Source organism: Nitratireductor sp. ZSWI3 (genome assembly GCF_024655565.1).
Classification (GTDB): domain Bacteria; phylum Pseudomonadota; class Alphaproteobacteria; order Rhizobiales; family Rhizobiaceae; genus Nitratireductor.
Map to the genome: position 1 here is coordinate 1 of NZ_JANKOF010000020.1, position 57,671 is coordinate 57,671.

The window sequence follows — 57,671 nt, forward strand, 5'->3', positions numbered from 1 at the left end:
GGGGGCGGGCGAGCAGCGGCCGGTGGTCAAGGACGGCGCGGTGGGCATCGCCACCGTCATGTCGGTGACGCTGTCGACCGACCACCGGGCGGTGGACGGGGCGCTGGGCGCCGAGCTCCTGGCCGCCTTCAAGACCATCGTCGAAAACCCGCTGGCCATGCTGGTGTAGGTTCGGATGCGAACGGTCCGGGGGCGCGCATGAAGACCATCCTGTGCTACGGCGATTCGCTGACATGGGGGTATGATCCGCTCGGCCCCGGACGGCATCCGTTCGAGGACCGCTGGCCGAGCGTCCTGCAGCGCGCACTGGGCGAGGGCGCGCGGGTGATCGCCGAGGGGCTGAACGGCCGGACGACGGCCTTCGACGACTTTGCCGCGGGCGCCGACCGCAACGGTGCGCGCCTCCTGCCGACGCTGCTGACAAGCCATGCACCGCTCGACCTCGTCGTCATCATGCTCGGCACCAACGACATGAAGCCCTTCATCTGCGGCCGGGCGATCGGCGCCAAGCAGGGCATGCGGCGGCTGGTCGACATCGTGCGCCGGCACGACTATCCGACGGAGGGGCCGGCACCGGCGATCCTGCTGGTCGCCCCGCCGCCCTGCGGCGAGACCAACAATCCCGATTTTGCACTGACCTTCGAAGGCGCGCTGGACGAATCGTCGAAGCTGGCGCGTCTTTATGCGCTGCTGGCCGCCGATACGGGCACGGGTTTTTTCGATGCCGGTTCCGTGGCTCATACGAGCCCGCTCGACGGCGTTCATCTCGACGCGCACAACACGCGCGCCATCGGCGCGGGCCTTGCGCCCGTCGTGAGAGACATGCTTGGACTTTGACCAAAGGAGGAATGAGCATGGTGAACACTGGCGCACATCAATCGGTACACGCCTCCTGGGGCTGGCTTGCCCTGCTCGGCGCGATCTCGCTGATCGGCGGGATCCTGGCGCTCGCCAACCCCTTTGCGGCGACGCTGACGGCGGCGCTGCTCGCCGCCTGGACCTTCGTCCTGTTCGGCATCCTGCAGATCGTTCAGGCGTTCCGGGTGCGCGACTGGCCGGGGTTCCTGTGGTCGCTGCTCCTCGGCGTGCTGACGCTCGCCGTCGGGCTTTCCATTCTCGTGCGGCCGGGCGCCGGCATCGTCTCGCTGACGCTGCTCGTGGCGATCATGTTCCTCGTGCTCGGCGTGGTGAAGCTGATGTACGCCTTCGCGCTCCGGCCGATCTCCGGCTGGGTCTGGGTGCTCGTGTCGGGCCTCATCTCGCTGGTGCTCGGCGTCATGATCCTTGCCGACATGCCGTGGTCGGCGGCGGCCGTGCTGGGCATCCTGCTTGCCATCGAACTGTTGTCGAACGGTGTCTTCCTGCTGCTCGTGGCCTTCGGCCTGCGGGCGGCAAGACAGGCCTGAAGATTGTTTCCCCGGGGATGCTCATGCGTCTCCGGGACCTGAATTGACCAAAGGAGAGACCAGCCGTGGCTGAAAACTACGACGTCATCATCATCGGGTCGGGCCCGGGCGGCTATGTCACGGCCGTCCGCTCGGCGCAGCTCGGCTTCAAGACGGCGATCGTCGAACGCGAACATCTGGGTGGCATCTGCCTGAACTGGGGCTGCATCCCGACCAAGGCGCTGCTGCGCTCGGCAGAGATCAAGCACTATGCCGAGAACGGTAAGGATTACGGCCTGACAATCGAGGGCAAGGTGTCGGCCGACGTCGCCGCCGTGGTTGACCGCTCGCGAAAAGTCTCTCTCAGGCTGAACGGCGGCGTCGGTTTCCTGATGAAGAAGAACAAGGTCGACGTGATCTGGGGCGAGGCGAAGCTCTCCAAGCCGGGCGAGGTGGTGGTCTCGAAGCCGGCCAAGAAGGCGATGCAGCCGCAGCCGCCGGAGCCGAAGGGCACCAAGGGGCCGGGCACCTATACGGCCAAGCACGTCATCCTCGCCACCGGCGCGCGGCCGCGTGCCCTGCCGGGCATCGAGCCCGACGGCGACAAGATCTGGACCTATTTCGAGGCGATGGTGCCGAAGACGATGCCGAAATCGCTGGTCGTCATGGGCTCGGGTGCCATCGGCATGGAGTTCGCCTCCTTCTACCGCACCATGGGCGCCGACGTTACGGTGGTCGAACTGATGCCGCAGATCCTGCCGGTGGAGGACGCCGAGGTGTCGAAATTCGCCAAGCGGCAGTTCGAGAAGCAGGGCATCAAGTTCCATCTCGATGCCAAGGTGACGAAGGTCGAGAAGGGCAAGGACGCCATCACCGCGCATGTGGAGATGAAGGATGGCAAGGTCGAGAAGATCACGGCCGAGAAGCTGATCTCCGCCGTCGGCGTGCAGGGCAACATCGAAAATCTCGGCCTCGAGGGGCTCGGCGTGAAGACCGATCGGGGCTGCGTCGTGGTCGACGGCTACGGCCGCACCAACGTTGCCGGCCTCTACGCCATCGGCGACGTGGCGGGCCCGCCCATGCTGGCGCACAAGGCCGAGCATGAAGGCGTCATCTGCGTCGAGAAGATCGCCGGCGTGCCGGGCGTCCACGCGCTCGACAAGGGGCTGATCCCCGGCTGCACCTATTGCCAGCCGCAGGTGGCCTCGGTCGGCCTGACGGAAGAGAAGGCGAAGGCCGCCGGCCGCGACATCCGCGTCGGCCGCTTCCAGTTCGCCGCCAATGGCAAGGCCATCGCGCTCGGCGAGGACCAGGGCTTCGTCAAGACGATTTTTGACAAGAAGACGGGCGAGCTTCTGGGTGCCCACATGATCGGCGCGGAAGTGACGGAGCTGATCCAGGGCTTCGTCGTCGCCATGAACCTTGAGACGACCGAGGAAGAGCTGATGCACACCGTCTTCCCGCATCCGACCCTGTCGGAGATGATGAAGGAGAGCGTGCTCGATGCCTATGGGCGGACGCTGAACGCCTGAGGCGGGCGGCGCCCCCTGTTTCCCCGCACCGTTCTGGACTATATGCGGGGAGCGCGAAACGAGGTCGATGGCGATGGAACAGGGCTATGGGATCATGGGGATGCCGGGAGTGGGCTTTTTCGGCCTGCTGGTGATCGGCTTCCTCGCCGGATACGTGGCCGAGAAAACCATGAACCGCGAACATGGTTTCCTCACCAACATCCTCGTCGGCATTGCCGGCTCCTTCGTCGGCGGCACGCTGGCGGGGCTGGTCGGCATCTCCTTTTATGGTTTTCTGGGCAATCTGGTTGTCGCCATCCTCGGCGCCATCCTGATCCTGTGGATTTTTGGCCGTTCGGAATCCCGCCGGACGCGATAGGACAAACATGGTCACCGTTCTCGACACCGTCAGCAACAAGCCGCGCGTGCGGCACCCGGAAAAGGCGCACCGGCCCGACCAGGAGGTGTTGCGCAAGCCCGAATGGATCCGCGTCAAGGCGCCGACCTCCAAGGGGTATCTGGAAACGCGCGAGATCGTGAAGTCCAACAAGCTGGTGACGGTGTGCGAGGAGGCCGGCTGCCCGAACATCGGCGAGTGCTGGGACAAGAAGCACGCCACCTTCATGATCCTCGGTGAGATCTGCACGCGCGCCTGCGCCTTCTGCAACGTGGCGACGGGCATTCCAGGTCCCGTGGATGCGAACGAGCCCGAGAACGTCGCCAAGGCGGTGCGCGAGATGGGGCTCAATCACGTGGTCATCACCTCGGTCGACCGCGACGACCTCGCCGATGGCGGCGCGCAGCATTTCGCCGACGTGATCGGCGCCATCCGCGCCTCGTCCCCCGGCACGACGATCGAGATCCTGACGCCGGACTTCTTGCGCAAGGACGGGGCAGGGGCGCTGGAGACGGTGGTGGCGGCCAGGCCCGACGTCTTCAACCACAATCTGGAGACCGTGCCGTCGAACTATCTGAAGGTGCGGCCGGGCGCGCGCTACTTCCATTCGCTGCGCCTCCTGCAGCGGGTGAAGGAGCTCGACCCCGGCATGTTCACCAAGTCCGGCATCATGGTCGGGCTCGGCGAGGAGCGCAACGAGGTGCTGCAGCTGATGGATGATCTGCGCTCCGCCGATGTCGACTTCATGACCATCGGCCAGTATCTGCAGCCGACGCGCAAGCATCATCCGGTGAAGGCGTTCGTTACCCCGGAGGAATTCAAGTCCTACGAGACGGTCGCCTACACCAAGGGCTTCCTGATGGTCTCGTCGAGCCCGCTGACGCGTTCCTCGCACCATGCCGGTGACGATTTTGCGAAACTCAAGGCCGCGCGCGAGGCGCGTCTGCAGTCGGCCTAGAGCGGGATGAGGAAAAGTGTGAAACGGTTTTCCGCCCGCATCCCGCTCCAACTTATTGAAAGCGATCGCGTTCATGACTTTGGATTGAATCAATCCAAAGTCATCGCGATCTAAGCGTATCGATGCCGAAATTCGAGACCGTACGCCGTGTCGCCCACGGGCCGGAAGAGATGTTCGCGCTGGTGGCCGACGTGGAGAAATATCCCGAATTTGTGCCCATGTGCGAGGCGCTGAAGGTGCGCACGCGCAGGGAGCGCGACGGGGTGACGCTGCTCGTCGCCGACATGACGGTGGGCTACAAGGCGCTGCGCGAGACCTTCACCAGCCAGGTGACGCTGAAGCCGGCCGAACTGGAGATCGACGTGCGCTATGTCGACGGGCCGTTCCGCTTCCTGAAGAACGAATGGCGCTTCGACCCGGCCGGCGAGGGCGCCTGCGACATCCACTTCTTCATCGAATACGAGTTCAAGAGCCGCATGCTCGGCGCATTGATGGGCGCCATGTTCGACCGGGCGTTCCGGATGTTCTCCGAGGCGTTCGAGCGGCGGGCCGACATGGTTTACGGGGCAGGGGGATAAGGGGCGCCCCGAGCCTGGCATCCAGGCCGGGAGACCTGACGAAAGGTATCGGCGCTACGCCGCCTCCAGCGCCTTGAGCACCATGCGCAGCGCGTGCTCCACCGTGGCGCGGCGGACGCCGGCGCGGTCGAGGCCGGCGAAATGCTGCTTTTCGGCCATCGCAGGCCGGCCTTTGAACGCCAATCCGAACCAGACCAGGCCGACCGGCTTTTCGGGCGAGCCGCCGCCGGGACCGGCGACACCGGTGACGGCGACGGCGATGCCGGCACGCGAATGCGTGAGCGCCCCCGAGGCCATCTCCAGCGCCGTTTGGCGCGACACGGCGCCATGGGCGGCGAGCGTTTCGGCGGAAACGCCGAGCATCTCCATCTTGGCTTGGTTGGAATAGGTCACGAACCCGCGGTCGACCACCGTGGAGGAGCCGGCGATGTCGGTGAGGGCGGCGGCGATCATGCCGCCGGTGCAGGATTCGGCCGTCGCTAGGAGGATGCCGCGCTTTTCGCACGCTTCGAGCACGGCGCGCGACAGGGTCTCGCGGCCGCTCATGCGGGAACCTCGCCCGGATAGATCACGCTGGCCGTGGCGATCGCCGCGATGCCTTCCTCGCGGCCGACGAAGCCCAGCCTTTCGTTGGTCGTCGCCTTGATGGAAACGCGGGTCTCGGCGATGCCCAGCATGGCCGCGATGGCCGCCGTCATGGCGGCGCGGTGCGGGCCGATCTTTGGCGCCTCGCAGATCAGCGTGATGTCGGCGTTGGCGATGCGTCCGCCTGCCTCGCGCACGATCCTTGCCGCGTGCTCGACGAAGATGCGTGAGGCGGCTCCCTTCCACTGCGGGTCCGAGGGAGGGAAATGCGTGCCGATGTCGCCGGCGCCGCAGGTGGCGAGCAGCGCGTCGGTGAGCGCGTGCAGGCCGACATCGGCATCGGAATGACCGGCGAGGCGCTTCGAATGCGGGATCGCCACGCCGCACAGCGTGACGGCATCGCCATCGGTGAAGGAATGGACGTCATAGCCGTTGCCGGTGCGCACGTCCGGAAACGAAGAGGCGCGGGAGAGCCGCTGGTCGGCCAGCGCGATGTCGCGCGCCCAGGTGAGCTTGATGTTGTCGACCGAGCCGGCGACGATGCGCACCGGGATCCGCGCCCATTCGGCGATCGCCGCATCGTCGGTGAAATCGTCGCGCCCGAGGTGAAAGGCGCGGTCATGGGCGGCGGCGATCAGCGCGAAGGGGAAGCCTTGCGGCGTCTGGGCGGCGTGAAGGTCGTGGCGCGGCACCGTCTCCTCGATGTCGCCGGCCGGTCCGGCCCGCTTCAGCGTCTCGGCGACGGGCAGGGCGGGCAACGCCCCCTTGCCCTCCTCGACGGCGTTGATGATGCGGTCTATCAACTCGCGGTCGATGAACGGGCGCACCCCGTCATGAATCAGCACCGTCTGCGGCGCCGGATCATGCAGTGCGAGCAGCGCAAGCCGGGTGGAGGCCTGCCGCGAGGCGCCGCCGTGCAGCGCGATCACCCGGTCGGCAAGGCCGTGCGCCGCTTCGGCGAACAGCGCCTCGTCGTCTGGGTGAATGGCGACGACGACGCGGCCGATGCGGGGATCTGCAAGGAAGGTCTCCAGCGTGTGGCGCAGCACCGGCTTGCCGCCGATCAGGCGGTATTGCTTCGGACCCTCGGCGGACTGGCCGGCGCGCTCGCCGCGCCCGGCGGCGACGATGACGGCGGCGACTTCGCCCGCCTTGCCACCCGCAACGCTCTCCTGCCGTGTCATGTGCTTGTCCATGGGCCAGACGCATAATAAGAGGCGCGTCGAAAGGCCAGCCGAATTTGCAGATTATACCGGCGACCGTCAAAACGTGGTTGCGGGGCGCCGGCAAAATGGCTAAAGAATAAGCAATCAGAATGGGTGCTTGAATTTTGTGCACATCCCCGGTTGACATGCTGTCGCAACCGCTCCGGCTTGGGCCGGTGACCATCCGCAACAGGGTTTTCCTGGCGCCCATGTCCGGCGTCACGGACATCGCCTTCCGAACCCGCGCCCACGCGCATGGCGCCGGGCTCGTGGTCTCCGAAATGGTGGCCAGCGGGGAACTGGCGCGCGGCAGCGCCGAATCGGCCCGGCGGCTGAGGCGGCCCGATATCGACGTGCATATGGTACAGCTCGCCGGACGTGAGGCGCGCTGGATGGGCGAGGCGGCGCGGATCGCGGCCGATCAGGGCGCCGACATCATCGACATCAACATGGGCTGCCCGGCCAAGAAGGTGACGGGCGGTTATTCAGGCTCGGCGCTGATGCGCGAGCCCGACCACGCGCTGAGCCTCATCGAGGCGGTGGTGAGCGCCGTCGACGTGCCGGTGACGGTGAAGATGCGGCTCGGCTGGGACGAAAGCACGCTCAACGCTCCCGCGCTGGCGCGCCGGGCGGAAGAAGCGGGCGTCCGCATGGTGACGATCCACGGCCGCACACGGTGCCAGTTCTACAAGGGCAGGGCCGACTGGCGGGCGATCGCCCGCGTCAAGGAGGCGGTGAGCATCCCCGTCGTCGCCAATGGCGACGTCGCGACGCTGGGGGACGCGCGGCAGATTGTTCAGCAATCGGGCGCCGACGCCATCATGGTTGGCCGCGCCCATTACGGGGCGCCCTGGACGGCCGGTGCGATCGCAGCCGCGGCCGATGGTTCCGCGCGCACCGCGGTGCCGGCTTCGGCGCTCGGCGACTATGTCATCGAGCACTATGAAGCGATGCTCGGGCTCTACGGGATCGAGCATGGGGTGCGGCACGCGCGCAAACATCTCGGCTGGTATCTGGAGCGCCATGCGCCGGGAACATCGCAGGAAGACCGCAAGGCGATCATGACCGGAACGGACCATTGTGTCGTGATCGATCGCCTGCGCGACGTCTTCGAGCGCGGCGAAGGCATGCTGGCCGCATGAGTGGAGACGGGGCGATGATGTCGGAAGCGGCGACCGCGCAGATGCTGCTCAACACGCTCAGGCACCCGGTGGTGATGATCGACGACGATGGCTTCATCGTCCAGGCCAACGCCGAAGCCGAGGATTTCTTCCGCTCGGGCGCCGCCTTCCTGGCGCGCAGCCGCTTGTCGGACTTCGTCCCCTTCGGCAGCCCGTTGATCGCGCTCGTCGAGCAGGTCAGGGCGCAGCGCGTGGCGATCAACGAGTATCGGGTCGACATCTCCTCGCCGCGGCTCGGGCCTGAGCGCATGGTCGACATCCATGCCGCTCCGGTGTCGGAGGTTCCCGGTGCGGTGGCGCTGCTCCTGCAGGAGCGCTCGATGGCCGACAAGATCGACCGGCAGATGGTGCATCGCGGCGCGGCGCGCTCGGTGACCGGCCTCGCCGCCATGCTGGCGCACGAGATCAAGAATCCCCTGGCGGGCATCCGCGGCGCGGCGCAGCTTCTCGAACACGCCGTGACCGACGAGGACCGGGCGCTGACGCGGCTCATCACCGAGGAGACGGATCGCATCGTGGCGCTGGTCGACCGGATGGAGGTGTTTTCCGACGAGCGGCCCGTGGAGCGCGCGCCGATCAACATCCATCTGGTGCTCGATCACGTCAAGGCGGCCGCGAAGAACGGATTTGCGAGGAAAATCAGCATATTGGAGGAATATGATCCATCATTGCCTCCGGTCTGGGCGAACCGCGACCAGCTCGTCCAGGTGTTCCTGAACCTGGTGAAGAACGCCGCCGAGGCGATCGGGGACCGGGACGATGGCGAGATCCGGCTGACCACGGCCTTCCGGCCGGGCATCCGCCTGTCGGTGCCGGGCTCGGTGGACCGCGTGGCGCTGCCGCTCGAGTTCTGCGTCTACGACAACGGGCCGGGGATCCCCGAGGACATGCGGCCGATCATCTTCGATCCCTTCGTCACCTCCAAGCAGAACGGCTCCGGCTTGGGCTTGGCGCTGGTGGCGAAGATCGTCGGCGCGCATGGCGGGGTCATCGAATGCGAATCGTCGGGCCAGCGCGGCACCATGTTCCGCATCCTGATGCCGGCCTGGCGCGAAGCGCGCCGCGGCGTGATCCATTCCGACGAAGAGGACGCTTCATCATGAAGAGCGGCAGCATTCTCGTCGCCGACGACGACGCGGCGATCCGCACCGTCTTGAACCAGGCATTGTCGCGCGCCGGGCACGAGGTGCGCGTCACCTCCAACGTGGAGACGCTGTGGCGCTGGGTTTCGGCGGGCGAGGGGGATCTCGTCATTACAGATGTCGTGATGCCCGACGGCAATGCGTTCGACCTCCTGCCGCGCATCCGCAAGGCGCGGCCAGACCTGCCGGTCATCGCCATGAGCGCGCAGAACACGTTCATGACGGCGATCCGCGCTTCCGAGGTCGGCGCCTACGATTATCTGCCGAAGCCGTTCGACCTGACGGAGCTCGTCAACATCGTCGGGCGAGCCCTGTCGGAGCCGAAGTCGGGCCAGAAGGAGGCGCCGAGCCCCGAGGCGCCCGACACGCTGCCGCTGATCGGCCGCTCGGCCGCCATGCAGGAGATCTACCGGCTCCTGGCGCGCATGATGCAGACCGACCTGACCGTGATGATCAGCGGCGAATCGGGCACCGGCAAGGAGCTGGTGGCGCGCGCCCTGCACGAATATGGCCGCCGCCGGAAGGGGCCGTTCGTGGCCATCAACATGGCGGCCATCCCGCGCGACCTGATCGAATCGGAGCTGTTCGGCCACGAGAAGGGGGCTTTCACGGGCGCGCAGGCGCGCTCCTTCGGCCGCTTCGAGCAGGCCGAGGGCGGCACGCTGTTCCTCGACGAGATCGGCGACATGCCGATGGAGGCGCAGACGCGGCTGCTGCGCGTGCTCCAGCAGGGCGAGTACACGACGGTGGGCGGCCGCACGCCGATCCGCACCGACGTGCGCATCGTGGCGGCGACCAACAAGGATCCACGCATGCTGATCGACCAGGGCCTGTTCCGCGAGGACCTGTTCTACCGGCTGAACGTGGTGCCGCTGCGCCTGCCGCCGCTGCGCGAGCGGGCCGAGGACATTCCCGACCTGGTGCGCCATTTCTTTGCCCGCGCGCAGAAGGAGGGCCTGCAGGCCAAGCGCATCAGCCCCGACGGGCTGACCCGCATGAAGCACTATCGTTGGCCCGGCAACGTGCGCGAGCTGGAGAATCTGGTGCGCAGGCTTGCCGCGCTCTACCCGCAGGACGAGATCTCCGCCGAGGTCATTGAGCAGGAACTGCGCGCGGCGGGCTCGATGCGCGGAGCGGGCGAGCCGGAGCCGGCGCCGGAGAACGCGACGCTGGAACAGACGGTCGAGCAGCACCTGCAGCGCTATTTCGCGCAATTCGGCGATCAGCTTCCGCCGGCGGGGCTCTACCAGCGCATCCTCGCCGAGATCGAGCAGCCGCTGCTGATCGCCGCGCTGACGGCGACTGGCGGCAACCAGCTCAAGGCCGCCGACCTCCTGGGGCTCAACCGGAACACGCTGCGCAAGAAGATCCGCGAGTACAGGATCAACATCTATCGCGGCGCCGGTTGAGCGGCGGCCGCCGAATCATGCGGTCCCCGCTCGGGCGCAGCGGTCCAGGACGCCTTGCCCGCAGGGGTGGCAGGAGGACGCTGTAAGTCTTTCGAACCTGCGCGTCGTGCTTTCCGAAAATCGATTCCGATTTTCGAGCCGATGCGCTAGCTTGCAAAACCACCACATCCCCAGATTGCCCCAGCATTGCCGCATTGTTCGGTGATGGAACTGTTGCTCGGAGGCTACAGTCGTTGCATATATGCAACGATTCCTAGAGTAAAGCCGCAGCTGTGCGCCGGAATGGATGCACGGGGCTGTAGGCCGTTCGGGGACGTTTGTCGGGGTGATGGTGAGCTTGTCGGAAAGTTCCACAGTTGAGCCGCTTGCCGCTGCGCCTGCAAAGCGCGGCCGCTCGGCGGCGCTTTATCTCGGCATCGCGGCCGCCGTCGGCGCGCTGGTGACGGCGGCGGTCTCGTTCGCCGTGCTCCTGGGCCTCACGCCATTGACGCCCGACGCCAACACCACCCTGCTGCTGATCGCCATCAATCTCGGCTTCATCCTGCTTCTGCTCGGCCTGATCGCGGCGGAGGGCCTGCGCATCTATCGCAGCCGGCAGGGCGCGCGCGCCGCCTCGCGGCTCCATGTGCGCATCATCCTGATGTTCTCCCTGGTGGCGGCGATCCCGGCCATCCTCGTCGCCGTGATCGCCTCGGTGACGCTGGAGCTCGGCCTCGACCGCTGGTTCGAGATCCGCACCAAGGTGATCATCTATTCCTCGCTGTCGATCGCCGACGCCTATGTGCAGCAGAATGCGCGCAGCCTGCAGGGGACGACCGAGAGCATGGCGGTGCGCCTCGACCAGGCGCGCACGCTCTACAATCTCGATCGCTATGGGTTCCGCGATTTCATGACCCGGCAGGCGGTGCTGCGCGGACTGGCCGACGCCGAGCTGGTGCGCGAGGACGGCTCGGTGATCATGAGCGCGCAAATGACGGAGGATATTCCGCTGCCGCGGCCGGAGAAGGCGGCCATGGACATCGCCAACCGTTCGGAGATCGCCTTCAAGGAAATCGGCGGCACCAACCTCGTCACCGCCGTCTACAAGCTGCAGGAAATCCCCGACGCCTATCTCTATACCGGCGCGCTGCTCGATCCGGAGGTCTTGAAGGCGCGCCAGATCGTCCGCTCCAACACGGATGAATACCGTTCGCTGGAGGACAATCGCGGCAACACGCAGCTCGCCTTCGCGCTGCTTTACCTGGTGGTGACGCTGGCGATCGTGCTGGCGGCGATCTGGACCGGCATCGCGGTGGCCGACCGGCTGGTGCGCCCGATCCGGCAACTGATCGGCGCCGCCGGCGCCGTCTCGACCGGCAATCTCGACGTTTCCGTGCCGGTGCGCGCCTCGGACGGCGATGTCGGGCTGCTCGGCGACACGTTCAACCAGATGACGCAGCAGCTCAAATCGCAGCGCGACGAGCTGATCGCCGCCAAGGACATGATCGACGAGCGCCGCCGCTTCACCGAAGCGGTCCTGTCCGGGGTCAGTGCCGGCGTGATCGGCGTCGATGCGCAGGGCACGGTCGCCATGGTCAACCGGTCGGCGGAGGCAATGCTCGGCATTTCGGCGCGCAGCGCCGTCGCCAAGAACCTGTCGGTCGTGCTGCCGCATGTGGGGCGTGTGTTCGAGACCGGCCGCAAATCGGGCAGGCCGGTCTACCGCGAGCAGGCGACCTTTTATCGCGGCGGCGTCGAGCGCACCTTCAACATCCAGATCACCACGGAGGAGGGCGTCAACGAGGCGGACGAGCATTCCTACGTGGTCACCGTGGACGACATCACGGACCTGATGCAGGCGCAGCGCTCGATGGCCTGGGCGGACGTGGCGCGGCGCATCGCCCACGAGATCAAGAATCCGCTGACGCCGATCCAGCTTTCGGCGGAGCGCATCCGCCGCCGTTTCGGCAAGGTGATCGAGCAGGACCGCGATATCTTCGACCAGTGCACCGACACGATCATCCGCCAGGTCGGCGACATCGGCCGCATGGTGGACGAGTTCTCGGCCTTCGCGCGGATGCCGAAGCCCGACATCCAGCTTCTCGACCTGCGCGAGCCGCTGCGCGAGGCTTCGTTCCTGGTCGAGGTGGCGCGCAACGAGATCGCCTTCGAACGCGATTTCTCCAACGCGCCGTTGATGGGCCGCTTCGATGCGCGCCTGATGGGCCAGGCCTTCGGCAACGTGATCAAGAACGCCGCCGAGGCGATCGAGGCGGCCGAACGCACCCATGGCCAGCCGGGTGCGATCCGCGTGGTGGCGCGCCGGTCCGGCCGCTTCATCGAGGTGGAGGTGATGGACAACGGCAAGGGGCTGCCGCGCGACAACCGGCAAAGGCTGCTCGAGCCCTATATGACGACGCGCGAGAAAGGCACCGGGCTCGGCCTCGCCATCGTCAAGAAAATCATCGAGGACCATGGCGGAAGGCTGGAGCTGCATGACGCTCCGGCGGATTTCCACGGTGGTGTCGGTGCAATGATCCGAATGATCCTTCCCGCCGCCCAGCAGGCCGAAAAGGTCGCGGACGGCGCTGCAGAGACGACGAAAAGGTAGAACATGGCGTCCGATATCCTGATCGTAGACGACGAGGAAGACATCCGCGAACTCGTGGCCGGGATCCTGAGCGACGAGGGACACGAGGCGCGCACCGCTCATGACAGCGACAGCGCTCTTGCCGCCATCACCGAGCGCGTGCCGCGCCTGATCCTGCTCGACATCTGGCTGCAGGGCTCGAAGCTCGACGGGCTGGCCCTGCTGGACAAGATCAAGGAAATCTATCCGGATCTGCCGGTGGTGATGATTTCCGGCCACGGCAACATCGAAACGGCGGTGTCGGCGATCAAGCGCGGTGCCTATGACTTCATCGAGAAGCCGTTCAAGACCGATCGGCTGATCCTGATCTGCGAGCGCGCGCTGGAGATCTCCAAGTTGAAACGGGAGATGACGGATCTGAAGAAGCGCAGCGGCGCCTCCTTCGACCTGGTGGGACAGTCGGCGGCGCTGAACCAGTTGCGGCAGACGATCGAGCGCGTCGCACCGACCAACAGCCGCATCATGCTGATGGGCCCCTCGGGCTCCGGCAAGGAGCTGGTGGCGCGCGCCATCCACGCCGCATCGGCGCGCAAGACCGGGCCGTTCGTGACGCTCAACGCCGCCGCGATCACCCCGGAGCGCATGGAAATCGAGCTCTTCGGCACCGAATCGAACGGCAACGAGCGCAAGATCGGCGCATTGGAGGAGGCCCATGGCGGCGTTCTCTATCTGGACGAGGTGGCCGACATGCCGATCGGCACGCAGAGCAAGATCCTGCGCGTGCTGGTCGACCAGCAGTTCGAACGCGTCGGCGGCACGCGCCGCGTGAAGGTCGATGTGCGCATCATCTCCTCGACGGCGCAGAACGTGGAATCGCTGATCGCCGAAAATCGCTTCCGCGAGGATCTGTTCCACCGCCTCGCCGTGGTGCCGGTGGCCGTTCCGCCGCTGGCCGAACGGCGCGAGGACATCCCGCTGCTCGTCGACCATTTCATGCACCAGATCGGCGAGCAGGCGGGCATCAAGCCGCGGCCGCTCGGCAACGACGCGATGGCGGTGCTGCAGGCGCACAACTGGCCGGGCAATGTGCGCCAGCTGCGCAACAACGTCGAACGGCTGATGATCCTGACGCGCGGCGACGGCCCCGACACGCCGATCACCGCCGATCTGCTGCCGGCCGAGATCGGCGACGTGATGCCGCGTCTGCCGACGCAATCCGACCAGCACATCATGGCGCTGCCTTTGCGCGAGGCCCGCGAGATGTTCGAGAAGGAATATCTGCTGGCGCAGATCAACCGCTTCGGCGGCAACATCTCGCGGACGGCCGAGTTCGTCGGCATGGAGCGCTCGGCGCTGCACAGGAAGCTGAAGTCCCTCGGGGTGTAGGGCACGCGCCGGCATTTCCTCCCTGTTCCCTTGCCCCCGAAAAAGGGCTAGAGCAGTGCCATTGCCAGGACCCCGTGCGCGGGGCAGGGAGTGAACGATGAAGGTCATCATTTGTGGCGCCGGCCAGGTCGGCTACGGCATTGCCGAGCGTCTCGCCTCCGAACAGAACGACGTCTCGGTGATCGATACGGCGCCCGAGTTGATCCGTGCCGTGCGCGACACGCTCGACGTGCGCGGTTTCGTCGGCCACGGCGCCCATCCGGACGTGCTGGCCGCCGCCGGCGCCAGCGAGGCGGACATGATCATCGCCGTCACCCTGTTCGACGAGGTCAACATGGTGGCCTGCCAGGTGGCCCATTCGCTGTTCAACGTGCCGACCAAGATCGCCCGCATCCGCTCGCAGTCCTATCTGCAGGCGCACTACATGGACCTGTTTTCGCGCGATCACCTGCCGATCGACGTCATCATCTCGCCCGAGGTCGAGGTCGGCGAGATGGTCATGCGGCGCATAGCATTGCCCGGCGCGACCGATGTGGTGCGTTTTGCCGACGACCACGTGGCGATGGTGGCGATCGAATGCCTCGAGGAATGCCCGGTCATCAACACGCCGCTGTCGCAGCTTACCGAGCTTTTTCCGGACCTTCCGTCCACCGTGGTCGGCGTTTCGCGCGGCGAAAAGCTGTTCATTCCGCATTCCCGCGACCAGCTCGTGGCGGGCGATCTCGCGTATGTGGTGACGACGCGCGAGCAGGTGCGCCGCACGCTCGGGCTGTTCGGCCATGAGGAGCGCGAGGCGACACGCATCGTGATCGCCGGCGGCGGCAACATCGGCCTCTATGTGGCGCGCGCCATGGAGAAGAAGCAGAGCCGCACCAAGGTCAAGATCATCGAGAGCACGCGCGAGCGCGCCGTGGCGCTGGCCGACAAGCTGCGCCGCACCGTGGTGCTGCACGGCAGCGCGCTCGACCAGAAGCTGCTGCTCGAGGCCGATATCCAGCATGCCGATCTGATGGTGGCGCTGACCAATGACGATCAGGTGAACATCCTGTCGAGCGTGATCGCCAAGCGGCTCGGCTGCCGCTCCAACCTCGTCCTGATCAACAACCCGACCTATCACGATTTCGCAAAGACGCTCGGCATCGACGCGCATGTGAACCCGCGCTCGGTGACCATCTCCAAGGTTTTGCAGCATGTGCGCCGCGGACGCATCCGGGCCGTTCACAACATCCAGAAGGGTGCTGCCGAGGTCATCGAGGCGGAGGCGCTGGAAACGTCGCCGCTGGTCGGCCCGCCGCTGAGCGAGGTGGAGATTCCCGACGGGATGCGCATCGGCGCCGTCTATCGCGACGGCGCGGTGATCAAGCCGAGCGGCTCGCTGCGAATCAAGCCCAAGGACCGGGTCGTCATCTTCGCGCTGGAAAGCGCCGTGCGCCAGGTGGAGCAGATGTTCCGCGTGAGCCTTGAGTTCTTCTGAGACGCGCCGCGGGACCGGCGCTTGGCCCAGCCTCAAACACGCTGTGTGCGACTTGAAAATCCGGCCGCTGCGCTGCAATACAGGCTGGAGGCCTTTTCGCATGCCTTTTCCGGAGCCGGCCCGTCCGGGCCGTTGCGCCAGCATAATGGAGATTTGAAATGCCACGCATTGCCTATGTGAACGGGCGCTACGTCCGGCACGCCGCCGCCGCAGTCCATGTGGAGGATCGGGGCTATCAGCTCGCGGACGGCGTCTACGAGGTGTGCGAGATCGCCCGGGGCTTCATCATCGACGAGACGGGGCATCTCGACCGGCTCGACCGTTCGCTCAGGGAATTGCGCATGGACTGGCCGCTCGACCGCAGGGCCCTGCAACTCGTCATGCGCGAGGTGGTGCGCCGCAACCATGTGGTCAACGGCCTGGTCTATCTGCAAGTCACACGCGGCGTCGCGCCGCGCGATCACGCTTTTCCCACCAAGCCGGTGCGGCCGGCGCTGGTGGTGACGGCGAAGCGGATGGACCCGCGCGCCGCGCAGAAGAAGGCGGACAAGGGGATGAGCGTGATCACCGTTCCCGAGAACCGCTGGGAGCGCGTCGACATCAAGACCATCGGCCTGCTGCCGAATGTCCTGGCGCGGCAGGCGGCGATCGAGGCGGGTGCGCAGGAGGCCTGGTTCGTCGATCCCGACGGCACGGTGAAGGAGGGCGCCTCGACCAACGCATGGATCGTCACCGCCGACGGAACGCTGGTGACGCGCCCGGCGGATTTCGGAATCCTGCGGGGAATCACGCGCGGCACGGTGATGAAGGTGGCCGACAGCCTCGGTCTTGCGGTCGAGGAGCGGACCTTCACGGTCGAGGAGGCGCAGGAGGCCCGCGAGGCCTTCGTCACCAGCGCCACGTCGCTTGTGACGCCCGTGGTCAGCATCGACGGCAAGCCCGTCGCCAACGGCCATCCGGGCTCCGTCGCCCGCTCGCTGAGGGATGCATTTTTTGCGATTGCGGAAAAAAGTCCTAGCTGTTAACCAACGGGCATGGTGGTGGCGGCCAGCACGACCGAATTACCGGGGCCAACTGTGTGTGCGCCTTCTGTCAGGTGATTCTTGACAGAAGCGTGTGATATTTGCGCTACTGGCTGCCTTGAGGCAGCGAATGGGTGAAAGACCAAGAAATGGCGGAACGATCTCAAAACCTGCAGGACCTGTTCCTGAATACCGTTCGCAAGAGCAAGAACCCCCTGACGATCTTTCTCATCAACGGTGTCAAACTGACGGGCATTGTCACATCCTTCGATAATTTCTGCGTGCTTCTGCGCCGCGACGGCCATTCGCAGCTTGTCTACAAGCATGCGATCTCGACGATCATGCCGAGCCAGCCCGTACAGCTCTACGAAGCCGAGGACAACAATCGGGAATCCTGATTGGGCGAGCCACGCAAGCCGGAGGGCAAGGGGCAGACAGGTGAGGGGATGACGCGCGCGGCAGCACCCACGCGCGCCGTCGTGATCACGCCCGTCCTTGCCGCGGAACGACGCGCCGCCGAAAGGGGGGCGGTCGTGCGCGCGCCGGAAGCGCGCTCCGAGGAAGCCGTCGGTCTTGCCGAGGCGATCGATCTCGACGTGGTCTTGGCCGACATCGTGCCGGTGAGCGCACCACGTCCGGCGACGCTGATCGGCACCGGAAAGCTCGAGGAACTGGCGGGGCGCGTCGCCGAGGCGGAGGCCGAGGTGGTCATTATCGATCATCCGCTGACGCCCGTGCAGCAGCGCAACCTGGAAAAGGCGCTGGACGCCAAGGTGCTCGACCGCACCGGCCTCATTCTCGAAATCTTCGGCCGCCGCGCCCGCACCAAGGAAGGTAGGCTGCAGGTCGATCTCGCGCATCTCGAATATCAGCGCGGTCGGCTCGTGCGCAGCTGGACGCACCTCGAACGGCAGCGCGGCGGCGGCGGCTTCATGGGCGGCCCCGGCGAAACGCAGATCGAAGCCGACCGGCGCCTGCTGCAGGACCGGATCGTGCGCCTGAAGCGCGAGCTCGAGACCGTGCGGCGCACCCGCGATCTGCACCGTTCCAAGCGGCGCAAGGTGCCGTTCCCGATCGTCGCCATCGTCGGCTACACCAATGCCGGCAAGTCGACCCTGTTCAACCGGCTGACGGGTGCCGAGGTGATGGCCGAGGACATGCTCTTTGCCACGCTGGACCCGACGCTCAGGCGCGTGCAGTTGCCGCACGGGACGACGGTGATCCTGTCCGACACGGTCGGCTTCATCTCGGACCTGCCGACCCATCTGGTGGCGGCGTTCCGGGCGACGCTGGAAGAGGTGGTGGAGGCCGATCTCATTATCCACCTGCGCGACATTTCCGATCCCGATTCGAGCGCCCAGGCGAGCGACGTCGCTGCGATCCTTGGCGATCTCGGCGTCGACGCGGCCGACAAGAAGCGCGTCCTGGAGGTGCTGAACAAGGTCGACAATCTGGGCGAGGAGCAGCGCCAAGCGCTGCTGGAGGCTGCCCGTGGGCCGGAGGCACCGATCGCCATCTCGGCGGTGACGGGCGAGGGGATCGCCGGCCTTTTGTCGACGGTGGAGGAGCGCATCTCCGGCGATCTGGCACCGGTGACGCTCAGGCTGTCGCCGCAGCAGATGCCGCTTCTCGACTGGATCTACCGGCACGGCGACGTGACCGAACGGGCCGACAACGAGGACGGCAGCATCACCGTGACCGTGCGCGCGACGGATATGGCCCGGCGAGAGATCAGTGAGAAATTACTAAATAATAACAGATGGTAGAAGTCGTTACTTCAACGACTTTGCCTGCTGCCACAGCGCCTCCATGTCGGCCAGGCTCGCTTCTTCCAGCGAGCGTCCGGCCGCGTTCAGGGCGCGCTCGACATGGCCGAAGCGCTTGCGGAACTTGTCGTTGGCGGCGGCCAGGGACGCTTCGGGATCGTGCCCCAGATGGCGGCCGAGATTGGCGAGTGCGAAGAGCAGGTCGCCGTATTCCTCGGCCACATGGGCGTCGTCGCCGCTGGTGATGGCCTGGCGCAGCTCGCCGATCTCCTCCTCGATCTTGTCGAGAACGGGCCCGGCTTCGCCCCAGTCGAAGCCGACGCGCGCGGCGCGCTGCTGCAGCTTCAGGGCGCGCATCAAGGCGGGCAGGGCGCGGGGAACCTCGTCAAGATGGGCCGGCTTTTCCGCCGTCGGCTGATGGGCGGCGCGCCGGGCCTGGCGCTCGGCTTTCTCGTCGGCCTTGATCTTGTCCCACATGCCCTTCGCCATTCCCTTGCCGCGCGCTGCGGCGTCGCCGAAGACATGAGGATGGCGGCGGATCATCTTGGCGGTGATGGCCTGAACGACGTCGCCGAAGGCGAAGTGCTGCTTCTCCTCGGCCATGCGGGCATGGAAGACGACCTGCAGCAGGAGATCGCCCAGTTCCTCGCGCAGATCGTCCATGTCGCCGCGCTCGATGGCATCGGCCACCTCGTAGGCTTCCTCGATCGTGTAGGGCGCGATGGAGGCGAAATCCTGCTCGACATCCCAAGGGCAGCCGGTTCCGGGCGTGCGCAGGGCCGCCATGATCTCCAGCAGTCTGGCAATGTCGGTCGATGGCTGCATGGTGCTGTCCTTCCCGGATTGGCGGCGATCGGCGGCTTGAGCCGCCGATACTGTGCCTGTGATATCATGGATCGACAGCGGAGCCAGCCGGCACGAGAATCGTCCCCAGGCTTCCTCGATGGCCGAGCGCAACCGACATGCTGCGCTCGGCGAAGGTCGGCATTTTGCGGATCATTTCTTCATCGGCTTGTCGCCGGTGGCCGGCGCCATGTAGGTGAAGACATCGCTGCCGCTTTCGATGGCGGGACCCGATCCGCCTTCGTAGGAAAGGTTCCATTGGGTGACGATTTCCAGTGAGCCGTCACCGGTGCTGCCCGCATAACCTGACCAGCCGGTGGCCGAGTTGCAGTTTTCCGAGCCGTTGGACCAGGCCACCGAAAAGGCGATGAAATTGCCGTTCACCCGGCCGGAGACGGGATAGGGCGAATTCTGGCAGCCGGTGCCCTGGGCGTGGTTGACGTAATGGCCGGAGACTTCTCCGGTCGTGCTCACCGAGATTGTCATGGTGGAGCCGTACTCGTTGACCCAGCTGGTCGACGTGGCGACCAGGCTGGAAAAGCCGTCGAACGAGGCCGGATCGAACGGCTCCAGCGCCGAAGCCGGGACGGTGAGGACGAGAGCGAAGCCGATGACGACAGGAATGCGAACCATGGCGGAGTCCTCCATTAGCCTTGCCATGAGGTTTTGCGAAATCCGATGTCGATGTGGCTGGAGAGGCTGCAGGAACATGGGTTCCGACATGCAGTCTGACACCGGACGGCAACGCCGTAAAGCGGGAACCGGCCGGGCATCGAACGCCCAGCGCCGCAACAGCGCCACGCGTCCTGTCAGACGCCTCCGTGTGTGACTTCTAATGTAAATGCAACAAGGGCTTAAACGCCATCCTAGGGCAGGGAGGTCAGCCCCCGGTCAGGTGTGCTGGTCGGGGTTGCTAAGCCTGTCCGGGGGCGGATGGTGACACGGTTAAAGAAGGTCTGCTACGCGGACAAAGCTGACCACGCCATGCCGAGCTGTTGCAGATTGGAGGCAGTGGGCTACATTGCCGTTCAATCTGCCCCTCAGCCCCTATAAAGGAAGCCACATTGATCACGTGTTATGTTCGGTACGAACTAAATCCCGCAAAAATCGTCGAATTCGAAGAGTATGCGCGGATGTGGATTCCGTTGGTAGAAAAATTCGGCGGAATTCACCATGGGTATTATCTGCCTCATGAGAGCGCAAACGATCTCGCGGTTTGTCTGTTTTCCTTCCAATCGCTAGCGGACTACGAAGTCTATCGAACGAAGAGCTTAACGGATCCCGAGTGTCAAGCAGCCTTTGAATTTGCGGAGAACATGGATTGCATCAGAAGATATGACCGGCATTTTCTGCGCCCACTCGCTGGAACTGATAGAAACATCCTTTAGCCATCAGGTCGTCCAGTGGGAAGCGGGCATTTTTTCATTCCCGGATAGGGCTCGAAGCCGTCATTTGGTCACTTCGCGTCTGAACACTTCAGCAGGAGTGTAAAAACTAAGGCACTTCCTCGGCGTGTTATTCAACCGGTCGATCAGTGACCGTATCTCTCCTTCAGGGACTGACAAAACAGCGGTATCCCGCGGCAGATAACGCCGGATCCGTCGGTTCATGTTCTCAACGGAGCCTTTCTGCCAGGGTGCCGACGGATCGCAGAACCAGGCATCCGTTCCCATACCTTGCTTGAGCCGTCGCCAGGAGACGAATTCAAAGCCGCGATCGAATGTCAGACTTTGCCGGGCATGCCTGGGCAGGGGACCGAGTACATTGATAAGCCGGTCCATGATCGGTTTGGATTGCCGTTCATTGTTCTTGAACAGTACGGTGAACCGGCTGGTCCGCTCAACGACCGTCGCGACATTGGCGTCTCCGTGCACCCTCTGAAAGATCATTAAATCAGCCTCCCAGTGGCCAAATTCCTTGCGTTCGTTGATGATTTTCGGTCGATGCTTGATTGAGCGCGCTTCCGGAAAAACCGGATTCTGCGGCTTGCGTGCGTATCTTGGTCGGCGCTCTTCCAGCTTTCCAATCACTGCGGTCCGCAGATCCTCGCGCCGAAAGAGCCTGCCGACACGCCGCCGCCGGTCGCGCGCCATATCGTTGGCGGTCATCGCCCAGTAGCCATAGGCATCGGGGAACTCACGGTCGTGCCAATAGTTGCGCCTGATCTCCCGGGAGATCGTCGCACGGTCACGGCCGAGGCGTCTGGCGATCTCTGACTGGCTGCATTTCTGCTCCCGCATCCGGGAAATCGTTTTGCGTTCTTCAAAACTCAAAACATCGCTCCCGAAAAGCAGGCAGCTTAGCGCCTTTGTTGCAGTTCGGGATAGAATGTGCCGTGGCTGAACATCAAAGTCGCATAAGATAGATTATGGAACTTATTGGTGGTTCGCGTGTGTTGCTTTCCGGCTCCAAACCGCAGTTTTCCATGTCGCCGCTTTCGGCGAAAGTTTGCGGTTAGTGTTGTTGCCATTCATCGGCAATCAGAATGTCTGGAAAGTCCGCATGTGCGCCTCACCGATGGATTCAGCAAACGCAAAGTCATACGCCTAGTGGTTGCAAATATGACACAACTATAAGGTAACTACCCGATGGTGTGAACAATGGCTGGAACGTGCTTGCCCGCCATAAAGCCAGTGGTTAATCCGGAACCTGACGATGCGGAAACCTTCAGGAGGAGCGATGCGGCGGATTGCAGCCATCTTGGTCGTTGGTCTTTTGAGTGCATGCGGCAGCCCGTCGGCCGGACCGACCGTCGGCGACATCACCTCAGCCACACTTCCAAATTCCAGCGAGCGCATCCCCGTCATCAATCTGATGGATGCCCCGATCGATTTTCCGGCGACCGCCACCGCCTACCAGGCGACCGATCACGGGCTCAGCCGGTTTCGGTCCGGCGGCAGCATGGATTCGCGCTTGCGGCGCGGCGACGTGATCGAGGTCACGATCCTCGACACCGGCGAGGACGGCCTATTTTCCGCGACAGACAGCAAGACGCTCAATCTTGGCCGTTTCACCATCGACGAAGGCGGGTTCGTCAATCTGCCTTTCGTCGGCCGCCAGCGTGTCATCGATTCGACGCCTGAGGGATTGCAGAACCGAATCGTCAGCAAGCTGCGCAGCTCGTCGGTCAATCCGCAGGCGGTGGTCACCGTGGTCGAAAAGCCCACCAGCAGTGTGACCGTCAACGGCAAGGTGCGTTCCGCAGGGCGTTTCCCGCTCACCAGCAACCGCGAACGGGTGCTCGATGCGCTGGCGCTTGCCGGCGGTGCGGAAGGCGCGCCGGGGTCCACCACCGTCACGCTCGTGCGCGGCCAGCACCGCGCCAGCACGACGCTGGATCGCATCCTGAATGAGGAAAGCCAGAACATCCGGCTTATGCCTGAGGACCAGCTTTTCATCGACGGCGACGCGGCAAGCTTCACGGCCTTCGGTGCTTTCAAGAGCACCGGCGAATTCCAGTTCGAACCGGGCAAGATGACGCTGGCGCAGGCTGTGGGCCGAGCCGGTGGCCTGCTGGACGACCAGGCGAATGCACGCCACGTCTATCTGATGCGCAACCAGCCGGTTCACTCCAATGTCGCCGCCGCTTCAGCGGGCAAGAACCCGGGAGCTCCCTTTATTACCACGAAGCCGGTCGTCTATCGCGTGGACATGAAAGAAGTGGCAAACCTTCTGCTCATGCAGAAGTTCCAGATGCGCGACGGCGACCTGCTGGTCGCGACCAACGCGATGATGGTAGATGCGGCGAAGCTGATGACGGTGTTCCAGAAGAGCCAGGCCTTGCCCGCCGCTGCGCCTCCAGGCAACTGATCGCTCAGGCTGCGCCCAGCCTGGCGAGGGCATCACGTGCAGTGATGCCCTTCCCTTCTTGAAGCATTGCCGCGATTTCCCGCAGTGCCGATGATCCGCCTTCCGAAGCGAGACGCTCCAGCATCAGCGCAACGATCTTGCCGGCCGCGCGCAGATCACGTTCAGGGTTCGCGGTCCGGTTCTCGTCGTCGAAGCCTGGCGTACCGCCCCTTCGGATACCCAGAGAAGCAAGGCTTTCGTTTGCTTCGAGTGCGATGCCGAAATCCGCGATTTTGAGCGCGGGATCATCCCCTTTTGTAAGCAGCAGATTTTGCGGCGATATGTCGGCGTGGACGAGCCCCGCTTCGTGGATTGCGGCAAGGCCACCAAGAAGGCCGGAGACGATCCGGCGCAGGGCCGTCGCGCCGATTGGGCCGCCGCTTCTCAATAGATTGGCGATGCTTCCGCCGCCCATCCATTCCATCACGAGTGCGGGACGCCCGTCCGACAGGCGCAACAGCACGTCGGCGGCGACGATCGCGGGATGGCGCAGGCGCTGCATGATGCGCGCCTCGCGCAGGATGAAACCGGCTGAGACAACATCGGCAGCATTATCGGGCACAAGCGTCTTCATAGCGTGGTGTGTGCCGAGATCGCGATGGCGCAGGCGATGCATTTGGACGCGGTCGCCCGCATGGACGACGCCCTCGTCCCAGAAGCTGTTCGCGATGAGATCGCACCCGTCGTCACCGGCCAAGTCGGAGACGTGGCGGTCGAGTGCGGAACGCACCTGATCGAGAAGAAACTGGACGTCTGTTTGCGAGCGGGGAACGCCCTCATGCAAGCGCACGGCCCGCCAGAGCTCGGCATAGCGGGAGGCGACGACATCCATGCCGGGCGGGAGGCCCTCCCCCGCAACGTTCATTGTGCCAGCTCAACGCCGAGCACGATGGCGCTGACATTTTCCCGGGTTCCGGCAATCAGGCTCTCCTGAACGAGGGTCGACGCGGCCTCTGCCACCGGCGTCGCGGCGACGATGCCGGCGATCGTGCGCTCATCGAGGACACGCGTCAGGGGCGCGCTGCATAGAAGCAGCCGGTCGCCGCTTTGAAAGGTATCGACCACCACGTCCGGGACGAGTTGCCGCATTCCGCCGACGCTGCGCGAGAGCCGCCGATGCAAGCCGACCTCGACATGATCTCGCGTCAATGCCCGCATCGTGCCGTCGCGCATCAGATAGCAGCGCGCATCGCCGGCCCAGATGACGGCGAAATCTTCGCCGAGGCCAGCGAGCGCGACCACGCTTGCACGGGGCTCATCCACATCGGCCATCGAAACCTGAAGCAGGCCCTGCGCACGGCCAAGCTTCCCCTTCACCTCCTGGACGAGATTGGCGAGCGTCTCCTGCGCAACCGTTGCCGACAGCGCGTTTACCACCGTCTTGGCAGCCTCCTTGGCGCGAATGTCGTCGCCGATCCCATCGGCGACGACCAGAAGGCTCGGGCTCCGCGAGACAAGAAGCGCATCGCCGTTCACCGCGTGGCGCGTGCCAGGATGCGTGGCATAGCTGCGCTCGTGAACCGGCGTCTTGCGTGGCGCTTCAGGGACGACCGCCACCGCCGTCTCGACCGAGGCAGGCCCCTCCTCTCCCGTGGAATCGGCGGCGGTCGGACGCCCTATCTCCAGCAGCTTCATGAAATCGGCGGGCGTTGGCGCACCGTCGGTGCTGAAGCCCTGGACCTTGCGGGTCTCGGGTGAGATCGTCCACCACAGGGTCGAATGCGCGAAGCGCGACGAGCCCTGCTGCCCGCGATCCTCGGCATCCCGCGCGTGAGGCAGCCGCAGGCGCTTGATTGCGGCCGGAAAGCCGGTGAGATCGAACTCGTCGGTCAGAGAGGTCTCGGCCAGCGCCTCGGCGGCCGTGAACCAGGTGCTGTCGAAACAGAGCTGTCGTGGATCCTCGCGATAGTCGCCGAGTTGGGCGGCAACAACCAGGGGAAACTGACGACCGACACGATCCGCATTCGGCAACAGCACGCCGACATGCGTCGCAGGCCCCCAAAGGCCGCGCGGGACGACGAAGCGCCATATCGGCATCGTCTCGAACCGGTCTTTCCATCGCGGGCCGAGCACTTCACGGCTCATCTCCATCCCCGCCTGCAGCCAGAGGTCGAGGGCTTCCCGGAAGGCGGGACTGACACCTGAGGCGACAAAATCGCCGTGGCTCGGCACCTTGCCGAAGAAGCCGATCCTGTCGGATGCTGTCCCGATGCTCGCTTCGCGCTGGTTCATGACAATCTCAGAGTTGCGACGGACAGCGGAAGTCCGCCAAGGCCGTGAGCCGGAAGGGATTGAGCACGGAGCCGAACTGCACCTCGAACTCCGCCTCCAGCCCAGCGTTCCTGAAGCTGGCGCGGAAGAGGTCGTCCGCCTCGTCCGAGATCTGCGCCCGGTCAAAGAGCCGGAAGACCGACCAGTCGCCATTTTCCGTGATCGCATGGTCCCAGCCGCCGGGCATGAACAGGAGATGGGAGAGGTTCTTCGATTCCTCGGAGGGCCAGTGAACGGATTTCGACTGGACGCGGCCGTTGTTTGTATAGACGACCTTCTCCCCCTCGATCTCCATCATCACGGCTTCCGCCCCGCCGGACAGCGATACGGGCTTGATATTTATGGTCACCGCCGGGCTCCCCGAGCCTTCGCGGAAGAAAGCGCGCCGGATGCGGTCCGCGTTCTCGAATTGTGCAAGGGCCTCGCTCGGCTCTCCCGGCGCGCCGAACGTGCCACGCCATGTCCAGGGCGAGACGGTCGTATCGACGAAGGGCTCGAGGCGTTCCTTGAAGAAGCGATCGAAAACGCCGGAAGGCGCGAAGAGCCTGACGAAGTCGCTCATGGCGACGTCGCGTGATGACTCGCGGACGAATGGATAGCGGCCATCGACGATGTTGGTGCAGACTGCGTTTTGCGAACTCCAGAGGTCATTGAACTGGGCTCGCGCCGTCTTGACCGCCAGCGAAGCGATATCGGCGGAAATACCCGCCACCCACGTGTCGAGCGGCGCCGGCAATTGTCTGCCCTGCTGCAGCAGATCCTGATTGGCGGTAACAAGTTGGCTATCCGCATCGAACACCTGCGCCACTTCCGCGGTGGAGGTCGCCGCGCGGGAAAGCCTGTCGTGAAGCGCCGCGATCGACGTCTGCAACGCGGCCATGGGCGTCGCCTCGTCGGCGCCCTGTGCCTGGGCGTCGCCGTCGGCGGCCTCGACCACTTCGCGGAGCCCGGCGAACGGATCGGGCGGCGTGAGGCCGGCGGCCAGCGATGCCGCTTCGTTCGCCGCCGGAATGGCCGCGCCCAGTGGATCGAGGTTGGTCGCGGCGGCAATGGATTTCGCCGCCGCCTCCAGCGGAGCGGGATTGCCCCCTAGCATCCGCACAGTCTCGGCCGCATCCTTCAATGACTGCGAGGATCGGGGGCGCATATCGGTCGCCAGTGCCCGCCATCTTCTCTCGAAATTGTCGAAATAAAGCTGGACGGCTGCCCGCGAAACGCTGTCGACGGTCGTGCCGGCAGGGTTCTGCTCGCCGCGCACCCACTCCTCGCTGAGCGCCTCGCTGGCTGCGGAGGCCAGCGACGGCAGGACCACGGTTTGATAACCGCGCGCGGTGAAGAAGCCGGGCATCCCCTCGCGAAGCGAGGCCCGGGATGCACGCACGAAGGCCCTTTCGCCGAGCGGACCGAGCGCTTCCGCGGGGACCCAGGCAGGAAGCAGGCGCGCGGCGCGTTGGTCTTCGAGTATATCGTAGGCACGAGCGGCGACGCTGCGCTCGCGGATGACGGCGCGCGCATCGGCGATCAATCGTTCGTCAAGCGCAATGGGTTGAATGGGTCCGGAGGCCAGGCTTTCCGCATGGGCGGCGAGCGCCCTGCGGGTGACTGCGCGGCCTTCACCGGGATAGAGCTCGGCGAATATGTCTTGCGCCTGCACGGCGACGAAATCCGGATCCGCCGGCCCCATGCCACCGAGCATCGCATAGAGCTTGAGATCGTCGAAGCTGCGTGCGGGGTCTTCTGCCTCGGCCAATCGCGCCTGCAGGTGATAGAGCATGCGCGGCAGGAGCAGCCCGTTGAGCGCCCGCTGATAGGCCTCGCGCTGACGGCTCCTGATCTTGTTCTCCTGATCGAGGCCGAAACTCACCTGCCAGACAGGCTTGTCGGCAAAGCCGGCGGTAATGTTGCGCAGGTTGTCGAGCGCCGGCAGGATACGCAGGAAATCCGCGTCGGCGACATCGCGGATCGGGATGTTGCGGGCGTGGTCTTCGTAGGCGTCGATCCGCTGCTCGGCCTGCGCCAACGCGCCGAAATTGCGGAAATAGGTGGCCGTCCAGCTCGCCAGGACGACGATGGCCACAGCGGCGGCAAGACCGTAAGCGACCTGCCGCAAAACGAACTGGCGTCGCGACAGGCGCCGGTCGCGGGCGACGAGCGCCGCCTCGCCGAAGATGACATCGGAGAACAGACGCGACAGGAAATAGCTGCGGCGCGGGCGTGATGCAGCCTCACCGGTCATTGCCTCTTCGGCCTGAGTGCCCGAGGCCAGGTAGACGCCGCGCAGCAGCGGCGCTTCCACCAGCCTGGAGCCGGAGCAAAGCTCCGTCAGAATCTCGTGCAAACGTTCCTTGAGCGAAGCGAGCTCTGCGGGGAAACGGAAGATGCGTCCCCTCGCCTCGACATCCTGTTCCTGCTGCATCCGCTCGATCAGCATTGAGCCGACGCGCTCCTGGAGCAGCGCGAATTCTTCCACGAAACGATCCGGCAGATCTTGTGCCTTGTAGCTTTCGTCGAGCGCGAAGGTCGCGCCCCAGACCTGTTCGCGGTCGGATTTGTTGAACCCGTCGAAGAAGTCCACGAAGCCGGTCAGAAGGTCAGCTTTGGTCAGCACCACATAGACCGGCACCCGTGCCTGGAGGATTTCATCAAGCTCCGACAAGCGCTGGCGTATGGCGCGCATTTCCTCCAGCCGCGCTTCGGATTCGCGGGTCAACAAGTCGCCGATGGAGATCGTGACCAGTGCGCCGTTGATCGGCTGCGAGCGGCGGTATTTCTTGAGAAGACCGAGAAATCCCTCCCAACCTGCCTTGGATGCACCGTCTAGGTCGTCCTGGGTGGTGTAGCGGCCGGCGGTGTCGATCAGGATGGCGTCTTCGGCGAACCACCAATTGCAATTGCGCGTGCCGCCGATCCCCTGCACGGATTTCGTGCCCATCGCCTCGCCGAGCGGGAACTTCAGGCCGGAATTGGTGAGCGCCGTCGTCTTGCCCGAACCCGGTGCGCCGAAGATCACGTACCAGGGCAGTTCGTAGACATAGCCGAAACGCTTGCGCGTGACCCGGCGCATGAGCGCCAGCGCTTCCTTTAGCCGGTCGCGGATTTCGCCGACTTCGGCCTGCTGGCGCTGGGCAGCCTCTGCCGCCGTATCGTCCTCCAACCCTTCCGCCAGCGCCTTGTCGCGCCGGCGCCCGCGGATGATGGAGACAACCAGGTAGATCGCCCACACGGCCACGACGATGCCGATGACCGTCAGTCTCGCGGCGGTGCCGGCGAGCGGCTTGAAATCGCCATAGCCGAGGAGATGGCCGTAAAACCAGACGACCACGCAGATCGCGACGACCCATATCAGCGACAGGAACCGTGCGCCTAGGAACCCGGCATAGGAATCCACATAAGACCGGAGCGTGTAGAAGTAGCTCAGAGGGTTGATCATGGCCGGCCGCCCTCCTCCGCTCCGCCCTGTACAAGCGGTGTGCTGCGAAGCGGTGCAATGCCGGCCGCCTCAAGGCTTTCTCTGGGATCGGTGAGAACCAGTATCTCCGTCCGCCGATTGGCTTCGCGGCCCTCCCGCGTCGAGTTGTCGGCAATCGGATCGCTTTCGGCGCGACCGACCGTCAGGATCGCTTCCGGCCCCGTGAACTGGGCGAGGATGTCTCCCACCGCCTTGGCACGCGCCTCCGAAAGCTGCCAGTTCGATGGGAATTGCGCGGTGCGAATGGGTCTGTCGTCGGTATAGCCGACCACCAGGGCGCGGAAATCCTCCGAGGCAAGCGCGGCGCCGATGCGGCTGAAAAGCGCGACGAACTCTTCGCTGACGTCGGCGCTGCCGACATCGAACAGCCCGGTGTTGGCGATGCGGACAAGAAGCCGGCCATCCGCATCGGCAAGCTGGACGGTCCCGCGTTCGACGTCCGGCTGAAGGAAGGCGAGCAGGTTTTCCAGCGCGCTCGGCCGCTCGGGTTCCGGCGGCGTCACGATGACGGGTGGCTCCTCCACCGGTTCGGGCACAGGCCGCGGCAATGCGGCAACGCTTGGCGCGTCAGCCGGTCCAACGCTTGCCAGACGCGAGAAAGTGCCATCCGACGCACGGTTGAGCGACAGCGTGAAAAACAGATAACCAAACGCGAAGACGAGCGCGAGCACGGACAACAAAGTCCACAGGGCCACGGCGGTGCGCAGCGGCTTGTGGCGCGCGGCAACACCCTTCCAGTGCGGCGACAGCTCGCGTTCGAACACGCCATATTGGCCAAGCAGCGTCTTGTAGAGGTTCTCGCGGATACGGGAGAGCTCCAGCGTACCGCGCGGCGACACCCGCGTGCGCCCCTCGAAGGCGAGCGAGAGGCACAGATAGATGAGGAGAAGGAGGTCCTTGCTGGACGCCGGCGTCTTGTGGAAATGGTCGAGCAGGTCGAATACCTTGTCGCCGCCCGTCACGTCCATGTGGAAGGTCGAGACCAGACCGGAACGCGCCCAGCCTGCCCGCACGCCCCAGGACTTGCTGAGGATCACGTCGTCGACGGTCGCGCACATCACATAGTGCGCCGCTCTCGCTCGCTCGGGACTGATGCGAGCGCTGGCAAGGTCCCGCTCGTAGCGGCGGATGGCTTCCGTCGTCACCCGGCGAAGCTGTTCGGTGTCGGGCTGTGTGTCGCTCTGCCGGATTGCGTGGGCAAGATTGAGCAGCGGCGCGGCGGAGGCGACGATGGTCGGCACCTCGCTGCCGCCGAAACGGAAGTCGCGCACCATCGCCTCGACGGACCATGCTTGCGGCGGCCGACGGTTCGTCGCACCGTCGTTCGCGGTTTCGGATACCGGTTCGATCACGTCGTCGAGGATGTCGGCCATCTGCTGCGCGGTCTTCTGTTTACGCGCACTGTCGTCGGTCAACTCGATGACGGTCGGCAGGTCCTGCCAGGAAATGGAGTTCTGCTTGTTCATTCTCTCAGCGCCCAGAGTTCCATTTCGATTTCAGGGAAATTGCCTGCAAGGTGGATCGCAATCGCGCCCGACGTATCGAGTTGCTTCCAGAGCGAGCTCTTGGTGTCGAGTTCGAAATAGATCGTGCCGGACCGGTATGGGAGCTGGCGCGGCAGCACCGGCAGCGAGCGTACCGGAATGCCCGGCAGCGCAACGTTGACGAGTTCTGCGATGCGTTCGACCGGACCGACCTTGATCTGCGCGGGCAGATTGCGGCGGATATCCTCCGCCGACATCTCGGCGCGCACCGCAAGCACGAACCCGGCATCGCGCAGCAACGAACGATCGTTGATCGTGCCGACGCGGACACCATGCCGGCGCTCGACCAGATCGATCGCCACCGCTGCCTGTTCGAGCATTGCCGAAAGCGACGTGCGCAGATCGTCGAAGACGACGGCGAATGTCGATTTGAGGTCGTCGTGGCGATAGGGCGGGAAGTCCGTCGCACGCTTGGAATCGAAGGTGAAGGTCGCGAGCTCACCTGCGAGCTGAATGCACAGCTCGTAGAAGGTGATCGGGTGTATGCGGGTCGTGTTCGCCGAAACATGGCGCAGCATCGGATCGGCGCGGTTGAGTATCTGCAGCAGCAGGTAGTCGCCAACTTCAGCTGTGCCACGGATGGTCGGATCGCCGATGCGCTCGGCGATCGCACCGGCGCGATGGCGCACGATGCCGAGAAGCTCGGTGACGAGCTCGGCAAGACGCGGCTCGGCCGCGCAGTTGAGCGCCGGTGCGATATAGGCCGGATCGAGGATCACCGCCTTGTCGGAGCGAACCTCGATCACATGCGCAAGGCCGATAAGCTCGTAACCTGAAAGATCGTCACCCGTCTTGAGGTAACGAAGGTTGAGCCGGCCAACATCGATCTGCGCCATGAAATCGGTTTCGACGTTTGAATCGGGCGCCTCGTAGGGCGATGCAACCACACGCACGCCGTTGGCCGACGCACCGCCGTTCATCGCCACATCCGCTTTGCCGGAACGGCGCGCCGGCAGCGCCAGGTAGATGGTCGCGTCGCGAACGGTCTCGTCGAGATCGAGCGGCGGCGGCAAGTCGGCATCGATGGGCGCTTCGAAGAGTGTCCCATCGGGCAGGATGCCGCGCAGATGCGACAGCGCGAACTGGCCGATCGCCAGTGCGCTGCGGTCGATGCCGATCTCGGCGACACCCCAGGGATATGGAGACAGCTCACGCAGGCTCGTGCGCACCAACCTCTCGGTCCAGCGGTCCGACTGCTGGAAGTGCTGCACGCGCAGGAACATACCTTCGTTCCAGGCAACCCTGTTCTCGTACCTCATCGGTGGGCGTCAACCTCTCTGTCATCATCCTGCGGTATGGCCTCGGCCGAATCCTGCTCCTGCAGCGCCTGCCGTGCGGCCCGGCAAAGCAGATCGTGAACCGAGAGCCGACCGCCTTCGTCTTCGAACTGCGCGCAATAAGCCTGCCAGTAAGTGCGATCTCGGAGCCAGGGCAGTTCCCTTCCCCAGGTAAGGCGGCGCGGTTCCGCATCGATCAGCGCTTCAAGCATCGAGGGATCGAACTGCCGCGTGGCGCGGGCGAACATGCCATCGAGCGCCAAAGCCAGCCGCATCTGGTCTTGCAGCAGCGCATCGAGCCGCAACGCCAGCGCTTCCGCTCCGCTATCGGAAAATGAAAAGGAAGCGGCAGACGGGCCGTCGGCGTCCATGCCGAGCCTGGAGAAAAGCTCGCCACTCGCCTCCTCGCAGCGCGCCAGCAGTGTCCCCAGACGGTGCAGGTCCGCAGCCGGAACCGGTGGTGTGTCTGGATGGGTGGTCCCAGCCACGACCGCCGCTTCCACCTCATCGGTTCCCGGGGCGGTCTCTACGGGGCGCTCAGCCTCTGCCTCTTGCGAAACCGGCGCGCTGCGCACCACGGCGACCGGTGCGCGCGTCGCAGAAACATGTTCGAAACGTGTGCTCGTCTCGGTCTCCTGGTTCCAGTCGTCAGGCAGCACTGGCGAGAACCCGCCCGTATCGGGTGCGCCGTGCCAGCCAATCTCGACGTTTCGCGACGACGGCGTGCCGCTATTTGCCTGCTCGGCGGTCACGCCGGCGAGCCAATCTTCGCCTTCACCGACCGCGCCCCGCAACCCGCTGGCCGTGCGGGCAGACGGCGCCACGTCCGCGAGGATCGACGAGATCGTCAGATTGTCGTCGCCGAGCCGCAGGTCGGCATCCGGGTCGTCATGGGAAGCGTCCCGCTCGCCGCTGATCGCGACGACGAAGCCGAAATCGCCGATCTCGACCACAGATCCGGCATCAAGGGGAACGGTCTCGTCTTCGTGGACGATCACGCCGTCGACGCGTGATCCGTTCGCGCTCTTGTCGCGCAGAAGAAAGCCGTTGCGGTCGCTTTCGATGACGCAATGGAGCTTTGAAACGGTGCGCTTGGGATCCGGTATCTGCCAGTCGCAATCGCCCGCTCTGCCGATGGTGCGGTTTCCGGTCTCGAAGTACCAGCGTTGCCGCGGCGCACCGTCGCCAAAACCCTTGGCAGGTTTGAGCTCAAGGCGAAGCGTCATGTCACGCCTCCCCCGCCTTTGCCCAAGATGGCGTGTCGCGTGAGGATTGCATCGCCGCAGTCGTGGACAGCCGGCGTTCCGAGAGCCCAGCTGTTCCAGCCAAGGCGCGGCCGCTCGCCACCCTTGCCGCCGAGATTGCAGAACGGCACGTCTTCCTTGCGCAGGATCACCTGCATGTCGAAATCGAGGCCTGAGCCGACAAACAGGCGCGTCAGCGCAAAGAGCTCGCGCGCCGCGCGGCCACCCGGCGCAAGCGCCAGATAGTCGGCATAGGCCAGCGGGCCGATGACAACGCGGAAGCCACCGCTGAAATCGCGGATGGCAGCTCCTGCCATCGCATCGACGCCGAGCTGCACGGGCTCATCGCGCGTCATGCGGCTCTGCTCCGCCTCCGGCACCGACAGCCAGCGGCCGCGGAAGAGCTCGACACGCACCGGCAGGCCGGTGAACTCGCCGAGCATCGCTTCGAGGTTCGAGGCGTTGCGTGTGCGCGCTGCGAAAAAACCGCTGAACCGGAGGACGAGTTCGTCGTCGACCCCGGCCGTCTCCCGCAGGCGAGCCGTGCGAAAGCCGGTGAGCGCGAACACCGCGTTCCTGAACGTCTCCGCGGCACCGCCGCGCCAGCGCATCAGCCGCGGCAGGCGATACTTTTCGCTGGCGTCGACGAAGAGCTCGACCATTCGGGCGCTGAGCATGTCGAGGAAGGCTTTGAGGCCGCGCGCCCGATTGCGCTCCTCACGCATGACAACTTCATTGTAGGCCGGCGGCAACGCACCGACCGGCCCGAGCAGCCCCGGAAAAGCGGTGCGCAGGCTGGCTTCGCCGCTCCTTCTCCTGAAGCCGTCTACGGCGAGCGGCGCGGTGGACACACCGACGCCGGATGCGAGGGCGAGCACATCACTCGCCTCCTGGGCCACACGAAAGGCCGTCGTCGGCTCGAAGCGGCCCGGATCGGCTTCGAGCCGTTCGGCGAGGTCGATCTCTTCGGGTCTGACGGTTTCGTTCATCGCCCGATCCTCAGAGCAGCGGCCGTTCGGCCGCCCGCGCCGGCCATTTCGCCACCGGTGTCGACTGGCCGCGCAGCGAGACGGTCAGCCGCGTAAAGCTGTTGATCGATGTGTAGAGGCCGAAGAACCGCTCGAGCACCGCGCCAAACAAATAGGCCGATCCACGGTCGATCATTGCCGGATCGAAAGTGAGCGCAATTTCCGTCCCAGGCACCAGGCCGCCATGGCCGAGCCGCGCGGTCGAGGAACGGGCCTCGACGCGGGCTATGGCATCAATGAGCTGTTTCGTCTCCGGCGCATCGCGGAAGGCATAGAGCGACAGGATGTCCTTGAGCGCCGCACCGTCATTATCGAACAACGAAAGGTGATTGAGGAGCAGATGCGAGATCAGCCGCCAGTTCCGGCCGTGATGGTCGTGCAACCTCACCGACGGCGTCGGCGGTATCAGCGCTTCCACCTTCGCCACGCCCTCATGGCCGGAGGCGATCTGGAGATGGGGGTGTCCGCCACCAAAGGGCAGCTTCTCCGGCAGGTCGCGGTTGAGACAAAGAGCATCGACGCTGGCGACCGCGTCGAGCCGCGCGGATGCATTCCGCTCGGCATCGACGAAAGCGATGTCGCAAAAGCCCTCCCCATCGTCGAAACGGCGCTCGATCTGCCAGAAGCGATCGGTCGCGGCGCCGCGCAGCGAACGGCCGAAGAACGGCCGGCACACCTCCTCCTTGCCGACGCGGCTGGTGACCAGGACGCGCTCGACGGAATAGATCTCCCGCGTGCGCTGGCGGCGCGAATCCGGCAGCAGACGATGTTCCGTTCGCGTGCCGTCGAGCAAGATCGGCTCGCAGGCTTGACGGAAGAGATTGACGACAGGCGCCGCGTGGAGAGCGAAATCGCTCGTACCGACGCGGCGCTCGAGTTTCGTGTCGGCCTCGTCGAGATAGATGAAAATGTCCATCGTCTCGCCGGTCCATCGCTCCAGACCGTTGATCTCCAGAAACAAGAATTTCTGCGGCAGAGCGAAAAACTCCGTCAGCAAGCGGTAGCCCGTGAAGCTCGACGTCGGATAAGGCAGCATCGCCTCGTCCTTCTCGAAGCCGACACGCTTCAGATGGCTCTTCGGCAGGAGCATGGCATCAGGGTCGTCCGCATGACGCGCCAGCGCGATGCCGAGCGTGTGATTGGCCAGCAGCTCGTAGAGCGCGTTGGCCTCGCGCCAGCCGCCGGAAAGGTGGAGGCGCAGGCGCCGCAACGACACTTCCTCGAGCGATTTCGAGCTGTCCGTGTGACGCACCGAAAGACGCAGGCACGATGCGGCACCGCCGAACGAGGAAAGCGGAGCCTCTATGGGCAGGCCGCCGAGCCGCGCCGCCTCAAGGCGCACCGGCGCGATCTCGACATCCTGCGTCGTACGGAAACGGCAGGTCTCACCGCCAATGGGTTCGGCCAGAATCTCGGTATGCCGCGGTATGGTCTGCACGCCTGCGAGCGTGTCGCCCGGCGTGAAGTGCACGATGCTCATCGAGGGGATCGGGGCTAGATAGTGCGGATAGAGTGTTTCCAGGAGCCCATTCGTCAGCTCGGGAAACTCGTCATCCAGCTTCTGTCGAACGCGCGCGGCCGAATAGGCGAAGCTCTGGATAAGGCGCTCGACATGCGGGTCGTCGGCGATCTCGCCGGTAAGGCGCAGGCGGCCGGCGATCTTGGGGAAGCTCTCGGCAAAGCGCGATGCTCTGCGCCGCAGTGCGGCCAGCTCGTCATTGTAGCGCTGGAGGAAGCCTTCAGCCACGCGGCGCCTCCACGAGGAAACGCTGCGTCGACGGATCGATGGTCGATTCGAAGCTGATCGGCGGCATACCTTCATGCAGCCGAAAGGAGGCCTGTATGCGCAGGCGCAGCGTGCGCTCGGTCGCGGCACGCTTTTGCAGGATGGTCACATGTACGTCCGAAAGCCGCGTCTCGACCATCGAAATCCGCCGTTCGAGCGAGCGGGCCAACGCCAGCTTGGATTCGTCCGTCACCAGATTGGCCGAGACGATCCCGTCCATGCCGTAAGTATGGAGGGAGTCCCTCAGTTCGGACATTTCTGCAGGCGGCGCAGAAGGGCATCGGCGCGTGTTGAGGAGCGCTTCGAGGTCACGGCGAATCGCCTCGCGCATCTCACGGACCTGATCGACCAGGCTTACTTGCGGATCGGCGGCCGACTCCGGGTTTGGATCGACGAGCCGATCCAGGATCGACCGCGCGAGAACGCGTTCGCCGGGCCGGTAGCGCTCGAGTGGATCAGGCATCGAGCATCCTCTCGCGTTCGCCTTCGGCCTCGACACCAAACGACCTGGCGTCGTGGAACGAGACCAATTCATCGCCGGCAAGGAAGCAACGTTGCCCCCGGCCGGTGGTGATGCCGTTCTCCTCGATCCACTGGGTCTCGCGTCCGAGCAGCAAGGTCGGATCGTCCCTGGTGCCGTGATAGATGGCCGGCAGGAGCACCGGCGCGATCGCGCCATCCTTGAGGGTGAGTTCGGCGCGGCGATAAGCCAGATCGCGCGGCCGCGCGATCGGCTCCACGGTGACGGAAGCGACCTGCGAGAAATCCACCCACAGATAGGCGCCGCCCGTCATGAGCACTTCGAGCGCATGGGGTAGCCGATCGTCGAGATCGCGGAAATCGGCAACCTTCTTTCCGTTCCAGTAGATCGGACGCTCGCCGCGCTGATCGTCAAAGCCCGACAGCGCCGATTGCGCATCGCCTGCACCTTCACGGACTGTCAGCGCCATGTCGAGCGCCGCACGGTCGAGCGGCGTCGGACCACCTGGGAACGAGGGAACGGCACCGCTTTCAAACCAGGCTTGCCGCGCAACCATGGCACGGAGCTGGTTGCGCAAAAGCGCGAAACCCATCGTGTCCTGCGGGGAGAATGTCGCGGCAAGACTACATTGCGCATCCGCCTTTTCCAACTGGCCGGACAGGATCAACAGGTCGATATAGAGATGGCGCGCCTCCTTGTCGGTCGGATCCCCCTTCACATGCTCGCGCGCCTCATCCAGGGCAGCGGAAAGCGCGTTTTCGCCAAGCAGCGTCGCGATCTTCCTGGAGAGTGTCATGCGGACATCCTTTGCTCTGTGGGCTGGGCGAATGTGCCGGTCTGGGCGGCCGTTGTTTCTGCGATGAGATGGAAGCTGGTCGACACGTCGTCGAGCTGATAGTGCGGTTGCAGCCGCACCGTGCAGGAGAACATGCCCGGCTTGCCCGGTATCTCCTCCACTTCGATGCCGGCCGAGCGCAGCGGAAACCGAGTGCGCAACGACAGGTCGGCATCATCGTTGCCGAGCGTGTAGCCGGTCAACCAGTCGGAAAGCTTGCGCTGGATGATGCGGGCATCGGACAATTGCCCTATCTCGTCGCGCATGATGACCTTCAGGTAATGCGAGAAGCGCGAGGCACAGAGCACATATTGCAGCATCGCGGCCAGCCGGGCGTTCTGCCGCGCGTTCTCGTTGGAGTAGTGTTGCGGCGCGTGGATCGACTGATTGGAATTGAAGATCGCGGACGACGAGAGATAGGTGCTGGCGACGGGGATCAATCCCAGATCGCAGAATTGCTGCTCCTGCGAGGAGGTCAACCTCACCTCGACCGGCGCCTGGGCCGACAGGCCATGGCTCTCCGTTCCGAATTCGTAGGGTGCGAGTTCCTGCGCCGAAAGCAGTCCGCCGTCGATGGCATCCTGGGTTACACCGCGAATGTCGGCGAACCAACCCGATTCGATGAAATTGCGGATGACCACGGCGGCGAAAGCGAACGCACCATTGCCCCACAACAGCGAACTGCCGTCCGCGGCGATCTCCTCGCGGAACGGAAAACCGTCGTCGCGCCTCGGCGAAAAGGGCTCGTGGGGCGAGCGCATGAGAATGCGGGGCGCGACAAGGCCGACGAACCGCGAATCCTCGCGCGCCCGTAAGGAATCCCAGCGCATACGGTGCTGCATGTCGACGATGCGGGCGGGGTCGGAGACGCGATTGAGCTCGGCGAAACTCTCCAGGCCCACCATCATCGGCGATGCACCCGCAATGAAAGGGCAAAAGGCAGCAGCCGCAAGCATGCCGACATCGCCCAGGACGCCCACCGGATCGTCCCCGCCGTCGGGCGAGAGGTGGTAATTTCCCACGAGCAACCCGAACGGCTCTCCACCCGGCATGCCGAATTCGCGGCTGTAGACGAGGTCGAACAAGGCACTCTGGTCGAAATCGGTGGCGCGGCGCATGCTGCGCGTCAGCTCCTGCCAACTGGCGCTCAACACCTTGATCTTCACGTCGGTGCTCTTCGACCCCATGCGCACGAGCATCGCCAGCCCGCGCCATCCAGCTTCCATTGCCTGGAAATCAGGATGGTGCAGGATGGCGTTGACCTGTCGATTCAGCGCCTCGTCGATCAGGGCGATGACCTGATCGGCAAGACGCCGCCACGATGTGCTCGGGGCCGTATGCATCGTCCGGTCCTGTCAGCCCGCACCGGCTGGCCGGTGCGGGCTACTCTGGAGTTCTAGTTCTTAGCCGGAATGCGGGCGACCATGCGCAGCGAGGTGGTGAGTTCCTCCATCTGCAGCCAGGGGCGCATCCATGCGACGGCATTGTAGGAGCCCGGCTTGCCGGGAATTTCCTGCACCGTCACCCGGGCCTCGCGCAGCGGATATTTCGCCCGCGATTCCTCGCCCGCGTCGTCATTGGCGTTGACGTAGTTCGAGATCCAGCGGTTCAGCCAGGCCTCGCAGTCCTCCGCCTCCATGAAAGAGCCGATCTTGTCGCGGCCCATGACCTTGAGGTAGTGCGCAAAGCGCGAGGTGGCCATCATGTAGGGCAGGCGCGCCGACACGGCCGCGTTGGCGGTCGCCTCAGGCCGGTCGTAGACCTTCGGCTTGTGGACGGTCTGCGCGCCAAAGAACACGGCGTAGTCGGTGTTCTTATAGTGGCAGAGCGGCAGGAAGCCGAGCTTGCCGAGTTCGGCATCGCGGCGGTCCGTGATCCCCACTTCCGTCGGGCATTTCAGGTCGAGATCGCCATCGTCGCTGGCGAAGATGTGCATCGGCAGGTTCTCGACCTTGCCGCCGTTCTCGGCCCCGCGGATCGCCGTGCACCAGCCGCTCCTGGCGAAAGCGTCGGTCAGCCGCGCGCCCATCACATAGGCCGCATTCATCCAGCAATAGCTTTCATGCGGCAGTTCGCCGTTCTTGGAGCCGCCGGTCTCGTCGTAGTTGAACTCGTCGATCGCGTTGGTCTGCGGACCGTAGGGCATGCGGGCCAGCACCCGGGGCATGGCGAGCGTGACGAAACGGGCGTCGTCGCTGTCGCGCAGCGAGCGCCATTTTGCATATTCGACGGTCTCGAAGATCTTTTCGAGATCGCGCGGACGCGCGAGATCGCGGAAATCCTCGAAGCCGAACATGTGCGGGCTTGCGGCCGCGATGAACGGGGCGAAGGCGGCGGCGGCGATGGACGACATGCTTTGCAGCATCTGCACGTCCTCGAACGAGTTGTCGAACTCGTAATCGCCGACGATGGCCCCCAGCGGTTCACCGCCCGGCGTGCCGAACTCGTCCTCGTAGATCGCCTTGAACAGGCGCGACTGGTCGAATTCGACCGCCTTGGACAGGTCCTTGGAGATTTCGCGCTTGGTTGCGTTGAGCACACGGATCTTCAGGTTCGCACTCGTTTCCGAGTTCGAGACGAGATAGTGCAGACCTCGCCAGGCGCCCTCGAGCTTGGTGAATTCCGGCGCCTGCATGATGACCGAGAGCTGCTTGGAGATGGTGCGATCGATCTCGGCGATCGCATTGTTGAGGGTGATCGTCAGATTGCGATCGTAGACGACAGTGCCCTTCAACGCCTGGTCGGTCAGCGTCTGCAGCAGGTTATGGGCACGCTCCGGCTCGGTCTGACGGGTCGCCGCGACGACCTTTGAGAGCAGGCCTTCCTCGCCGTCGAGAGCAGTGGTCTCGCCGGACTTGACTTGAGTTTCAACGCTCATCGTATCGCCCTTTCGTCAACGCCGTCAGTTGCCGGCGGTGCCGCCGTTGCGGCTCTGGAGTTCACTCACCAGCTTGCTGAGATCTGTCTGGTTCTGCAGGATGTCTTCCAGCATGCGCTCGAGGTCTTCCGAACGGTCGGCCTTGCTCATCAGATCGCGAAGCTGATTGCGGGCGTCGAGCAGCGACTTGAGTGCCGGAACCTGATCGACGACCGATCCGGGTTCGAAATCCTCGAGGCTCTCGAACTTCAGCGACACGTCCATGTTCGTGCCGTTGTCTTCGAGCGTGTTCTCGACGGAGATGTTGAGGCCCGGGGTCATCCGGCGCATCACGTCGTCGAAATTGTCACGGTCGATCTGGACGAACTTGCGCTCGCCGAACGGCTTCAGCGGCTGGGTCGGATCGCCCGAGAAATCGCCGAGCACACCGACGACGAAGGGTAACTCCTTCACCACCATGGCGCCCTCGGTCTCGACTTCGTATTTGATGTGAACGCGGGGCTTGCGTACCCGCTCCAGCTTTTCGTGAACACTTGCCATTCTCGATGGTCTCCCTCATTCGCAACCACCGCCGGGTGGCCCATTTCTTGGTAATGTCTTCAAGGCCTCGCACCGCTCGGCCCCCTGATCGCTGTCGTGGTGTCAGCTTTCACCCTCTGATTTCGGCTGGATGCCCGCCGCCGTCAGGACAGACTTTCGTGCCTGCGGCTCCGGCAGGAGTTCAGCGAGCAGTTCAGAAAAATCCATGCGACCGCGCCGCACCAGCGTCTCGATCGACATCGAGATCGGCGAATGCGGTTCGCTGCGGCGGAAGAAGCGGGCAACTGACAGGAGAATCTCGAAAGCTTCTTCGCGCGAATTGATCATGTGCGGAAGGTGCTCGCCAACGGTGTTGCCACCGGGGTCGGCCTGGTCTGGCGCCGCCGTCTCCGCCGCGGCGGCTTCGCTGACCGGCGCCACCTGCACCTGATCCGAAAGCCCCGCCAGCACGCGAATTGCTGCCGCGGCCTCGAAAAGCACGTTGCGCGTATTCGCACTGGGCGGTGCTGCATCGCCGCACTGCTCGTCGAGGATGGACACGAGACGTTCATACGCTTCGAGGCAGCCGGTGACGGTCTTCAGATGCTCGGCCATAGCCGCCTGGCCGACCTCCTGGGCTTCGTCGTAAAGCATCTCGCGCCGCTCGATCTCATTCTCGCGCTGCGCAAGCTGGTAGTCCCAAAGCGTGAACCGGGCAAAGCCCGCACCTGGGATCAGCGGGGCAAGGCGTATCGCCTGGATAAGGGTCCCCTCGCCGCTCACTCCATTGAGACCTGCAAACGGTCCGACTTTTTCCGCGACGTCATCGGTTTCCACAGAATGAATATCTTCCCAGTGCTCGGCAAAAAGTGAACAACATGACAAGAATAAATCACGCAGCCCGGAAAAGCCGTTCAGCCGGATCTGCGCCTCAGCCACCCAGGCGAGGATTTCGACGTCCTTGCTGACGTGCTCCAGAACTTGCAATCCGAAGTTGTTTACGTCGTGCCACTCGGGTGCGAGCCGCATCGGCTCGCCCGGCCCAACGTTACGCTCGAGACTCCTGGCGGAACTTCTTGCATCTTTTATTTTGTAGTATATTTCGCTATGCTTAGAGTCATTTCTGATATTGATGCCGCAATAGGCCTCTCTATTTATCCTCTTTGAAATATCTCCACGCTTCGCAAGCATGGCGCCTCCGAATTCATGTCAGCTTAAGCCGTTTTTTTGATTTTCACCTTAATGATGTAGATTGTCAAATATGACAGATGCGTGACCGAGTCAAAGTATTACATGAAATTTTCCGTAACAATTCGTGATTGCTGCATTTCTACCCAAGCTATCTTTAACATCGTAATTGTCGCCGGAATTGCTGCGTAAGGTTGTATTCAACGAAGGCGGGGAACCCGGGCAATGCCGGCAAACATTGATCTCAATCGTCTGGTGAGGACGCTTGATGTTGATTCCAGCGTTTCCCTTGAAGCGGCAGCCTCCCTTGCAGCGCGCCACGCGCATAGTACAGTTGAACTATTTCACTGGCTAAGGAGTCTCATTGACCTCGAGGAGCCACGCGCCCTCGTCAGCTCCATCGGTATCAATTCTTCGCAATTATTACAGGAACTTGACATTGCGGTGCAGGATCTCCCACGCGGAGACGGCGCCGCGTTGACCCTGTCGCAGAACACGCTGACCCTTGCCCGCGAGGCTTGGCTTGTCGCTTCGCTGCAGTTCGGTCGCGACCGCATTGTCCCGGGAGACATCATCAGCGCGCTTCTGAGCGAACAGAGCTTGCGATTGCTCGCGCGCTCGACGCTTCCGTCCCTCCGCGATGCCGATCTTCGCAAGCTGGAGGCAGAACTGGCTTCGCAGGCGACCGACGAGCGATCTGCAGCCGGCATGGGCGCGCCCGTCGCAGGCCCGGGTGATGATTTCCTGACCCTTTATACGCAGGACATGACGGCGGATGCGCGCGCCGGGCGGATCGATCCGGTGATTGGGCGGGATCGTGAGTTGCGGCAGGTCATCGATGTGCTCATGCGGCGCCGGCAGAACAATCCGATCCTGGTCGGTGAAGCCGGTGTCGGCAAGACTGCCGTCGCCGAGGCGCTGGCGCTTGCGATCGCCTCCGGCGACGTGCCGAGAATGCTGGCTGATATCCGCTTGCTGTCGCTCGATCTCACCCTGCTGCAGGCAGGTGCCGGGGTGAAGGGCGAATTCGAGCGGCGCCTGCACGGCGTTGTCGAAGCGGTGAAGAAATCGGCCCAGCCGATCATTCTCTTCATCGATGAAGCGCACAGCCTGATCGGCGCCGGCGGCCAGGCCGGTCAGGGCGATGCAGCCAACATCCTCAAGCCGTCGCTGGCGCGCGGCGAACTGCGCACGGTCGCCGCGACCACTTGGAGCGAATACAAGCGCTATATCGAACGGGATGCCGCCCTCACCCGGCGTTTCCAGACGGTGAAGATCGACGAACCCGATGAGGAAACGGCGATCCGTATGCTGCGCGGCGTCGCCGACGCGTTCATGCGTCACCACGGCGTGAAGGTCCGTGACGACGCGCTCGCCGCTGCCGTCCAGCTTTCCGCGCGCTACATCCCTGCTCGGCAGCTTCCCGACAAGGCGATCAGCCTCATCGATACGGCCGCAGCCTCGGTGGCGCTTGCCCGCCAGACCTTGCCGGAGGCCTTGACGGCCCTCGATGCAGAGGCCGGATTGCTGGGCAAGGAAGCCGACTGGCTTGCGCGCGAACCGGCGACCGAGGAAAACCGCGCCAGAGCCACCGAGATCGAGACCCGCCTTGCCGCGCTGCAGGAAGAGCGTGCGGACATCGCAGGGCGCTACGACGAGGAAATGCAGCTCGTCCGCGAAGCCGACCGTATCGAGGCGCTGCTTGCCTGCGACAACCAGGCGGAAGGAACGGGAACCCCTGCGCCCGACAACATCGCCCCCTTCCCAGACAATACGGGCGATGGCGCGCGAGCGGCGCTCGCGGCGGCCGAACGCAAGCTTGCGCAGGCAAGGCAGGAGACGGCGCTGGTCCCCCGTGTCGTCGACCGATCGGTCATCGCCGCTCTGGTGTCGCGCTGGACGGGCATTCCCGTCGGCAAGCTGCTTTCCGACCAGATCAACGCCGTCAAGACGCTGGACGAACGATTGAAGGCGCGCGTCATCGGCCAGGATGCCGCGATCGACCGGATAAGCGCCGCCATGCGCAGCGCGCGCGCCGGCCTCAACGATCCACGGCGCCCGCCTGCCGTGTTCCTGCTTATCGGCATGTCGGGCACCGGCAAGACCGAGACGGCGCTGGCGCTGGCCGACGTGCTTTATGGCGGCAGCCAGCACCTGACAACGATCAACATGTCGGAGTTCAAGGAAGAACATAAGATCTCCATGCTCCTCGGCTCGCCGCCCGGCTATGTCGGATATGGCGAGGGCGGCGTTCTGACGGAAGCCGTGCGCCGCCGCCCCTTTGGTGTGTTGCTCCTCGACGAGATCGACAAGGCGCATCCTGGCGTCCAGGAAATCTTCTACCAGGTGTTCGACAAGGGTACGCTGCGCGACGGCGAAGGCCGCGACATCGACTTCAAGAACACGACCATCCTGATGACCGCCAACACGGGTTCTGAAACCTTGGCGGCGCTGGCGGCGGATCCGGAATCCATGCCGGAAGGCGAAGCGCTCGAAAAGCTGCTGCTGCCCGAACTGCAAAAGCACTTCAAGCCGGCCTTCGTCGGGCGCACGACCGTACTGCCCTTCATGCCGCTCGGCGCCGATGTCCTGTCGAAGATCATCGACATCCAGCTTTCGCGGATAGCGGCCCGTCTGCGGGCGGCCTACGGGACGGAACTGGCGATGAGCGCGAAGGCGCGCGAGGCGTTGCTCGCGCGCGCGCAGACGAGCGAACTGGGCGCCCGCGCCATTGAAAGCATGATCGCACGCGATCTGCTGCCCGTCCTTTCGACCTTCTTCCTGGATGCCCTGGCCGGGCGGGAGAAGTTCGCGCATGTCGAAGTTGGGTTTGACGACCAGGGGTTCCGCATCGCGCAGGCCGAACCCAGGGTCGAAAGCGAATTCGCCGACGCACAGTCGCGACGGGCGAATGAAGCCGCACCGGATGAGGAAGATGCAGCTCCGGGTGCAGCATCCATCAGAAAGGCGACGAAGCCTTGACGCAACCAGGCGATTGAACAGGAGAGATTAGAGCATGCCGATTTATCTGCAGATCGACGGCATTCAGGGCGATGCCACGCATGAGCAGCACCGCAAGTGGATGGATATCGAGGCGATTCACTGGGATGTCACCCGCAACATGAACACGTCTGCGGGCTCTGCCGCAAACCGCGAGGCCTCTGAGCCTTCGGTCTCGGAGATCGTCCTCACCAAGGTGAGCGACTCGTCCTCCACCAAGCTTTTCCAGGAAGCATGCTCCGGCCGTACCGGCAAACGTGCCGTCATCCATATGGTGACGACCGGCAACCCGGGCGACACCTATATTGAGTACGCGCTGACCAACACGCTGATCGCCAGCTACTCGGTCGATTCCACCGGCGACCGTCCGGTCGAGACGGTGCGGCTCAACTTCACCAAAATGGAAGTCAAGTACACCCCGTACGACGACAACCACTCGCCGCAGTCGCCGATGATAGCGTCCTACGACCTGGCTACGACCAAAGCTGCCTGACCGGCGCACGCCAAGGCCGATACGGGGTCGTTCCGACCCCGTATCGGTGAGGTTTCGGCGTCAGATGAGCGACGAGCGCGAAGTTCGAGCGATTGCTCGATGAGTTGGAAAGAACGCCGACAAACGCAGTCATCAGCAGGGAAGGATTGCAACAATGGGCGCATTACCAATCGACAAGGTGTCACTGACGCCGCAACACCTCATCGTGGAATACACGTCGACCGAAAGCCTCTTCGGCATGGTTGCACCCAGCATCAAGACGCGCGGCATCAAGGCTGTGGGAACACAGCATCTTCAGGTGATGCGCTATGTCTACACATTGGCGCGGGTCGAGGACATCTACTTCAAGGGCGAAAAGCTTCAAAACATGCCGGGGTTTCGCGAGCTGCTCACCGAGTGGATAACGCCGGGCAAGCAGCTTGTCAGCGTGCCCAACGGCAAGTTGTCGATCATGCATGTGTATACCGGCAAGAAGAATATCTTCCGGGCATCGGCGCTTGAGAAGTTCAAGAGAAGCGTCTCGCTGAATTTCATCGATCTTTATGGCGAGGACCCCGCCCCGCGCAGGGTTCTCTACGGCAACGATTCGGTGCCGTTCATTCAGCGCGGTGAAGAAACCCCGATGGCCGCCGCCTACTACAACAGCGAAACCGACCGTTTCCGCGTGCTGCAGCAATTCGACCGACGCACCTTGCTTGAAAATTTTCAGCGGGCGTTTGCGAACGAGTATTCGGCGGTCGGCTGAAGAGATCGGCCTATGTTTCACCCGCTTCCCTGAAGCAAGGAGCACCTCTTTGCGATGAACGATCAGCCCCCCGCAGCCGATTTCATCCAGGCAAATCGCATTCTGAGGATCATATCGCCGCTCGGCGAGGATCAGCTTCTGCCGGAACGCGCGACGATCGCCGAGGGCGTATCGTCCCTCTTTGAGATCGTCGTTTCGGCGCGCGCCAAACGCGACGACATCAAACCTGAAGAACTGATCGGCAGGCTGGTCGACGTTTCGCTCGAAGTGCAGCAGGACGATGACGGCGGCGTACGCCGCCCCTTCAACGGCCTGGTCACCGAACTGAGCGAGGGACCACCGGTCACGCGCGGCATGCGCTCCTACACGCTCGTCCTTCGCCCCCAGCTGTGGCTGCTCTCGCGACGCTCGAACTGTCGTATCTGGATGGACAAGACGTCGCTCGACATCGTCCAGGAACTGCTGTCGGAACACGGTCTGCCGACACCCGACGTATCCGGTGTCATCACCCCGCCACCGGCCCAGCACTATTCGGTGCAATGGAACGAGACGGATCTCGACTATCTGCTGCGGCGCTTCGAGGAAGACGGCCTCTTCTTCTGGTTCAGCCACGAGGACGGCAGCCACCGCCTGCAGGTGGCCGACAGCCCGGGCTCCTGGGCGGGTCCCTCCCCTTCTGCACAGGGCGAGGCGCGGGTGCGTTTCTCCTACGGCTCGACCGACCGCAACCACATCACGAGCTGGACCCGGCGCTTCGCCTATGTGCCGGGCCAGCGCGCCGGCGCGGACTGGAACTTCGAGACCCCCAAGATCGTCCCGATCTCGGCCACGCCGTCGCTGGTCCAGATGCCGGATGCGATCAAGCGCGAGCTCTATGAGTTCCCGGCGCGCGCACCGTCGATGGAGGCCGCCGAGCGCGCCGAGAAGCTGCGCATGCAATCGACCGAAGCCGACCATCTGCGCGTTTCGGGGGCGTCGACCGTCCGCGTGATCGAGCCCGGCCGACGCTTTACGCCTTATGACGTCGCCAATCCGGAAGCCGCTTTCGAAGAGCACGTGATCGTTTCGATCCGCCACGAGGTGGTCGACCGCTCCTACGAGACCAACGCCGACAGCCTGGAGTACAAGAACGAATTCCAAGCCATTCCGTCCAGTGTTCCGGGCACCCCGCATCGTGCGACGAGAAGACCACGCATCGAGGGAACGCAGGTTGCCATCGTGGCCGGCCCCGCCGGCGAGGAAATCCACCCCGATCAGTACGGCCGCGTGAAGCTGTGGTTTCCGTGGGACCGTTACGCCAAGAAGGATGGAACCGACACCTGCTGGGTGCGGGTGGCGCAGAACTGGGCGGGCGGTGGCTGGGGCGGCCAGATCGTCCCGCGTATCGGCATGGAGGTGATGGTCGCTTTCATCGACGGCGATCCCGACAAGCCGCTGATTGTCGGTTTCGTGCCCAATCCGGACAACAAGGTTCCCTATGACCTGCCCGCCAACAAGACGAAGAGCGTGTTCCGGACCAACACCCACAAGGGACAAGGCTTCAACGAGCTTTCCTTCGAGGACGAGGCGGGGCGCGAGGAAGTCTACCTGCATGCTCAGCGTGACAATCGCATCCACGTCGAGAATTCCCGCTCCAAGCGGATAGACAACAACCAGTCGGAATCGATCGGCCACAACAAGACGATAGAGGTGGGCAACAACCATCATGAAATCATCGGTGGCAACATGACGCTCATGGTTGGCCCCAACATTCTTCAAAAAGGCGTGACAGCCGCAATGGGAATACTGCGCGATAAAATGGGCAACCTGCTGACGGATAAACTTGGAGTTTTCACCGACAGGCTCGGCTTCCTCTCACCAGCTACCATGGGTGAGGGCAACATGGTCATCGGCGTCGGTAAGAACAAGGCGGAAACGGTAATGCTTTCGTCGACCGAGATCGTCGGAGCCGCGAAGGCGCTGACCATTGGAGGCGGCTACCAAGTGACAGTTGGAGGGGTGATCAACGAGAGCATTGCCGTTGCTGCTTGGCAGGAAGTTGGGAACAATAAGGTTACACACGTAGGCGAGAAATACGAACTAGTTGTTGGGAAATCCTCTCTAGTTCTGGATCGCGATGGGAACATTACCCTGAAAGGGGTCAATATAGTCGTAGAAGGCTCATCTTCTATCAAGATGGACAGCAAGAAAATAGACCTCAACTAGATTAGCAAACGGCCATGGCACTCAAGATAATCTCCGGGGCTTGGATATCGGCCAACAGGGAAAATCTCGCGCAGCGGAACGCGAAGCGTCGAAATCTCTTCGATGCTGCTGGTGTCAAACCAGCCTCAAGCATGCGGGATATATATGTATCAGGACAATCGCGACTCGAGAAAACCATGGCGCTGTTCGCCGATGCGGCTGGAAGTCGGATTGAAGACCCGAACCTTGCTGCAGTTATGGCGATCATGGTGGCCGAACTCGGCATATCGGGCTTAGCGGCTCCAGCCGTTATGCCGTTGATCGAACGGCAGTCGCTTGGTGTCATCGGCCTCTCTCCTGAAGTTCTCCAAGCCTTCTTTAATACCGATCATCTGACTTCCCTTGAGCGGTCGATCACGGATTGAACGGCATGGCCGAACCAGATCGCCTGGACGAAGCGCGTTTCCTGCGAGAGAAGCAGGAGTATCTGGACGCGCGATTGGCATATGAGCAAACCCTCAATCGAGTGGGGGCTGGGATGCCGATCCCGGCAGTGATGGAAGCGAACTACAGCGTCCAAAGCGGTGGTTACGAACGTGCGGCAACCGACCCCTGGATTCGCGAGAGCCATCCCGAACTTGCGGAAGCTGCTGCTAGGCTCGCGCGCGAAGAACGGGAATATCTGGCGCTCGACGAGCCGGTTTCAAACCACGCGCAGGCCAATTGCTCAATCATCGACTACACGGCTGCAAAATTCTATGAATATGCCGCGCTTGCGGAGATGCTCTACAAGCTCGCAACGGATGAGGCGTTTCGCAATGCAATCGCGACCGCGCTGGGCGAAGCCGTCGAGAGCGGAGGTTGGCTAAGCGATCTTGCGATACTGATTGGCGCTGGATTTGGGGGCAGTCAACGCGCGATCGCCGGTGCCGTCAACGAAGATATTGCTGAATCCAATCGGCAACTTAATGAGGCCGCGCAAGCAGCGGCTGCAAGAACCGCAGATCGCATCAGCTCATACTTCTCAGAGAAGTGGCAAGCCTTCGTCAAGGCGTGGGAAGAATGCGGTCTAGCGAATGCGGTAGCTAAGACCGGAATAGACGGCCTTTTTCTCGCAGGCGAAATCGTGATAGGCGGGGTAGCTCTGAAAGGCGTGCGTTTTGCCTATCGGTTGACGCGGGAGGGGCTCCATAAGGTCGATATCATATCAATCGACAAAGGAAGGAGCATCGGCTCACAGTCCTGGTCGACCGCTGCTCTTGAGGGAAAATACGGCAAACCACAAGAGAATCAGGTCGGCGGCGTTCTTCCGGATCGTAACAACACGATCAAGGACGGTCCTGCGACCGAACCGCGACCCGATGGGCAAAATGGCCGAAGCAGGGATAACGACAATAGTCCGGCCCCTGCCATGCGCACCAAAGACGAACTGGTGCCGAACGGAAAGGTTCCATCCTATTCCAGTGGCGAGTTCAATTCTTGGTGGAATGATCTCAGCCCAGAAGAGCTCGATATGCTTTGGAAGGACCGAGCTATCAGGAATAAGATCAAGGCAGAGGTGAGATCTCCCGGCGGCCTTCACGAGTGGCTGATGACCAGCATGGGACCGAAGCTGAAGGAACTGGGCTTCACCATGGATGAGATCAAGGCGATGACAACACCCACCAAGGAAGCTGCCGGGCCAATTCCGGGAACCAACGAAAGATGGCGGCACACGACCGATGAAGGCAAGACCGGTGAAGGGGCGGGTAGGATGCACAACGCGCTAAAAAAAGCGATTGAGGACGCTACCGATCGAAATGACTTGTTGAGCCGTCTGGAAGAGTTCTCCTATGGATGGCTCGATGATGGCCCCAACAGCTTTCCCGCCCCCTTGAGAGATCTGATACTCGACTCTCACTGACGAGGAGAATTTTCAATGGCAACACTGCAAGATTGGAAGCGCGAGCTGGAAGGCGAGAGCGAACTTGATGAGAGTGAGTTCGCGGACTTTATCCCGCGTAACGGAGATGACGCCTTTCTCCAAGAAGCATTCGCAAGTCTGCCTAACGGTCAGATACTTATTAAACGATTGCAGGAACTACTCTCGGAGAACGATAACTCCGGCCTTTATGTGGTTCCCAGGAAAGAGAACTGGCGCCCTCTTTCCAGCATACGAGAATTTGCTGAAGAATATAGACGGAATTTATCAAAATATCTTATAAGTATTGGTCAAGCTCACGTGTCCAATGAAGTTCTTTCCGAGAAATTTCAAATTGTGTATAGAAATTCAGATTTCTATGACGCTATCAGAGGTGAACCATTCCCTCACTCAGAGGCTTTGAGCGTAATTGAGAATAGATTCATTGATGAATTGAATTCGCTCGGGTCTTATATGTTTGCTCTTAATGAGGCTGTGCTTTTTCTTACAAAATACCCTGGGATAACGCGGTACATAATTGAGAGCACCATAAAATTCCCCCTTAATCATGAGCCATATTACAAATTGTGGAGATCCGGTGGCGATATCTATTTTTTCAAAGAACGCGTCCTCCTGCTTTGCGAATACGGAGCTGATTAAAGGCTTCTCTGAAATTTCCGCGATTAAATGTGCACCTAGGGCCGAATATTTCAATGAGGCTAATGAATTACGCTCCGTCCATGAAGAACTATGAAGAAGCGATCCGCCGCCTGAGAGACGCCGGCATCGAGATTTTCTCGACAGTCAGCGCAACCAGTGCAGATATTGCCGCCATCGAGGCTCGGCTCGGTGTCAGTTTGCCGCTGTCTTATCGGGCTATGCTGTCGCAGTTCGGCATCATGAGCTTTGAAGGCATTGAGGTCTACGGATGGACCCCAAGCGGGGTCGACGGCAAGAGCATACCCAATGTTGTCTTCGCAACCGAAGAAGACAGAAAGAAAGGACTTATCTCCGACCAAATGGTCGATTTTATGGTTGCGGGCTACGGTCCCACCTTCGTCCTTGATTGCGCCGAGACCGGTACGGACGGCGAAGCACCAGTCTACGAAATACCGGCGGGTGGCATCAAGCATGGCAAGGACAGGCTTGCAGATAGTTTTGGCGCCTTCTTACTGAAGGAGGTTGAACGGGTCGTACAGGATTTGCGAAGTGAACAGGCCGCAGCAAGCGCGGGAGAAGACGTGGGCAACGAGACGTCGCGTAAATGGATGGCGGATTACTGGAAACAACGCGCCAAGGATTTCGAATGAACGATAAGAGGATGTGATGCCTGCCGCTCATCGCGGCGTCCGCGTTGGTACTTATGGAGCTTACATATGGAGTAACGTAATGCCGCAACAGGTATTTTCTCCTATGATAGAATATTGATCGATTCTATGCTTTCAAACAAGAAAAGACTTATAAATGCAGCGATATTTCTGGTGGTGTATGTGATTTTAATTTATTTCTTTTCGTCGACGGCACTGGTTGGATACAATGACAACCTGATATTTTATTCTTCTATTTTTGCCTTGCTCGTTGTGGCTATCAGCCCGATTTACGTGCTCATTAGAAGGAGGAAATAGATCAAAAATTGAAAAACAATGATGACGATGACAACAGGGAAGTCACATATAGGGACGGCTGGCGAAGGTTTCGAATGATATTGGCCCTTACAATTCACGCCGCAAAATCGAAGCTTCGACGCCGAAGCCCAGGACCTGCTTTTCAGAGCCGGGTGGTTGGCACCTCTGCCCATGCAGCCATTCGCCTGTCCCTGATGTACGGTCCGCAAGACTTTCTCGACGGGCTGAATTTTAGACCCCTGGGACACTGACCCGTCTCTCCGCTTCCGCCGCCAACCAGTTCTGGATCAAGCAGATGAAACATGAGCTTTCTCTCAGCACTTCCACTCTGTTGACACAGGTCAGGGACCGGACAGGGACAACGCTTCCCCTCGTTCTCCATCTTATCAAAGCCGTATCGGCGAACGGAGATGTTCAACTGGCCGACTGCGGCGGAAGACCGGTCCTGTGTCCACAAAAGTTCACCGACGATGTCGTCGGCAGCTTCGCGGTCTGTGTCGAAATGGATGGCACGTCGACGGCCCTGCTGGTGCTGGGTCATTTGCCGCTCGAGGCGATGGCGACGGCGCTAGCAGGGAATTCGACAACCGGGCCGACCGGATCGCAACAGATTCAGCCGATCACGCTCAAATGCGGTCGCTCGCAGCTACAATTGCACCCGGATGGTCGAATCCGCATCACGGGCGACGACATCATTGTCGAGTCAAACGGCCGAGCGGCCCTGCGCGGTGCCATCGTCGATCTCAACTGAACCAAGAGGTTTGGAGATGTGGGACGTCACGAACAGGACGCCATTTTCCGTCTTCTCGGGCTTCGATCGCGACAAGGACGGAAAAGCGTACTGGCTCGTCTGGGTAAAGGCGACATTTCTCATGCGCCATGAACGACCATGCCTGTTCGAACCGGAACAGATTGCGCTCTTTCGCGAGCCTGTTTATCGGGGTCCTCCTGAAAGTACGGATCTGCTGGCCGACAACGACATCTGCTTCCCAAAGCAGCGACCCGACGTGGTGGTCACCGCCCACAGCCGTCCTCCCCAGAACACGGCCCCTGGTGAATTGTTCGATGCAGGCGTGTCGATCGGCGACTGGAGCAAGACGGTCACTGTCCTGCCTCCCATGCGCTGGTCGGACCGGCTGCGGCCCGAGCGGATCGGTGACAACGACAGCGTCCTGCTGGGCTTCTGCAACGCTTTTGGCGGCAGTGACCGGGAGTCCGGCGCGGCCCGCGCGGAGGAATATGCGGAAAATCCCATCGGCCGGGGCTTCTGGACCTCCCGGCAGGCGGCCCACGGCAAGCTCCTGCCGCGAATTGTCGAGGCGGGTAAGACCGTGGATCGGTGGGACGAACTGCTGACGCCGGTTTCCCTTGCCTGTTTGCCCAAGGAGCGGCCGCGGCGGGCGCAATATTCCGGGACCTATGACGAGACATGGATGCGGCGCAAATCGCCGCTGCTGCCGGACGATTTCGATCTGCGATACTGGCAATGCGTCGACGCGGACCAGCAGTTGGAGGCCGAACCCGCCGCGGGATCTCGTGTCACGCTCACCAACATCATGGTGAAAAACGCCGAACCCGACGCGGGCGTATTCGTCGGCGAGCTTCCAAGGCTCGAGTTCGAGCTGTTCACGCGCTTCAAGGGCAAGTGGCAGGAAACCGAAATGAGGCTCCAGACAATCCATCTGCTTGCTGCCCAGGGGCTGGTGACGCTGACCTATTGCGGCGCCCTGCCCATACAGGCGGCTGCCAATGATGTTCTGGTGGACGAAAGCGAGATCGCCTTGCGTGGACACACGGGCTTTCGCGTCCGTCCACAAGATGTGGGCCGCTTCGATCCGATGAGTGCGGAGATGCCGACATGAGTCATACAGTCGTCGCCAATGGCTTCACGGTCTCCCACAAGGGAACGCCCGGATACGAGAAGAACTCGACTCCCGACGTCTGCCTGACGCCCTCGGGACCCGTCCCGGTCCCTTACAGCATCATCTCCTACTCGCGGGATCTGATCCGCGGCTCGCGCACGGTCTTTGCCGACGGCGGAAACTCCATCGCCATCAAGGGTTCGGCGCATACGCCGGGCTATGGCGACCAGTCGGGCACACAGAAAGGTGTCGCATCAGGCACCAACATGCACGAATCCACGTGGATCACCTACTCCCCCAACGTCTATGTCGAGGGAAAGAACATCTGTCGGCTCTCCGACAAGCTGTTCATGAACAACAAGAACTGCATCTCCGGCGTCGGAGGCCATTACGAACCGCCAGCCGGTCTCAGCGACGTGATGAAGGAGCTCTGCAAGATCTTCTGTCAGACCCGTGAGGAATGGCACGCCTGCAAGCGACGGGGCGGTCAGTGCCCAAAACCCTCGGAGGTCGCTAAACAGAGAACCAACGCTGCGCTTTCGCGACGCAACGGCCCGCTCTCGCGCGCGATCGGGCAACGCTATCCGGGAGCGGTCGGCCGCGCCGAGAAAGCGTTCTACGCCACGGCCGACAAGCTTTTTGACGGCGCGCGCAAGATTTACGATCGGGCTGGCCTGGAAAGAGCCATCAAGCGGCAGGTCGACAAGCTCATTAAACGCAAGATCGTCCAGAAAGCCACGAAGATGGCGGGCAAAGCCTGGCTCAAACTGGTCCCGGGCCTCAACGTCATTTCCACCATCGTCGATGTGGCCGACGCCGTCTACACGGGCTACGAAATCTACGACATGATCAAGAAGTCCGACATGATCATGGACCAGGCTATAAAGGTGGTTCCCGACGTAGCGATCGAAGGGCCCAACGGCGAGCTCCTCGACATCTACGACTATAAGTTCGATGACCCGGCAACGGGCTATCAGGACGATTGGCAAAACAAGCAGAAGCAAGAGGAAGCCTACAGAAAAGCCTCCGGACAGCAGCCCAAGAAAGTCGACAACGCTACATGCGCATGTGACAAGAAGGGCCGCGTTGTCCCATCCGCATAACGCTAAGAAGGAGGTCTCGATGGTTGACTTTCTCATCTATGAAGGCGAGCCGATCGCCGTGCCTGCATTCCGAGTTATCGCCATATTGGCGGGCGAGATCCATGCCGCGAAAAACAAGCCGGCATTGGCAGGGACCTACGAGCTCTTTGAGGCTTCGTTCGGCGAAGCGGCGAACGTGACCTCCTACAATTTCCCGGGGCACGCCGGAAAAATACGATGGATGAATCCCACTCTGCAGAAGCAGGGGCGGCAATTCTTCGACAGCAATGCCACCGAATACGGCCAGGGATTGCGCAGATACGGCTATGCGCTGGATGCGTTCGAGGAGCCCGCTCTGCCTTATTTCGCGGTGGAGCAGCGCAGCGACGTCTGCTTCCTTGAGATCGACATCCGCGACGATGCCGCGCTTGCGGTTGCCTTTGCCGATGACATCACGCGGCTGCTGATGGATGCGCAAGTCATATGGGGCGTCATGGGAATGGGCATGTTCCTGCCTCCCTACAAGAGCAGCCTCGAGTTCAAGCTTGGAGAAGGCGTTCGCCGCTATCGAACCAGCATAGAGATCAGCCCGTCGATGGTCATGGACGGGATTCGGCGGGAAGGGTCGTCCCATCGCTGGCAGAAGGACGAGAAGCCGGGCATCGCCGACATCGGCTGGAGAACGCTGATCGGGCGCGAATACTGGTCGAGAATTCCTGATGCGATTCCTGCGTTGCGGGAGGCAGAGAACATCTCCGTCGAACAGTCGGAACACGTTTTGGCCATAACGGCCGGGGTCCAACCCATCTGGGGAGATGTCAATCGGGGCGAGGACATTACCGCATACAGCACGGTTGCCAAACAACTCGCACCGATCCGCTATCCGGAGAGCGCGGCGAAGGCATTCATGTTCGGCGGAAACACTCACGATCCACACCATGCCGACAAGATCGAGACCTATTTGGCGCGCTTGTTGTAGGCACCACGAAAACCACATCGTTCGCTCCCACGATCCAGGAAAGTGCAAGGCATGGCTGCAGATCAGCTCGCTTCAATCCTGACCGGACCAGCCGGTCCCATTCCGCTCTATCTGCACAGGTTCGCGATCGAGGTCGGATATTCCTCTTCGTATTCCGGTGAAAATCGCGAATCCATCGAGGACGGAGTTCGGGATCTGGAAAGCGCCCTGCGAGCGGGTTTCTTCGCGTGGTCGCACTTCCCCCAACGGAACACCGCTTCGCTGTCGCTCGACTGGTCACCAGCCAATGGGTTCGTACTGACAGCTAAAGCCAGCGGTCTTCATCATAACGTCCTGGTCGCCGCCGTGCGGATGATCGCCAATTTGCATCACACGCCCTTGGCCGCCCATGAAAGCGCCAAGGCGACCCTGGGTGACGATGCCGATGCGCTACCGGCCAGGCTGGTCTTCTCCGAAGTCGTCACCTCCATTCGCATCGCGTCCCTTAAGGGTGTCGATAGCCGTCTTTCCACCCGCCAGGATTTTGACGTCTACCTGGCGGATGATGAAATCGTCATTCCCCAAGGCGACTTGCCCGCCGATGTCACGACATGTTGCGAGGGCGAGCGTCTCACCGTCGCGTCCAACGCATCGGCGCCTGCGTTTCCCGATGCAGACCTTGATGCCCTCGAAGATGCGTTTCTTCGACTTTGCGACAGCGGCTGTTTTCGCAGCGTCTCCAAGATCGACGAGTTCGGAGGCGATGCAGAGCTGTTCGCGCGCTCGGCAGATGACGATAGAACCGAGATCGTCGTGGACGACTATAGGGACGAGTACTACGGAATTGTAGAGCTCGCCAACTGCTTGTCCGGAGGAAGAGCTGCAGGCCTGACAATTTCCGTAGATGCTTGAAATGAGCGATACCTTGCGGCTGAAACTCATCGAAAGTGGGCTGTCCAGCGCCTTTGCTCCCACGTTTGAGGAGACATTCGCCAAGCAAGCGGAACTCAGATCCGCTTTCTTCGCCAATGAAGCTTTCCTCGACAGCAACTTCCGCCCGCAGCTCTGTGCCTTCCGCGACGGCCGAACGATCTCGTCCTTCGACGTCCGCGCGACGGAGCTGATGGCGGAAGCAATCGACGACCTGGTGACGCGGTTGGGCAGCAGCGTCCATGTCGACGGGCTGCGCGGAAGAAGGGCCTCCTTGATGCTCATCCTCCCAGAGGTCAGTGAGAATGAGGGGCTGACGCGATCCGGCCTCGCTCTCCTCGGCGAAGCACTCTGTGCCAACATCCGGCAGGCGCTGGCCGCAGGCCCTGGCTTGATAGTGGAAGACGAAAGCATAAGGGCATCGGGACATGCAGGGGTTGGCTCCGCGCTGACGGATGCCCTGAAAGCCCCCCGGAGCGCTGAGGGACCGTTTTTTCTGATCGCCGCTGTCGACAGCTACAACGATAGATCACGCCTCAACGCATTGAATGACGAACGGCGACTTTTCAGCAAGACCACGCAATTCGGCCTGGTCCCGGGGGAAGCGGCCGGGCTGATGCTGTTGGCACCGATGCAGGCGGACGACCCCGGTACGGACGGCATTGTCGTTTGCGGGGCTGGAAACGCGATAGAGGACGTCACGGAGCTCGCGGAAGACGAAACACGCTTCAGCGCCCTGAGCGATGCCGCCTTCGCCGCCTGCGAGATGGCCCTTGAATCAAGGGGCACGCGAAGGATCGCGCAGTGGTATTCCGATTGGAACAACAGCAGATATAGAGCAACTGAGTTGTCCTTTTCCATTCATCGGCTCAATTCATTCTTTCTTTCCGATCATATTGAGCCGATATATCCGGCATTATATTTTGGAGATACAGGTTCAGCATCTTCAATATTGTCTGTCCTCCTCACCATGACCGAATACATCGAAAATCAAAAGCAAACGGAAGCGCATGTGGAGCATGGTGAGCCGTCCGATATCTCCTACACGCTGATTTCAGCCGGCAGCGTGATTAGAGGGCTACGTTCGGTTTTTATTGTTTCGCAACCCGCCT

The 57,671-nt window shown here is 62.9% G+C and carries 51 protein-coding genes (1 of these 51 running past the window's edge); 32 read left to right on the forward strand and 19 right to left on the reverse strand.

Features of this window, described 5'->3' with window-relative positions:
• The 7 genes from NUU27_RS08835 to NUU27_RS08865 all read left to right on the forward strand — a co-directional run.
• Positions 1 to 169, forward strand: a 169-nt coding sequence (locus NUU27_RS08835) for a 2-oxo acid dehydrogenase subunit E2 (protein ID WP_257761777.1), incomplete at its 5' end; no start/stop codon positions are given.
• A 29-nt stretch (positions 170 to 198) separates the two neighbouring features.
• Positions 199 to 837 carry an SGNH/GDSL hydrolase family protein gene (locus tag NUU27_RS08840; RefSeq protein WP_257761726.1) on the forward strand — a complete coding sequence of 213 codons (639 nt, stop codon included), beginning with the start codon at positions 199 to 201 and terminating at the stop codon, positions 835 to 837.
• Positions 838 to 854: 17 nt separating this feature from the next.
• On the forward strand, positions 855 to 1,406 hold the full coding sequence (locus NUU27_RS08845; RefSeq protein ID WP_257761727.1) for an HdeD family acid-resistance protein: 552 nt from the start codon (positions 855 to 857) through the stop codon (positions 1,404 to 1,406).
• A 65-nt stretch (positions 1,407 to 1,471) separates the two neighbouring features.
• Positions 1,472 to 2,917, forward strand: a complete 1,446-nt coding sequence (lpdA, locus tag NUU27_RS08850) for a dihydrolipoyl dehydrogenase (protein WP_257761728.1) — start codon at positions 1,472 to 1,474, stop codon at positions 2,915 to 2,917.
• Between the two features lie 73 nt (positions 2,918 to 2,990).
• Entirely contained in the window at positions 2,991 to 3,275 is a 285-nt protein-coding gene (locus NUU27_RS08855) for a GlsB/YeaQ/YmgE family stress response membrane protein (protein ID WP_257761778.1), read from the forward strand.
• Between the two features lie 7 nt (positions 3,276 to 3,282).
• Positions 3,283 to 4,251 carry a lipoyl synthase gene (gene lipA, locus NUU27_RS08860; protein WP_257761729.1) on the forward strand — a complete coding sequence of 323 codons (969 nt, stop codon included), beginning with the start codon at positions 3,283 to 3,285 and terminating at the stop codon, positions 4,249 to 4,251.
• Between the two features lie 122 nt (positions 4,252 to 4,373).
• Entirely contained in the window at positions 4,374 to 4,829 is a 456-nt protein-coding gene (locus NUU27_RS08865) for a type II toxin-antitoxin system RatA family toxin (protein ID WP_257761730.1), read from the forward strand.
• A gap of 54 nt (positions 4,830 to 4,883) precedes the next feature.
• Here the strand turns inward: NUU27_RS08865 and NUU27_RS08870 are convergent, their stop codons facing one another.
• A complete protein-coding gene (locus tag NUU27_RS08870) occupies positions 4,884 to 5,375 on the reverse strand; it encodes a CinA family protein (protein WP_257761731.1) in 492 nt (163 codons plus the stop codon).
• Positions 5,372 to 6,598 carry a bifunctional 2-C-methyl-D-erythritol 4-phosphate cytidylyltransferase/2-C-methyl-D-erythritol 2,4-cyclodiphosphate synthase gene (locus NUU27_RS08875; RefSeq protein WP_257761732.1) on the reverse strand — a complete coding sequence of 409 codons (1,227 nt, stop codon included), beginning with the start codon at positions 6,596 to 6,598 and terminating at the stop codon, positions 5,372 to 5,374. Before NUU27_RS08875 ends, NUU27_RS08870 begins: the two co-directional genes overlap by 4 nt.
• A gap of 167 nt (positions 6,599 to 6,765) precedes the next feature.
• On the opposite strand from NUU27_RS08875, the gene dusB reads away from it, so the two are divergent.
• From dusB to hflX, 9 genes are all read left to right on the forward strand, one after another.
• Positions 6,766 to 7,761 carry a tRNA dihydrouridine synthase DusB gene (gene dusB, locus NUU27_RS08880; RefSeq protein ID WP_257761733.1) on the forward strand — a complete coding sequence of 332 codons (996 nt, stop codon included), beginning with the start codon at positions 6,766 to 6,768 and terminating at the stop codon, positions 7,759 to 7,761.
• Positions 7,758 to 8,903, forward strand: coding sequence for a nitrogen regulation protein NR(II) (locus NUU27_RS08885; RefSeq protein WP_257761734.1), 1,146 nt, complete (start codon positions 7,758 to 7,760; stop codon positions 8,901 to 8,903). The genes dusB and NUU27_RS08885 overlap by 4 nt, the downstream gene beginning before the upstream one ends.
• Positions 8,900 to 10,351 (forward strand): nitrogen regulation protein NR(I), encoded by a 1,452-nt coding sequence (gene ntrC, locus NUU27_RS08890; RefSeq protein WP_257761735.1) that lies wholly within the window; start codon positions 8,900 to 8,902, stop codon positions 10,349 to 10,351. The genes NUU27_RS08885 and ntrC overlap by 4 nt, the downstream gene beginning before the upstream one ends.
• A gap of 328 nt (positions 10,352 to 10,679) precedes the next feature.
• Entirely contained in the window at positions 10,680 to 12,941 is a 2,262-nt protein-coding gene (locus NUU27_RS08895) for a PAS domain-containing sensor histidine kinase (protein WP_257761736.1), read from the forward strand.
• Between the two features lie 3 nt (positions 12,942 to 12,944).
• A complete protein-coding gene (locus tag NUU27_RS08900; RefSeq protein ID WP_257761737.1) occupies positions 12,945 to 14,306 on the forward strand; it encodes a sigma-54 dependent transcriptional regulator in 1,362 nt (453 codons plus the stop codon).
• 97 nt (positions 14,307 to 14,403) lie between these two features.
• Complete coding sequence (gene trkA, locus NUU27_RS08905; protein ID WP_257761738.1) at positions 14,404 to 15,780, forward strand: Trk system potassium transporter TrkA; 1,377 nt, start codon at positions 14,404 to 14,406, stop codon at positions 15,778 to 15,780.
• A gap of 158 nt (positions 15,781 to 15,938) precedes the next feature.
• Entirely contained in the window at positions 15,939 to 16,805 is an 867-nt protein-coding gene (locus tag NUU27_RS08910; protein ID WP_257761739.1) for a D-amino-acid transaminase, read from the forward strand.
• 146 nt (positions 16,806 to 16,951) lie between these two features.
• Positions 16,952 to 17,200, forward strand: coding sequence for an RNA chaperone Hfq (hfq, locus tag NUU27_RS08915; RefSeq protein ID WP_257761740.1), 249 nt, complete (start codon positions 16,952 to 16,954; stop codon positions 17,198 to 17,200).
• Between the two features lie 48 nt (positions 17,201 to 17,248).
• Complete coding sequence (gene hflX / locus NUU27_RS08920) at positions 17,249 to 18,568, forward strand: GTPase HflX (protein ID WP_257761779.1); 1,320 nt, start codon at positions 17,249 to 17,251, stop codon at positions 18,566 to 18,568.
• A 6-nt stretch (positions 18,569 to 18,574) separates the two neighbouring features.
• Here the strand turns inward: hflX and mazG are convergent, their stop codons facing one another.
• Positions 18,575 to 19,393 carry a nucleoside triphosphate pyrophosphohydrolase gene (gene mazG, locus NUU27_RS08925; protein ID WP_257761741.1) on the reverse strand — a complete coding sequence of 273 codons (819 nt, stop codon included), beginning with the start codon at positions 19,391 to 19,393 and terminating at the stop codon, positions 18,575 to 18,577.
• 171 nt (positions 19,394 to 19,564) lie between these two features.
• Positions 19,565 to 20,044: an avidin/streptavidin family protein gene (locus tag NUU27_RS08930; RefSeq protein ID WP_257761742.1), complete on the reverse strand. Its 480-nt coding sequence runs from the start codon at positions 20,042 to 20,044 to the stop codon at positions 19,565 to 19,567.
• A 431-nt stretch (positions 20,045 to 20,475) separates the two neighbouring features.
• Between NUU27_RS08930 and NUU27_RS08935 the strand changes: the two genes are divergently transcribed.
• Positions 20,476 to 20,799 carry an NIPSNAP family protein gene (locus NUU27_RS08935; protein ID WP_257761743.1) on the forward strand — a complete coding sequence of 108 codons (324 nt, stop codon included), beginning with the start codon at positions 20,476 to 20,478 and terminating at the stop codon, positions 20,797 to 20,799.
• A 60-nt stretch (positions 20,800 to 20,859) separates the two neighbouring features.
• On the opposite strand, the gene NUU27_RS08940 is transcribed toward NUU27_RS08935, so the two are convergent.
• Positions 20,860 to 21,684 (reverse strand): IS30 family transposase, encoded by an 825-nt coding sequence (locus NUU27_RS08940; RefSeq protein ID WP_257761744.1) that lies wholly within the window; start codon positions 21,682 to 21,684, stop codon positions 20,860 to 20,862.
• A 406-nt stretch (positions 21,685 to 22,090) separates the two neighbouring features.
• Here NUU27_RS08940 and NUU27_RS08945 point away from each other — a divergent pair, with 406 nt between their 5' ends.
• Entirely contained in the window at positions 22,091 to 23,221 is a 1,131-nt protein-coding gene (locus NUU27_RS08945) for a polysaccharide biosynthesis/export family protein (RefSeq protein WP_257761745.1), read from the forward strand.
• 4 nt (positions 23,222 to 23,225) lie between these two features.
• On the opposite strand, the gene NUU27_RS08950 is transcribed toward NUU27_RS08945, so the two are convergent.
• The 14 genes from NUU27_RS08950 to tssA form a co-directional block, all read right to left on the reverse strand.
• The gene (locus tag NUU27_RS08950; RefSeq protein WP_257761746.1) at positions 23,226 to 24,092 is read right to left on the reverse strand and encodes a protein kinase; all 867 of its coding nucleotides are present in this window, start codon (positions 24,090 to 24,092) and stop codon (positions 23,226 to 23,228) included.
• 29 nt (positions 24,093 to 24,121) lie between these two features.
• Entirely contained in the window at positions 24,122 to 25,492 is a 1,371-nt protein-coding gene (gene tagF / locus NUU27_RS08955; protein WP_257761747.1) for a type VI secretion system-associated protein TagF, read from the reverse strand.
• Positions 25,493 to 25,499: 7 nt separating this feature from the next.
• Complete coding sequence (gene tssM / locus NUU27_RS08960) at positions 25,500 to 28,958, reverse strand: type VI secretion system membrane subunit TssM (protein WP_257761780.1); 3,459 nt, start codon at positions 28,956 to 28,958, stop codon at positions 25,500 to 25,502.
• The gene (gene tssL / locus NUU27_RS08965) at positions 28,958 to 30,466 is read right to left on the reverse strand and encodes a type VI secretion system protein TssL, long form (protein WP_257761748.1); all 1,509 of its coding nucleotides are present in this window, start codon (positions 30,464 to 30,466) and stop codon (positions 28,958 to 28,960) included. Before tssL ends, tssM begins: the two co-directional genes overlap by 1 nt.
• Positions 30,463 to 31,803 (reverse strand): type VI secretion system baseplate subunit TssK, encoded by a 1,341-nt coding sequence (tssK, locus tag NUU27_RS08970; RefSeq protein ID WP_257761749.1) that lies wholly within the window; start codon positions 31,801 to 31,803, stop codon positions 30,463 to 30,465. Before tssK ends, tssL begins: the two co-directional genes overlap by 4 nt.
• Entirely contained in the window at positions 31,800 to 33,047 is a 1,248-nt protein-coding gene (locus NUU27_RS08975; RefSeq protein ID WP_257761750.1) for an FHA domain-containing protein, read from the reverse strand. The genes tssK and NUU27_RS08975 overlap by 4 nt, the downstream gene beginning before the upstream one ends.
• A complete protein-coding gene (tssG, locus tag NUU27_RS08980; RefSeq protein ID WP_257761751.1) occupies positions 33,044 to 34,054 on the reverse strand; it encodes a type VI secretion system baseplate subunit TssG in 1,011 nt (336 codons plus the stop codon). Before tssG ends, NUU27_RS08975 begins: the two co-directional genes overlap by 4 nt.
• Before the next feature lie 10 nt (positions 34,055 to 34,064).
• The gene (gene tssF, locus NUU27_RS08985) at positions 34,065 to 35,840 is read right to left on the reverse strand and encodes a type VI secretion system baseplate subunit TssF (protein WP_257761752.1); all 1,776 of its coding nucleotides are present in this window, start codon (positions 35,838 to 35,840) and stop codon (positions 34,065 to 34,067) included.
• Positions 35,833 to 36,342, reverse strand: a complete 510-nt coding sequence (tssE, locus tag NUU27_RS08990; RefSeq protein WP_257761753.1) for a type VI secretion system baseplate subunit TssE — start codon at positions 36,340 to 36,342, stop codon at positions 35,833 to 35,835. Before tssE ends, tssF begins: the two co-directional genes overlap by 8 nt.
• On the reverse strand, positions 36,335 to 37,156 hold the full coding sequence (locus tag NUU27_RS08995; RefSeq protein ID WP_257761754.1) for a type VI secretion system accessory protein TagJ: 822 nt from the start codon (positions 37,154 to 37,156) through the stop codon (positions 36,335 to 36,337). Before NUU27_RS08995 ends, tssE begins: the two co-directional genes overlap by 8 nt.
• Complete coding sequence (tssC, locus tag NUU27_RS09000) at positions 37,153 to 38,538, reverse strand: type VI secretion system contractile sheath large subunit (RefSeq protein WP_257761755.1); 1,386 nt, start codon at positions 38,536 to 38,538, stop codon at positions 37,153 to 37,155. The genes NUU27_RS08995 and tssC (NUU27_RS09000) overlap by 4 nt, the downstream gene beginning before the upstream one ends.
• 53 nt (positions 38,539 to 38,591) lie before the next feature.
• Positions 38,592 to 40,073 carry a type VI secretion system contractile sheath large subunit gene (tssC, locus tag NUU27_RS09005; RefSeq protein ID WP_257761756.1) on the reverse strand — a complete coding sequence of 494 codons (1,482 nt, stop codon included), beginning with the start codon at positions 40,071 to 40,073 and terminating at the stop codon, positions 38,592 to 38,594.
• A gap of 24 nt (positions 40,074 to 40,097) precedes the next feature.
• Positions 40,098 to 40,613 (reverse strand): type VI secretion system contractile sheath small subunit, encoded by a 516-nt coding sequence (tssB, locus tag NUU27_RS09010; RefSeq protein WP_257761757.1) that lies wholly within the window; start codon positions 40,611 to 40,613, stop codon positions 40,098 to 40,100.
• 102 nt (positions 40,614 to 40,715) lie between these two features.
• Positions 40,716 to 41,783 (reverse strand): type VI secretion system protein TssA, encoded by a 1,068-nt coding sequence (gene tssA, locus NUU27_RS09015; RefSeq protein WP_257761758.1) that lies wholly within the window; start codon positions 41,781 to 41,783, stop codon positions 40,716 to 40,718.
• A gap of 222 nt (positions 41,784 to 42,005) precedes the next feature.
• On the opposite strand from tssA, the gene tssH reads away from it, so the two are divergent.
• The 14 genes from tssH to NUU27_RS09085 form a co-directional block, all read left to right on the forward strand.
• On the forward strand, positions 42,006 to 44,762 hold the full coding sequence (tssH, locus tag NUU27_RS09020) for a type VI secretion system ATPase TssH (protein WP_257761759.1): 2,757 nt from the start codon (positions 42,006 to 42,008) through the stop codon (positions 44,760 to 44,762).
• A 34-nt stretch (positions 44,763 to 44,796) separates the two neighbouring features.
• Complete coding sequence (locus NUU27_RS09025) at positions 44,797 to 45,273, forward strand: type VI secretion system tube protein Hcp (protein WP_257761760.1); 477 nt, start codon at positions 44,797 to 44,799, stop codon at positions 45,271 to 45,273.
• A gap of 178 nt (positions 45,274 to 45,451) precedes the next feature.
• The gene (locus tag NUU27_RS09030) at positions 45,452 to 46,018 is read left to right on the forward strand and encodes a hypothetical protein (protein ID WP_257761761.1); all 567 of its coding nucleotides are present in this window, start codon (positions 45,452 to 45,454) and stop codon (positions 46,016 to 46,018) included.
• A 54-nt stretch (positions 46,019 to 46,072) separates the two neighbouring features.
• Positions 46,073 to 48,223, forward strand: a complete 2,151-nt coding sequence (locus NUU27_RS09035; RefSeq protein ID WP_257761762.1) for a type VI secretion system Vgr family protein — start codon at positions 46,073 to 46,075, stop codon at positions 48,221 to 48,223.
• A 14-nt stretch (positions 48,224 to 48,237) separates the two neighbouring features.
• Positions 48,238 to 48,627: a hypothetical protein gene (locus tag NUU27_RS09040; RefSeq protein WP_257761763.1), complete on the forward strand. Its 390-nt coding sequence runs from the start codon at positions 48,238 to 48,240 to the stop codon at positions 48,625 to 48,627.
• A gap of 5 nt (positions 48,628 to 48,632) precedes the next feature.
• Complete coding sequence (locus NUU27_RS09045; protein WP_257761764.1) at positions 48,633 to 50,105, forward strand: hypothetical protein; 1,473 nt, start codon at positions 48,633 to 48,635, stop codon at positions 50,103 to 50,105.
• A gap of 15 nt (positions 50,106 to 50,120) precedes the next feature.
• Positions 50,121 to 50,762: a hypothetical protein gene (locus NUU27_RS09050; RefSeq protein ID WP_257761765.1), complete on the forward strand. Its 642-nt coding sequence runs from the start codon at positions 50,121 to 50,123 to the stop codon at positions 50,760 to 50,762.
• Positions 50,763 to 50,842: 80 nt separating this feature from the next.
• Complete coding sequence (locus NUU27_RS09055; RefSeq protein ID WP_257761766.1) at positions 50,843 to 51,412, forward strand: SMI1/KNR4 family protein; 570 nt, start codon at positions 50,843 to 50,845, stop codon at positions 51,410 to 51,412.
• Between the two features lie 610 nt (positions 51,413 to 52,022).
• Complete coding sequence (locus NUU27_RS09060) at positions 52,023 to 52,478, forward strand: hypothetical protein (protein WP_257761767.1); 456 nt, start codon at positions 52,023 to 52,025, stop codon at positions 52,476 to 52,478.
• Between the two features lie 16 nt (positions 52,479 to 52,494).
• Positions 52,495 to 53,589, forward strand: a complete 1,095-nt coding sequence (locus tag NUU27_RS09065; RefSeq protein WP_257761768.1) for a DUF2169 domain-containing protein — start codon at positions 52,495 to 52,497, stop codon at positions 53,587 to 53,589.
• Complete coding sequence (locus tag NUU27_RS09070) at positions 53,586 to 54,692, forward strand: DUF4150 domain-containing protein (protein WP_257761769.1); 1,107 nt, start codon at positions 53,586 to 53,588, stop codon at positions 54,690 to 54,692. Before NUU27_RS09065 ends, NUU27_RS09070 begins: the two co-directional genes overlap by 4 nt.
• Positions 54,693 to 54,711: 19 nt before the next feature.
• Positions 54,712 to 55,650, forward strand: coding sequence for a type VI immunity family protein (locus NUU27_RS09075; RefSeq protein WP_257761770.1), 939 nt, complete (start codon positions 54,712 to 54,714; stop codon positions 55,648 to 55,650).
• A gap of 51 nt (positions 55,651 to 55,701) precedes the next feature.
• A complete protein-coding gene (locus tag NUU27_RS09080) occupies positions 55,702 to 56,541 on the forward strand; it encodes a hypothetical protein (protein WP_257761771.1) in 840 nt (279 codons plus the stop codon).
• A 1-nt stretch (position 56,542) separates the two neighbouring features.
• Positions 56,543 to 57,671, forward strand: partial view of a hypothetical protein gene (locus NUU27_RS09085; protein ID WP_257761772.1) — the 5' portion only. The gene runs 5 nt beyond the window's last position; the window shows 1,129 of its 1,134 coding nt (coding positions 1-1,129); its start codon is at positions 56,543 to 56,545; the stop codon falls past the right edge of the window.

Coding starts and splice junctions, on each gene's coding strand:
- NUU27_RS09050 (WP_257761765.1), top strand. CDS start 50,121: ATGGCAACACTGCAAGATTGGAAGCGCGAGCTGGAAGGCGAGAGCGAA.
- NUU27_RS09055 (WP_257761766.1), top strand. CDS start 50,843: ATGAAGAACTATGAAGAAGCGATCCGCCGCCTGAGAGACGCCGGCATC.
- NUU27_RS08845 (WP_257761727.1), top strand. CDS start 855: ATGGTGAACACTGGCGCACATCAATCGGTACACGCCTCCTGGGGCTGG.
- NUU27_RS08840 (WP_257761726.1), top strand. CDS start 199: ATGAAGACCATCCTGTGCTACGGCGATTCGCTGACATGGGGGTATGAT.
- lipA (WP_257761729.1), top strand. CDS start 3,283: ATGGTCACCGTTCTCGACACCGTCAGCAACAAGCCGCGCGTGCGGCAC.
- NUU27_RS09045 (WP_257761764.1), top strand. CDS start 48,633: ATGGCCGAACCAGATCGCCTGGACGAAGCGCGTTTCCTGCGAGAGAAG.
- NUU27_RS08875 (WP_257761732.1), bottom strand. CDS start 6,598: ATGACACGGCAGGAGAGCGTTGCGGGTGGCAAGGCGGGCGAAGTCGCC.
- tssB (WP_257761757.1), bottom strand. CDS start 40,613: ATGGCAAGTGTTCACGAAAAGCTGGAGCGGGTACGCAAGCCCCGCGTT.
- NUU27_RS09080 (WP_257761771.1), top strand. CDS start 55,702: ATGGCTGCAGATCAGCTCGCTTCAATCCTGACCGGACCAGCCGGTCCC.
- NUU27_RS08870 (WP_257761731.1), bottom strand. CDS start 5,375: ATGAGCGGCCGCGAGACCCTGTCGCGCGCCGTGCTCGAAGCGTGCGAA.
- NUU27_RS09040 (WP_257761763.1), top strand. CDS start 48,238: ATGGCACTCAAGATAATCTCCGGGGCTTGGATATCGGCCAACAGGGAA.
- NUU27_RS09065 (WP_257761768.1), top strand. CDS start 52,495: ATGTGGGACGTCACGAACAGGACGCCATTTTCCGTCTTCTCGGGCTTC.
- hflX (WP_257761779.1), top strand. CDS start 17,249: ATGACGCGCGCGGCAGCACCCACGCGCGCCGTCGTGATCACGCCCGTC.
- NUU27_RS08945 (WP_257761745.1), top strand. CDS start 22,091: ATGCGGCGGATTGCAGCCATCTTGGTCGTTGGTCTTTTGAGTGCATGC.
- NUU27_RS08865 (WP_257761730.1), top strand. CDS start 4,374: ATGCCGAAATTCGAGACCGTACGCCGTGTCGCCCACGGGCCGGAAGAG.
- NUU27_RS09070 (WP_257761769.1), top strand. CDS start 53,586: ATGAGTCATACAGTCGTCGCCAATGGCTTCACGGTCTCCCACAAGGGA.
- NUU27_RS08950 (WP_257761746.1), bottom strand. CDS start 24,092: ATGGATGTCGTCGCCTCCCGCTATGCCGAGCTCTGGCGGGCCGTGCGC.
- NUU27_RS08975 (WP_257761750.1), bottom strand. CDS start 33,047: ATGACGCTTCGCCTTGAGCTCAAACCTGCCAAGGGTTTTGGCGACGGT.
- trkA (WP_257761738.1), top strand. CDS start 14,404: ATGAAGGTCATCATTTGTGGCGCCGGCCAGGTCGGCTACGGCATTGCC.
- mazG (WP_257761741.1), bottom strand. CDS start 19,393: ATGCAGCCATCGACCGACATTGCCAGACTGCTGGAGATCATGGCGGCC.
- tssC (WP_257761755.1), bottom strand. CDS start 38,538: ATGCATACGGCCCCGAGCACATCGTGGCGGCGTCTTGCCGATCAGGTC.
- tssE (WP_257761753.1), bottom strand. CDS start 36,342: ATGCCTGATCCACTCGAGCGCTACCGGCCCGGCGAACGCGTTCTCGCG.
- tagF (WP_257761747.1), bottom strand. CDS start 25,492: ATGAACCAGCGCGAAGCGAGCATCGGGACAGCATCCGACAGGATCGGC.
- dusB (WP_257761733.1), top strand. CDS start 6,766: ATGCTGTCGCAACCGCTCCGGCTTGGGCCGGTGACCATCCGCAACAGG.
- hfq (WP_257761740.1), top strand. CDS start 16,952: ATGGCGGAACGATCTCAAAACCTGCAGGACCTGTTCCTGAATACCGTT.
- tssC (WP_257761756.1), bottom strand. CDS start 40,073: ATGAGCGTTGAAACTCAAGTCAAGTCCGGCGAGACCACTGCTCTCGAC.
- NUU27_RS09075 (WP_257761770.1), top strand. CDS start 54,712: ATGGTTGACTTTCTCATCTATGAAGGCGAGCCGATCGCCGTGCCTGCA.
- tssA (WP_257761758.1), bottom strand. CDS start 41,783: ATGCTTGCGAAGCGTGGAGATATTTCAAAGAGGATAAATAGAGAGGCC.
- tssK (WP_257761749.1), bottom strand. CDS start 31,803: ATGAGGTACGAGAACAGGGTTGCCTGGAACGAAGGTATGTTCCTGCGC.
- tssG (WP_257761751.1), bottom strand. CDS start 34,054: ATGAACGAAACCGTCAGACCCGAAGAGATCGACCTCGCCGAACGGCTC.
- tssH (WP_257761759.1), top strand. CDS start 42,006: ATGCCGGCAAACATTGATCTCAATCGTCTGGTGAGGACGCTTGATGTT.
- NUU27_RS09025 (WP_257761760.1), top strand. CDS start 44,797: ATGCCGATTTATCTGCAGATCGACGGCATTCAGGGCGATGCCACGCAT.
- NUU27_RS09035 (WP_257761762.1), top strand. CDS start 46,073: ATGAACGATCAGCCCCCCGCAGCCGATTTCATCCAGGCAAATCGCATT.
- NUU27_RS08900 (WP_257761737.1), top strand. CDS start 12,945: ATGGCGTCCGATATCCTGATCGTAGACGACGAGGAAGACATCCGCGAA.
- NUU27_RS08910 (WP_257761739.1), top strand. CDS start 15,939: ATGCCACGCATTGCCTATGTGAACGGGCGCTACGTCCGGCACGCCGCC.
- NUU27_RS08930 (WP_257761742.1), bottom strand. CDS start 20,044: ATGGTTCGCATTCCTGTCGTCATCGGCTTCGCTCTCGTCCTCACCGTC.
- NUU27_RS08895 (WP_257761736.1), top strand. CDS start 10,680: ATGGTGAGCTTGTCGGAAAGTTCCACAGTTGAGCCGCTTGCCGCTGCG.
- ntrC (WP_257761735.1), top strand. CDS start 8,900: ATGAAGAGCGGCAGCATTCTCGTCGCCGACGACGACGCGGCGATCCGC.
- NUU27_RS08855 (WP_257761778.1), top strand. CDS start 2,991: ATGGAACAGGGCTATGGGATCATGGGGATGCCGGGAGTGGGCTTTTTC.
- NUU27_RS08995 (WP_257761754.1), bottom strand. CDS start 37,156: ATGACACTCTCCAGGAAGATCGCGACGCTGCTTGGCGAAAACGCGCTT.
- tssL (WP_257761748.1), bottom strand. CDS start 30,466: ATGAACAAGCAGAACTCCATTTCCTGGCAGGACCTGCCGACCGTCATC.
- NUU27_RS09060 (WP_257761767.1), top strand. CDS start 52,023: ATGAAACATGAGCTTTCTCTCAGCACTTCCACTCTGTTGACACAGGTC.
- NUU27_RS08885 (WP_257761734.1), top strand. CDS start 7,758: ATGAGTGGAGACGGGGCGATGATGTCGGAAGCGGCGACCGCGCAGATG.